Genomic DNA, 55194 nt, shown 5'->3' with positions numbered 1-55194 from the left:
GGCCGAGGCCATCGCGGGCGCCGCCAAGGGAGACGCGTCCGGTTTCGACCCGCAAGGCCGCGGCCTGCCGCCGCGGGTGACCGCCATGCTCGCGGTGAACTGCGCCGACGGATTCCGCCACGACGGCTACCACGCCTACCGTGCGGCGGTGCGGCGCTCGGTCAAGGTGTCGCCGAACTTCTCCGGCATGCGGGAGAACGCCTGGCTCGCCTGCTCGCCGTGGGCAGCCGAGGCCGCCAACCCGCCGGCGCCGCTGCCCGCCCGCAAGCTCCCGCCGCTGCTCGGCATAGGCCCGGTCTACGAGTACCCCTCTGTCCGCGCCATCACCGACCAGGTCCCCGGGTCGGTCACGGTCAAGTACGACGGCATCGGCCATGGCCGGTACCTGAACGCCGGCGACCCCTGCGTGATCGGCCACGTGGACCGGTACCTCATCGACGGCAAGGTGCCCGCGCCCGGCACCACGTGCCCCGCCTGGCCGGCGTGATACTGGGCGCGTGAGACGACCAGCGGCTTTCCGCCCCTTTCTGACCGGCGTCCGGCGACGTATGCCGCTCATGGGCCGCGACGCCGTGCTCGCCTGCGCCGTGGCGATCATCGCGCTGACAGTGTCGGCACTGGACGAATGGTGGCGCGGTCAGCCCGCCGAGATTACGCGTGTGGGTGCGGCGGCGTGGGCGGCGCCGATTCTGGCCGCCTGCGCGCCGCTGGCGCTGCGCAGGCGGCTGCCGCTGACGGCAGTAGTCGCGTCCGCGATGGTGATGCTCGCGCTCGGCCTCGCGCTGGAGCGCGACGCCGGGATCTGGGTCCTGGGCCTGATCGTCGCCTCGGCGGCCTACCACCGCCATCGGCTGCGCTCGGTACTCCTGATCGGCTCGGTCGTCTGGGCGGTGGCGGCAGCCCTCGGGGGCATGTCTGTGCCGGACGTCGCTACCGTGTCCGTCTATGCGGCGGCGGGCGCGGCGCCGGTCGCCGTCGGGTACGCGCTGCGACTGCGGGCCGACCGCGCCGTACAGGCCGCGCGGCTACAGCGTGCCCGGGAGGAGCAGGCACGCTCGCAGGAGGCCGCGCGGATCGCCCGGGAGGTTCATGACGTCGTCGGGCATCACCTCAGCGCGATCAGGCTGCAGGCGGTCGGTGCCAGGCGGGCGCTGGCCGGTCACGACTGCGAGGCTGACCGCGCGCTGGCCGGGATCGCCGGTCTGTCAGCCGAGGCGCTGGCCGAGATCCGGGCACTGCTGGCCTCCTTGGTGCGGTCGGACCGCGAGGACCACGCTTACAGCGGAGGCCTCGCCGACTTGCCCGCGCTGGCGGAACGCAGTGGCGGGCCGGAATTGGCCGTCGCCCTGGAGGTCGACCCTCGCCTTGACAGCACCGTCCATCCCGAGACGGCGGCCTGCGCCTACCGGATCGTGCAGGAGGCGCTGACCAATGTGGCGCGGCACTCCACGGCCGCGCTGGCCTCGGTCACGGTCCGTGCGGTGAGCAGCCGGGTCGTCGTCACCATCGACGACCCAGGCCCGCCTCGGCCGTCGGCCGGCGACGAAGCGGCCGGCGACGAAGCGGCCGGCGACGAAGCGGCCGGCGACGGTGTTCTGAGCGGTGGGCACCGCGGTGGGCACCACGGTGGGCATGGCCTGGCGGGCATGCGCGAGCGTGTGGCGGCGCTCGGAGGGCACTGCCACATCGGCCGGCACGGCAGGGCGGGCTGGCGGGTGCGCGTCAGCCTGCCCGTGCTCCCTCCGCATGCGCGTGACGAGCACAGATCGGCGGTGACGGCCGGCGGTGCGGAGCCCGGCCCTTCCACGATGTCCTCTGCGTACAGTCATCCGGCCCGGCAGGTGGTCCCGTGATCCGGCTGCTGATCGCCGACGACCAGCATCTCGCCCGCGAGGGCCTGCGGCAGTTGCTCAGCCATGAGCCCGACATCGCCTTCCTCGGTGCCGCGCGTGACGGGGCCGAGCTGATCAGCATGGCGCGCGAGCACCAGCCGGACGTGATCCTCACGGACCTGCGGATGCCGGGCACGGACGGGATCACGGCGATCCGGCGGCTGACGGCGCGGGCGCCGGACAGGCCGATCATCGCGCTGACCACGTTCGACACCGACGAATACCTCTTCGGGGCACTCGAAGCGGGCGCCGTGGGCTTCCTGCTCAAGGACGGCGACCCCGACCTCTATCGGGCAGCGATACGCGCGGCTCACCGCGGTCAGGGACTGATCGACCCGCAGGTCACCCGCAGGCTCGTGCGCCGCTTCGCCACCCCACCGGTGCGAGGCCATGGCCGGGAGCTGACCGTCCGGGAAACGGAGGTCCTCCGCCTGGTCGCGTTGGGCCGGTCCAACGCCGAGATCGCCGGGGAGCTGCGCATCGCCGCCGGCACGGTCAAGATCCACGTGTCGCGTGTCCTGTCCAAGATCGGCGTGCGCACTCGTGTCCAAGCCGCGATCCATGCCTACCGCTCAGGATTGGTGTCCTCGGACGAGTAGTAGCGAAAAGCCGCATCGGCGCCGCCGCGCCTAGCCCCTGCTGCCGCCCCGCCGGGTGTCCGACTCACGCCCGGGTCGAAGCCGGGCAGGTCAGCGATCTGCGCAACCGACAGTCCGTGCAGCGACAGCAGCACCATCACTGCCCGCAGCGGCTGCCGCCAGCGGCCGCGTACCTCCGTCTGCGGGTCTCGATCGCGGCGTCGGAAGCATACTGACCACGACCTCGCCGGGGCAGGCAACCTCGATCCAACCCCGGGCGAGGTTCCTGTCGATACCTGCCTGTCCCGGCGATCTCACATCCTGTTACGCGCAGAACTTCTGGATACGCGCTTAAGTTGTCTCGCATGGTTGATGGTGTTCCTCTCGCCGAGCTGATCCAGGAAGGCCGCCCTGGTCCCGCGGTGCCCGCGCGGGTCGGCCACCACGACGTCTTGGTGGAGAGCAGTTGGGTAGGGGTTTTCGTGTACCAGATCCGCGGCGATCGGGTCCTGGTGATCCATGCCAACAAGGGCTACCGCGACGATGTCGTGGGCGCGCTGCTGGACGCCGTGGACGATCTGGCGGACGCCGATGACCTCGGTTCGATCGTTCGGCTGCGCCCGATAGAGGTTTCGGGGTTCGCACTGGACCGGGCCGTTCTGCTCGGTCCCGGGCACAGCCCCTTCTTCAAGAACACGCCGTTTGCGGACCGCGGGATGCAGGTCATCCCGGTGCATCGCTCCGAGGCCGTGGACGGCGAGGAGTACGAGGCCTTCTGGCCGGGCGTGATCGGCAAGAACTTGGCCGTCCGGCACCACGACTGGACCCGCGAGCCGTCGTCGAGGGCCGATGTGCGGCGCTTGGACGATGGCAAAGGCGGCGTGTATCGGCACAACCGTCACAGCCGCAGCAGTTCGAAGCCGGCGCTGGTGAAGGCGAGGATGGTGTTGGAGCAGGATCTGCCCGTCCTGCCGGACGATGTCCGGCTGTCGGTCATGGACACACGCGGCCACGATCTGCGGCTGCGTCGCGAGTGGGATCGGCTGCGCGGGACGCTGCAGATCCCAGGTAAGGCCCAGGTCATCGATGTAGACATCCCCCGGCGTTCGGCCTGGGCTGTTTTCGGCCCGTTGTTCGGCGGCGCCGACTTCGATCCCGCTGCCTTGGAGGTGCAGCGGCCGCCCGAGCACATGCTGATGATGCACCGCCACCACGGCCACCACCCCGTTTCTCTGGAGGAGTGCCTGGAGTGGCTGGACGCGCTCGCACCCATCGACGGCAATGACCTGGTCTTCGTCGGAAGGTCGGAAGGCGTCGTTCAGATGAGATGGCAAGGGCCCGGCGAGCCGAGGCTCTGGCTGGAGACGCCCGAGCCCGCCCACCACCGTTCCCGAGGCCGGTACGTCACGCGCGACGAGGCCGCGACCATGATCCAGGCCTTGGCCCGCGAGGACCGCGTGGCCGTGGACGACCTGGGCGATCTGGAGACAGTCACCTGGAATCCCGGCACCGGCTGAACTGCGCCCGCCCCACTCCCTGTTTTGGCCGCCTGGTCGGGCACAGCAGTACGGCGACGACGGAACGTTCACCGCAAGCAGATCCGCCCCGTGGTGGAGTCCGGCGCCGTGGCCATGGAACGCATCACCGCCACTCGGGAACCATGGTCAAGCAGTTAGACGAGCAACGGCCACGTCCCGTGTGGGACGTGGCCGTTGAGCTGGTCGGGGCGACAGGATTTGAACCTGCGACTTCTTGCTCCCAAAGCAAGCGCGCTGCCAAGCTGCGCCACGCCCCGTATCGTCGAGTACGCAAGCGCTCCGCGTCTCCGGTACGCTTACGCTCTGACGACCGGATGAAGTCTAAACCAGAGTTCGACCGGTTCGCGCGGACGTAGCTCAATGGTAGAGCCCTAGTCTTCCAAACTAGCTACGCGGGTTCGATTCCCGTCGTCCGCTCCACGCACGAAGGCCCAGGTCAGGGAGATGATCCCGAGCCTGGGCCTTACTGTTATCGGATCTTGTCCGTTGATCGGTGCCGCTCATGTGCATACGTCCCGGCGTGACGGCCCCGCCGTGCCTGGCTCATGCCGGAACGCCGCCCGATCACGGGCAGCCCGGTGGAGGGTGGCCGGCGGCCATCCCGCGCGGCTCTGGCTGATCGCTGGCTCGGGCTTCGGCCGTGGAACGCTGGTGAGCGCCATGGCAGCGCAAAGCCCTGCCAAGATCGCCCGTAAGCTGGGGGTGATGCGTGCGCGACCGATCTCCCGTGAGGCTCTCGTCGAGGAGCTGGCCGAGCTGATCTCCGCGCGGCCGTCCGGGGCGTGGACGCGGGTGGCCGTCGACGGTGCGCCCGCCGCTCGGCCGGGAGAGCTGGCCGACGCGCTCGTGGCGCCCCTGCGGCTGCGCGGGCGGGCGGCGTTGCGGGTGTCCGCGGGTGACTTCCTGCGGCCCGCGTCGCTGCGGCTGGAGTACGGCCGGACCGATCCCGACGTCTTCTACGACGACTGGCTCGACGCCAAGGCGCTGGCGCGGGAGGTGCTGGATCCGCTCGATCCCGGCGGATCGGGGCGGGTGTTGCCGGCGTTGTGGGACAGCCGGGTGGACCGGGCGTACCGGGTTCCGTACGAGGAGGTGCCGCCGGGCGGGGTGGTGCTGGTGGACGGGACGCTGCTGCTGGGGCGGTGGCTGGGGTTCGACCTGAGCGTGCACATGTGGTTGTCCAGGGGTGCGCTGGAGCGGGGGACGCCTGAGGACGAGCGGTGGCGGTTGCCGGCGTACGAGCGGTACGAGCGCGAGGTGCGGCCCGCGGAGACGGCCGACGTGGTGGTGCGGGCGGACCATCCGGACCGGCCCGCCGTGCTGGTCCGCTGACGGACAGGACGATCCGCCGTGCTGGTCCGGACGGACAGGACCGGCCCGCCGTGCCGACCCGCCGACGGTTCGGCACGTCTGGCTGGAACGGGGCGGGCGACGGGCGCAGACTGAAGCGATGATGCCCAGCAACTGGTACAACATCGTTCCCGATCTGCCGGCACTGCCGCCTCCGCCGCTGCACCCGGCCACTCGGCAGCCCATAGGCGCCGACGACCTCGCGCCGCTCTTCCCGATGGAGCTGATCGGGCAGGAGGTGAGCGCCGAGCGGTACATCCCGATCCCGCAGGAGGTGCTGGACGTCTACCGCCTGTGGCGGCCGACGCCGCTCATCCGGGCCCACCGGCTGGAGAAGGCCCTGGGCACTCCCGCCAGGATCTACTACAAGTACGAGGGCGTCTCCCCCGCCGGGTCCCACAAGCCGAACACGGCCGTGCCGCAGGCGTACTACAACGCGAAAGAGGGCGTGCGGCTGCTCACCACCGAGACGGGCGCGGGGCAGTGGGGGTCGGCCCTGGCGTTCGCGTGCGCCCAGTTCGGGATGGAATGCCAGATCTGGATGGTACGGGCGTCGTACGACCAGAAGCCGTACCGGCGCTCGCTCATGCAGGTGTACGGCGCCACGGTGCACGCGAGCCCCTCCCCCATCACGGGAGCGGGCAGCAAGGCCCTGGCCGACGACCCGGACTCGCCGGGCAGCCTGGGCATGGCCATCAGCGAGGCCGTCGAGGTGGCCGCGGCCACGCCCGACGCCCGGTACGCGCTCGGCTCGGTGCTCAACCACGTGCTCATGCACCAGACGGTCATCGGGGAGGAGGCGCTCGCCCAGCTCCCCGAGATGCCGGACCTGGTCATCGGCTGCACCGGCGGCGGCTCGAACTTCGCCGGGCTCGCCTTCCCGTTCCTGCGCGACAAGCTGGCCGGGAAGATCAAGACAGTGTTCCGCGCGGTCGAGCCGGCGGCCTGCCCGTCGTTCACCCGCGGCGTGTACGCCTACGACTTCGGCGACACCGCCGGACTGACGCCGCTGCTCAAGATGCACACCCTGGGTCACTCGTTCGTGCCGGACCCGATCCACGCGGGCGGCCTGCGCTACCACGGGATGGCGCCGCTGCTGTCGCACATGTACGAGCTGGGCCTGTTCGAGGCGGTCACCCGCTCGCAGCGCGAGTGTTTCGAGGCCGGCATCCGCTTCGCCAGGACCGAGGGCATCGTGCCCGCCCCGGAGCCCACGCACGCGCTGGCCGAGACCATCGCCGAGGCGCTGCGCTGCAAGGAGAGCGGCGAGGAGAAGGTCATCCTGACGGCGCTGTGCGGCCATGGGCACTTCGACATGGGCGCGTACGACCGTCACCTGGCCGGGCAGCTGGAGGACTACACGCTGCCGCAGGAGCGCATCGAGCAGGCGCTCACCGAGCTTCCCGGCTGACGGCGGCGGGGGCGAGCCAGGGGCCCGCCCCCGGCCGCGTCACTTGGCCGTGGGACGCTTGCCGTGGTTGGCCTTCTTCTTCTTGCGTGCCTTGCCCTTGCGCGCGCGTCTCGCCATGAGCTCGCCTCCGGTCGTCGGGTAGTCACCAACGTCTCTCTCCCCGATCGACCTGCGCAAGCAGTCCGCACTGAACTAACATTCCTCAACAAATACGTGTCATAATTTGGTGGAATCTGTTGGAAGGAGCGGGCGTGCTCGCACAGCAGCGGCAGCAGGCGATCCTCGAGCGCGTACGCAGCCACGGCGGGGTCCGCGTGGCCGACCTCGTACGCGAGCTCGGCGTCTCCGACATGACCATCCGCCGCGACCTGGAGGTGCTGGCCGAGCGCGGGCTGCTGGAGAAGGTGCACGGCGGTGCGACCGCCGTCGGGCCCGGCTCCACCGAGGAGCCGGGGTTCACCGCCAAGTCCGCCCGCCAGCAGCAGGAGAAGGAGGCCATCGCCCGCGAGGCCGCCAAGCTCGTGCGGCCGGGCACGGCCGTGGCGCTGTCGGCCGGCACCACGACGTGGGCACTGGCCCATCACCTGATCGGCGTGCCCGAGCTGACGGTCATCACCAACTCGATCCCCCTCGCCGAGGTCTTCCACCGCAATCCGCGTCCTGACCGCACGGTGGTGCTGACGGGCGGCGTACGCACTCCGTCGGACGCGCTGGTGGGGCCGGTGGCCGTGGCCGCGATCCGCCGCCTGCACGTCGACACGCTCTTCCTGGGCGTGCACGGGATGAGCGTACGGGCCGGGTTCACCACGCCCAACCTGCTGGAGTCGGAGACCGACAGGGAGCTGGTGGCGGCCGCGCACCGGCTGGTCGTCCCCGCCGACCACACCAAGTGGAACACCGTCGGCATCAGCACCATCGCCGAGCTGAGCGAGGCCGACGTGGTCGTCAGCGACGCGGGGCTGCCGGAGGACGCACGCACCGAGCTGGCCGAACGGGCCGGAGAACTGATCATCGCGGAGGGCTCGTCTTGAAGCGCACCATCACCCACCTGGCCGACGGCCGAGAGCTGATCTACTTCGACCGGCGCGACGACGCCGACCGGAGCGCGATCGACCGGCGGACGCTCGACCCCCGGCCGGTGGCCTCGGAGCTGCGCTACGACACGCTGACCGAGGAGTGGGTCGCGATCGCCGGGCACCGGCAGACGCGGACGTTCCTGCCGACCGGGGGCACCGCGGAGTGCCCGCTGTGCCCGTCGACCGACACCCACTCCACCGAGATCCCGGCGTACGACTACGACGTGGCCGTGTTCGAGAACCGCTTCCCCTCCTTCTCCGGAAATCTCGGGACTTATGAGGATGTGGGCGGGCTGAGCGAGGTCCGTCCGGGGGTGGGGCGGTGTGAGGTGGTGTGCTTCACCTCCGACCACTCCTCCTCCTTCTCCAAGCTCTCCGACGAGCAGGTCGAGCTGGTCATGGAGGCATGGGCCGACCGGACCGCCGAGCTGTCCGGGATCGAGGGCGTGGAGCAGGTCTTCTGCTTCGAGAACCGGGGCGAGGAGATCGGCATCACGATCTCCCACCCGCACGGCCAGATCTACGCCTACCCGTACGTCACCCCGAGGACCAGGCTGCAACTCGGCGCCGCGAGCCGCTACGACGGCAACCTGTTCGCCGACGTGCTGGCCGCCGAGCGGAAGGCGGGCACGCGGGTGGTGGCCGCCAACGAGTTGTGGACGGCGTTCGTGCCGGCCGCCGCGCGCTGGCCGTTCGAGGTGCACATCTACCCCCACCGGCAGGTGCCCGACCTGGCCGCGCTCACCGAGGAGGAGCGGGCGGCGTTCGCACCCCTGTACACCTCGGTGCTGCGGGCGTTCGACGGGCTGTTCGGGGTCGTGATGCCGTACATCTCGGCCTGGCACCAGGCGCCGGTGCGACACGGGCGCGAGCTGGCCTATCTGCACCTGGAACTGTTCAGCATCCGGCGGGCGCCGGGCAAGCTCAAGTTCCTGGCGGGCTCGGAGTCGGCGATGGGCGCGTTCGTCAACGACGTACGGCCGGAGGAGGCCGCACGCATGCTTCGATCACAGGTAGATCACTAATAGATTTCTACTTAAGGTCGCATGACTCGTGATCTACCACTAATATCCCCTTATGCACCGGCCGTAACAGCCGGTGCATCGCCTAATTCCGGGCGCGTCGCCCGGGAGCCGGGGACCCAATCCGCACTGGGGTGAATCCACTTCGGTGGTAGGGACGCGCCTCCCATACCCGAACCCGTCAGCTAACCCGGCCGGCAAGAGGGAGAGGAACACCTACGTGGCGGCTTCGTCCCCCGCGATTTTCGCCCTTGGCCTCGTCACCGCCGCAGCCGTCGCCGTCCTGCCGACGGCACCGGCCTCGGCCGCGCCCAAACCGACGGAGTCCGAGCTGCGCACCCAGCTCAAGCGGCTCAACACCAAGGTCGACAAGCTCATCGAGACCTACAACCTCAAGCGGGTCGAGCTGGCCAAGGCCCGTGAGGCCGCCACGACGGCCAAGGAACGGCTGGCCACCGCCGAGCAGACGCTCGTGACCGCCGAGCAGCGGGTGGCCGAGATCGCCCGGCTGCGCTACCAGAACGCCGACCCGTCCCTGGCCGGCATGCTGCTGCCGACCAGCACCTCCGACATCGCGCTGCTCGAACAGCTCACGGCCGAGCAGCAGGCCGTCGTCCAGGGCATCGCCAGGGCGCGTGACGAGAAGAAGAAGGCCAGCGAGGAGGCCGCGGCGCTGGCGCGGCAGATCGGCGCCGACGCCGCCGAGGTGGCCGACCAGCGCGACGAGGCCGAAGACGTCATCGACGACATCGAGGACAAGCTCGAGGACCTGGTGCCGTACGGGAGCGGACGGAACACCGACGGCTCCTGGGCGCCCCAGCTGCCCACGGGCTCCGACAACATCACCGCCCGCACGCGGCTGATGAAGGAGCAGGTGGAGAAGAACTTCGCGCTGCCGTTCGCGGTGGGCTGCTTCCGCTCCGGCTCCAGCGGCGAGCACCCGCTGGGGCGGGCGTGCGACTTCATGATGAGCGCCGGCGGCGCGATGCCCTCCGCCGCCAACAACGCGCTCGGCGACCGGATCGCCGCCTGGGCCCTCACGAACAAGGACAAGCTCGGCGTCAAGTACGTGATCTGGAAGCAGCGCATCAACCAGGGCTCCGGCTGGCGCGCGATGTCGGACCGCGGCAGCGTCACCGAGAACCACTACGATCACGTGCACATCTCGATGAACTGAACGCGTCAGGGCAACCGGGCGATCAGCGACCTGGGGGCGACCTGGCGGTAGGCGTCGGCGACCAGCTCCGCCACCTCGTCCCAGTCGACCTCCGGCACGTCGAGGTAGACCCCGGCCCACCCCCGGTGCCCGACGTACGGCGGGCGGAAGAAGCGCTCGGGGTCGCTGCCCACGAGCGCCTCCTGGGCTCCCGCGGGGGCCGCGCACCAGAAGGCCAGGCGGTCGTCGTGGTGGTGGTCGGCGAACATCACGAACGCCTTCTTGCCGCGGACGAACCACACCGGCTCCCCGTGGGAGAGGCGTTCGGTGGTCTCGGGCAGTGCCAGGCAGCGGGCACGCAGCCGGTCGAGCGCGTCCACGGCCGCCCTCAGTTCGTCAGCGTGAGCGGGTTGACCAGGTCGGCGTAGACGAGCAGGCCTGCCATGATCATCATGACGAGCGCGATCGCGTAGGTCAGCGGCAGCACCTTCGCGATGTCCACGTAGCCGGGCTCCGGCCGCCGCATGATCTTGGCGTAGGCCCGCTTGACGCCCTCCCACAGGCCGCCCGCGATGTGGCCGCCGTCGAGCGGGAGCAGCGGGATGAGGTTGAACATGCCGATCGCCAGGTTGAAGCCGGCCAGCAGGTTGACGAAGATGGCGATCTTCTTCTCGGCCGACAGGTCGGAGGCGAGGATCTCACCGCCCATGCGGCCCGCGCCGACCACGCCCACCGGGCCCTCGGGGTCGCGCTCGTCCCCGGAGAAGGCCGCGTGCCAGACGCCGACCATCTTCTCCGGCAGGTTGAGCAGCGAACCCGCCACCCTGGCCGTCAGCTCGCCCATGTAGCCGACGACCTGGCCCATGCTCTGCTTCTCCATGACCTCGGTGGGCAGCACGCCGAGGAAGCCGACATTCTTGTCGATCTTTTCGGGATCGTCGGGGTTGGGGCGGTCCTGCGCGATGAGCGTGACGCCCAGGGTCATGGGCTGCCCGTCGCGGACGACGCCGAGCTGCACGGCGCCGGCGCCGTGGGAGCGGATCAGGCGGGTCGCGTCGTCCCAGGAGGCGATCTTCTGGCCGTCGAAGGAGACCAGGCGGTCGCCGGGCTTCAGACCGGCCTGCGCGGCGGGCGTGGGCCGGTCGCCGGACCTGCAGTCGGTGCGCTGCTCGGTGACCGGGATGACGCACGTGCTGGTGTCGGGCGAGACGATCGGCGCCCAGCTGGGCAGGCCGATGCCGACGAGCAGGATGCTGAAGAACACGAACGCGAGCACGAAGTTCATCAGCGGCCCACCGGACATGATGATGACCTTCTGCCACCACTTCTTGCGGTAGAAGACACGGTCTTCGTCGCCCGGCCGCACCTCTTCCTGCGCGGCCTCGCGGGCCGACTCGATGAGGCCCTGGAACGGCCCCGTCGCGGTGCTCCTGACCTTGGTGGGATCGTCGCCGGGCCGCGGCGGCAGCATGCCGATCATGCGGATGTAGCCGCCGAACGGGATCCACTTGATGCCGTACTCGGTCTCGCCCTTGCGCCGTGACCAGGCCGTGGAGCCGAAGCCCACCATGTACTGGGTCACCCGGACACCGAAGATCTTGGCGGGCACGAGGTGGCCGAGCTCGTGCAGCGCGATGGAGAACATCAGGCCGAGGAGGAAGACGACGATCCCCACGACATAGAGCCAGTTCATCTAGGCGCGCTCCAGGCAGACGACAGGAGGACGAGGAGTCCGATGACCCCAGAGTAGTCGAAACCCGCACAGCCCACGGCTGGCCAGTTGGGAAGAGCATTGACAGTACGCAATCAAACGATCACCCTAGGAGACGACCGAGGGGGACGTCTTGATCCGGATACTCATCGCCGAACACCTGCTCTTGGTGCGCCGTGGCCTGCTCGCCACCCTCGAGACCGAGCCCGGCCTGTGTGTCGTCGCCGAGGTCGGGCACGCGGATGAGGTGGTCGGCGCCGCGCTGGCCGGCGAGGCCGATGTGGCCGTCGTCGACCTCGGCCTGCCCGGCCCTCCCGCGGCCGGCCTGCTCGCCGAGCAGGTGCCGCGCTGCCGGGTGCTCATCCTGTCGGCCCACCCCAACCCCGCCCAGGTGCGCGAGGCGCTCGCCGGGCCGGCGCTGGGCTTCATGAGCCTCTGCGTGGCGCCGGAGCGCCTGGCCGAGGGCGTGCGGCAGGTCGCCGCGGGACACCGGGCCATCGAGGCGGAGGTCGCCGTGGCCGCGCTCAAGTGCGCGACCAACCCGCTGACCAGGCGGGAGCTCGACGTGCTGCGCATCGCCGCGGGCGGCGCGCGTTCCGCGGAGATCGCCGACGAGCTCTTCCTGTCGGTCGGCACCGTCCGCAACCACCTGTCGCGGATCATGTGCAAGACCGGCGCGCGCAACCGGCTCGACGCCGTGCGCATCGCCAGTGACTACGGGTGGCTGTGAAGGGCTCCGGCGGAGCCGCGCCGCTCAACCGGAGCCCGACGCCCTAGAGGATTTCAGGCAAGGCGAGCCCCCGGCCAGTGACCGTCATCACGACCTGACCCGTGTGAAACGTCATGGACGCCAGATGAGCACCAGCGCGCAGTCGTCGTTGTGACCCGAGGCCATGGCGTTGACCAGCGCGCGGGCGCCGTCGCGAAAGCCCGACGGCAGCAGCCGCTCGGCCTCGCCGAGCAGCCGGTCGAGACCGGCGTCGATGTCGCGCCCCGGCTGCTCGATCAGCCCGTCGGTGTAGAGCAGCAGCGCGTCACCCTTGCGCAGGGTGCCGCTGTCAGGCTCGCAGTGCAGGTCGGGCACGACGCCGAGCACCACGCCCTTGGCCGAGGCGGTCTGCCAGTTGCCCGTGCCCGCGTCGAACTTCACCACCGGCGGATGCCCGGCCGAGGTGATCGTGTAGTCGCCGGTGGCGAGGTCGAGGCGTACGTGGACCGCGGTCACGAAGCCTTCGTCGCCGCGCTGGCGGTGCAGGTAGGCGTTGCAGGCGGGCAGGAAGTCGTCGACGGAGCCGAGCAGCCCGCCGAACGTGCCCGACAGCAGCAGCGCCCTGGTGCCGGCGTCGACGCCCTTCCCGGAGACGTCGACCAGCGCGATCTCGACGGAGTCGTCGTCGCGCATGGAGACGAGGAAGTCGCCGCCGAACGACGAACCGCCCGCCTGCTTGAGCACGACCTTGCCGCCCCAGTCCTTGGGCAGCGGCGGCAGCTCGCCCTGGCTCTTGAGCCGGTCGCGCAGCTCCAGCAGCATCGCGTCGCCGCGCAGCCCCTGCACGCCGAGCTTGCCCCTGGTGCGGGCCATGAGCACGGCGAGCACGGTGGTGAACACGATGGTGACGGTCAGCCCCAGGCCGATCCGGTTCGCCCCCAGCGTGAAGGCGATGTAGCCCAGCGAGGCGCCCACGCCCACCAGGAGCTTGACAAGGCTGCGCAGCCGGAGCTGGAGCCCGCCGACCAGGGTGACGAGGATGAGCAGCGACGGCGAGAACCACTCGGTCGAGACTTCGGCCGCGAGCACCCCGATGACCAGGGCCAGCGTGACGAGCGTGACGAGCAGGTTGCGGTCGCGGGCCAGCAGCACCCGCCGGACAAACCGGACAATAGGCACCAGAAAAGGAACCCGCACCAGTACAGCGCGGACCCGGGGCGGGATCAGCGGCGCCGTACGGGAACTCATGATGCGCCTGACTGTATCGGTCTCACCCATGTTTGGGCAGCCCACTTGACCAACGCCTTGATCGTTAAGCACGGATATTCGGTGGCCCATCCGCTTTGCCCGCTCATAACGTGGACAGATGACGTTTCCCATCCGTCCGGTCGCCGAGTCCGAGTGGCCGGCACTCACCCGCGTCCTCGAAGAGGCGTTCGGCTGGACCCCGCATCCCGAGCAGTCCGCACGGTTCAAGGCGCAGACCGAGTTCGACCGCACGATCGGCGCCTTCGACGGCGACCAGCTGGTCGGCGCGGCCGCCGCCTTCAGCCTCTCGATGACGGTCCCCGGCGGACGTCTGCCGGTCGCGGGCGTCACCTCGGTCAGCGTGCTGCCGTCCCACCGGCGCCGCGGCGTGCTGTCCTCCCTGATGCGCACGCAGCTGGCCGACGTGCGCGAGCGCGGCGAGCACGTCGCCGCCCTCTACGCCTCCGAAGCCTCCATCTACGGCCGGTACGGCTACGGCCGGGCCAGCAGCGAGCTCTCCTTCCACCTGCGCAAGCCCGATGCGGCGTTCGTGCGCGAGTGGCCGCAGGACCCCTCGCTCAGGCTCAGGATCGTCAAGCCCGCCGACGTCCGTTCCGACCTGGAGAAGCTGTTCGCCTCCCTCGTGGCCCGCCGCCCCGGCCGCTACGAGCGCCCCGAACTGGTCTGGGACGCCGTGCTGGCCGACGAGGAGTACGACCAGCGTGGCGCGGGCCCGCTGCGCTCGGTGCTGGCCGAGGACGACGGCGGCGTGCGCGGCTACGCGCTCTTCCGCGTCAAGACGTCCTGGGACGCCCACGGCCTTCCCGACGGCGAGCTGAAGCTCCAGGAGCTGGAGGCGGCCGATCCGGCGGCCTACGCCCTCCTGTGGCGCAGCGTGCTCGAACGCGACCTGGTCTCCCGGGTGGAGGCGGGCGGCCGCCCGGCGGACGACCCGCTCGTCGCGCTGCTGGCCGACCCGCGCCGGTTGCGCGCCGAGGTGGCGGACGAGCTGTGGGTACGCCTGGTCGACGTGGACCAGGCGCTGGCCTCCCGCGCGTACGCGGCGCCCGTGGACGTGGTGATCGAGGTCGAGGACGACGTGTGCCCGTGGAACGCGGGGCGCAGGCGGCTCACCGCCGGCCCGTCGGGCGCGGTGTGCGGGCCCGTGGACGACGCGCCGGACGTGACGCTGCCGGTGGCGGCGCTGGGGTCGGCGTACCTGGGCGACGGCCAGCTCGGCGAGCTCCTGCAGGCGGGGCTGCTGCGCGAGCACTCCCCCAGCGCGGTGCGGGCGCTGGCCGCCGCAATGTCGTGGAGCCCGAAGCCGTGGTGCGGGCTGACCTTCTGAGGGCGCCGGGCCCGATTCCGGCGTAGTGTCGAGGACATGGCGCTGCAGAGTCTTCAGATCACCGCGGTCGTCGCCATGCGCGCCCGCGACGTTTCGCGGCCGTCGAAGGAGCAGCAGGAGGCCGCCGACCGGCGGCCCCTGCGCGACGAGGTGCCGAGGCGCGACTCCCGGCGCAAGGGTCAGGGCAGCGAGGGCAGCTGGCCGATCGTCTCGTAGCTGGCGAGCTGGGCGATCCGCCGGCTGTGGCGCTCACCGCCGGAGAAGGCGGTGTTGAGGAAGGTCTCCACGAAGCCGGTGGCCTCGTCGGTGGAGTGCATGCGGGCGCCGACGCTGACGACGTTGGCGTTGTTGTGCTCGCGGCCCAGGCGAGCGGTGTCGTCGCTCCAGGCCAGCGCGGCGCGGATGCCGCGCACCTTGTTGGCGGCGATCTGCTCGCCGTTGCCCGACCCGCCGATGACCACGCCGAGGCTGCCGGGGTCGCCCGCCACGCCCTCGGCCGCACGCAGCACGAACGCGGGATAGTCGTCCTCCGCGTCGTAGACGAAGGGACCGCAGTCGATCACCTCGTGGCCGTGGTCCTTCAACCAGGACACCAGGTGGTTCTTGAGCTCATAGCCGGCATGGTCGGCACCGATGTAGACACGCACCTGTCCAGTCTTCCACAGCCTCGGCGATGCGGCTCGCCCGACTAGAGTAAGGGTCTCTATGGTTGTCCAGTCCTTACGAAAGCAGAGAGCCATGCGAGAGATCCGCATCGTCGGCGACCCGGTCCTGCGCACACCCGCCGAACCGGTGACGGACTTCGACCGCGAGCTGCGCCGGTTGATCGACGAGATGTTCGAGGCCATGTACGCGGTCGAGGGCGTGGGCCTGGCCGGCCCCCAGATCGGCGTTTCGCGCCGGCTGTTCGTCTACGACATCAGCGGGCGCAAGGGCCATGTGATCAATCCGGTCCTGACCGTCGACGACCCGGAGGAGGTGCTCGACGAGGAGGGCTGCCTGTCGGTGCCCGACCGCCGGACGCGCCGGCCGATCTACGCCACGGTCGGGCGCGCCTCGGGCGTGACCGTCGAGGGCGTCGACCGGCTGCAGCGGCCGGTGCGCGTCAAGGCCCGCGGCTCGCTCGCCCGCTGCTTCCAGCACGAGACCGAGCATCTCGACGGCAAGCTGTACGTCGATCGCCTGCCGCGAAACGAGGCCCGCGAGATCATGCTGCGCACGTAGGTTGGCGGCATGAGCGTACTTTCTGGAAAGGGCGCAGTGGTCACCGGCGGCTCCCGGGGCATCGGCAGGGCAGTCGTCGAGCGGCTCACCGATGACGGCGCGCAGGTCGTCTTCTGCTACCGGAGCTCCGACGAGGCGGCGCAGGAGGTCGCCAAGGCGACGGGCGCGCATCCCGTACGCGCCGATCTGGGGAGCAGGGCCGATCTGGAGCGGTTGTTCGCCGAGGCGGAGGCGCGGCTGCCCGGTCTCGACATCCTGGTCAACAACGCCGCCACCAGTGAGGGGCACAAGTCCGTCGCCGACCTCACCGACGACGAGTACGACCGGGTGTTCGCGGTCAACACCCGCTCGGTCTTCCTGGCCCTGCGGTGGGCGGCGCGGGCGATGCGCGACGACGGGCGCATCATCACCATCTCCACGCTCAACACCAAGATCCCCGCGCCGGGCCTGTCGCTCTACTGCGGCAGCAAGGGGGCCGTCGAGCAGTTCACCAAGGTGGCCTCGCGCGAGCTGGGCGGGCGTGGCATCACGGTCAACACCGTCTCCTCCGGCGCCACCGACACCGACATGCTGCGGGGCGCCAACCCGCCGGAGGCGCTGGAGCGCACGCCGGCGTTCACGGCGCTCGGACGGCTGGGCCGCCCCGACGACATCGCGGCGGTGGTCGCCTTCCTGGCCGGCCCCGACGGACGCTGGGTCACCGGGCAGAACCTCCTGGCGACCGGTGGCCTGTTCGTCTGACGGCTGCTGCGGCCGGCGCGGCGAGCCCCACACCCGCCGCGCCCGCGAGCGCTACAGCTGCAGCGCCTTGACCTCCAGATACTCCTCGAGCCCGTGTTCGCCGAGCTCGCGGCCCACGCCCGACTGCTTGTAGCCGCCGAAGGGCGCGAGCGGGTTGAACCGGCCGCCGTTGACGGCGACCTGGCCCGTGCGCAGCCGGCGGGCGACCGCGAGCGCGCGGTCCTCGGTGGCCGCCCAGACGGCGCCGGCCAGGCCGTACTTCGTGCCGTTGGCGATCTGAACGGCCTGTTCCTCCGTGGTGTACGGGATCAGCGACAGGACCGGCCCGAAGATCTCCTCCTGCTCGATCGTCATGCCGGGCTCCACACCGGCGAACACCGTGGGCTCGACGTAGAAACCCCGGTCGTGCGGCCGCTCGGTGCCGCCCGTCACCAGCCTGGCGCCCTCCTCCTGGCCCCGGTTGATGTAACGGACCACGCGGTCGCGCTGGGCCGCCGACACCAGCGGGCCGAGCTTGGTGGACTCGTCGAACGGGTCGCCCACGCGGTAGCCGCGGGCCAGCTCGACGGCCAGGCCGACGGCCTCGTCGTAGCGGTCGCGCTGGACGAGCATGCGCGACCAGGCCGAGCAGGTCTGGCCGGCGTTGACGAAGCAGTTGGCGACGCCCACCTTGACGGCGAGGTCCAGGTCGGCGTCGGGCAGGATGATGTTGGCCGACTTGCCGCCGAGCTCCAGCGCCACTTTCTTGACCGTCTCGGCGGCCAGCGCGGCCACCCGGCGGCCGGCGGCGGTGGAGCCGGTGAAGGAGACCATGTCGACGTCGGGGTGGGCGGCCATGGCCTCGCCGACGACCGGGCCGCGCCCGCTGACCAGGTTGAACACTCCCGGCGGCAGGCCCACCTCGTCGAAGATCTCCGCCAGCGCGTACGCCGCCAGCGGCGCCACCTCGCTCGGCTTGAGCACCACGGTGCACCCGGCGGCCAGCGCGGGGGCCACCTTGCAGACGATCTGGTGCAGCGGGTAGTTCCACGGGGTGATCGCGGCGACGACCCCGACCGGCTCCTTCACCACCAGGGAGTTGCCGACCCGGGTCTCGCGGGGATGGCTCTCGGCCAGCTGCGCGTAGGAGGCCAGGACGTTCGCCGGCATGAGCGTCTGCACCCTGAGCGCGAAGGCCAGCGGGGAGCCCATGTCGGTGGCGATCGTCTCCGCCACCTCGTCCGAGCGCTGTTTCAGCAGCTCGGCCGCTTCGCCGAGCAGCTTTCCGCGCTCGGCGGCGGCGGTCTGCGACCAGGCCGGGAACGCTCGCCTGGCGGCTTCGACCGCCGCTTCGACATCGTCGGGTGAGCCCGCCGGCACCCGGTCGATGATCTCTTCCGTGGCCGGGTTGACGACTTCGATGGGCTCGTCCGATGCCGAAGCGGTCCAGGAGCCGCCGATGTACAGCTGACGCATGGTCCCATCCTGACAGTCGTACGGGAGACAATGCGAGAGCTCGTCGCGACCCGGGGATAAGCCTTTTCCACCGTTACCGGCTTATCCCCCGCCGGAAATACCCCTTTTTTAACTTAAAAGGGATATATCACTCGAACGTCGGCCGCTTGGTGCGTGTGCGCTTCAGCTCGAAGAAGTCGTCGAACGACGTGACCGCGAGCACGCCGTCCCACAGCCGGCCGGCCTCCTCGCCACGGATGATCTTGGTGATGACGGGGCCGAAGAAGGCGTTGGACCCGACGCGGATGATCGGCGTGCCGACCTCCTGGCCGACCAGGCCGATGCCCTCGTCGTGGGAGGCGCGGATCGTGGCGTCGTACTCCTCGGAGCGCATCGCGTCGGCGAGCCCGGTGTCGAGGCCGGCGTCGGTGAGCGCGCCCTCGATGACCTCGCGCAGCCGCTCGGGCTCCTTGCTCATGCCCTGGTTGTGCAGCCGCGTGCCGATGCCGGTGTAGAGCTGCCCGATGACCTGCTCGCCGTGCTTGGCGGCGGCCGCGGCGATCACCCTGACCGAGCCCATGGCCTTGGCGGCCCTTTCGAGGTAGTCGGCGGGGACGTCCTTCTCCTCGTTGAGGAAGTACAGCGACATCTGCCGCCAGCGCGGCTCGATGGGGCGTACCTTCTCGACTTCGAGCAACCAGCGGGACGTGATCCAGGCGAAGGGACACGAGGGGTCGAACCACAGGTCCACGGGAATCTTCTCAGTCATGTGTGGCCATAACCTGAGGTGGTTCTGGTCCTATTCCCTGGCATGGCAGGATACGGACAACCCCGACGAAGTGGTGAAAAGGAGCGCATCTTGGCAGGCAACCTGACCCGGGACGAAGCGCGCGAGCGTGCCCGGTTGCTGACGGTCGAGTCGTACGACGTCGCCCTCGACCTGACGAAGGGAGACGAGCGCTTCGACAGCGTCACGACGGTCCGCTTCACCAGCGCCGCACCGGGCGCTGCCACCTTCATCGACCTGCACGGCGCCGTCGTCCGCAAGGTCACGCTCAACGGCGAGGACCTCGACGTGGCGGCGTACGACGCGGAGAAGGGGCGTTTCCCGCTGCCCTCGCTCGCCGCGTCCAACGAGCTCCGGGTCGAGGCCGGCTGCGCGTACATGCGCACCGGCGAGGGTCTGCACCGCTTCGTCGACCCGGTCGACCAGAAGGTCTACCTGCACAGCCAGTTCGAGACGGCCGACGCGCACCGCATGTACGCCTGCTTCGACCAGCCCGACCTCAAGGCCACCTTTCAGCTGACGGTGGCGGCGCCGGGCGACTGGGAGGTCGTCTCCAACGCCGCCGCCTCCGGGGTCGAGGACGCCGGCGCGGGCGCCAAGCGGTGGACGTTCCCCCCGACGCCGGTCATGTCCACCTACATCACCGCGCTGGTGGCGGGGCCGTACCACAAGGTGACCTCCGAGCACGACGGCATCCCCCTGGGGATCTACTGCCGGGCCTCGCTGGCCGAGCACCTCGACGCGGACAACATCCTCGACGTCACCCGGCAGGGCTTCGACTTCTTCCACCGGGTCTTCGGGCTGCGCTACCCCTTCGGGAAGTACGACCAGCTCTTCGTGCCCGAGTTCAACGCCGGCGCGATGGAGAACGCCGGCTGCGTGACCTTCCTGGAGGACTACGTCTTCCGCTCCCGCGTCACCGACGCGGTCGTCGAGCGGCGCGCCGAGACGATCCTGCACGAGATGGCGCACATGTGGTTCGGCGACCTCGTCACCATGCGCTGGTGGGACGACCTGTGGCTGAACGAGTCGTTCGCCACCTACATGTCCGTGCTCGCCCAGGCCGAGGCCACGCGGTGGGGCAAGGGCGCGTGGACCACGTTCGCGAACGTGGAGAAGGCCTGGGCCTACCGCCAGGACCAGCTGCCCTCCACCCACCCCATCGCCGCCGACATCCCCGACATGCAGGCCGTCGAGGTCAACTTCGACGGCATCACGTACGCCAAGGGCGCCTCGGTGCTCAAGCAGCTCGTGGCCTACGTCGGCCTGGACAACTTCCTGGCCGGCGTGCGCGACTACTTCGCCGAGCACGCCTGGGGCAACACCGAGCTGAAGGACCTGCTCAACGCCCTGGAGCGCACGTCCGGCCGCGACCTGTCGGCCTGGTCGAAGGAGTGGCTGGAGACCGCCTGGGTCAACACGCTGCGCCCCTCCTTCGAGGTGTCCGACGGCCGCTTCACCTCGTTCGAGGTGCTGCAGGAGGCCCCGGCCGACTATCCGACGCTGCGCTCGCACCGCGTCGCGATCGGCCTGTACTCCCTGACCGGCGGCGAGCTGACCCGTACCAAGCGGGTCGAGCTCGACGTGGTCGGCGCGCGGACGAAGGTGGCCGAGCTGGTCGGCGAGGAGCAGCCCGACCTGGTGCTGCTCAACGACGACGACCTGACGTACGCCAAGATCCGGCTCGACGACGGCTCGCTGCGCACGCTGGTCGACGGCGGCATCGCGGCGTTCACCGAGTCGCTGCCGCGCGCCCTGTGCTGGTCGGCGGCCTGGGACATGACGCGCGACGGCGAGATGTCCACGCGCGACTACGTCCGGCTGGTCGTCTCCGGCGCCGGCACGGTCAGCGACATCACGGTCCTGCAGGCGGTGCTGCGCCAGGCCCGCCAGGCCGTCCAGCAGTACGCCGACCCGGCCTGGCGGGCCGAGGGCATGGCGCTGCTGGCCAAGGAGCTGCGCTCGATGTTCACCGCGGCGAAGCCTGGCTCGGACCACCAGCTCGCCTTCCTGCAGGCGTTCGCGCCGGTGGCGACCTCCGACGACGACCTGGCACTGCTGCAGGGCATCCTCGACGGCACGGCGGTGCCCGAGGGCCTGGCCGTGGACGCCGACCTGCGCTGGGCGCTGGTGCACGCGCTGGTCACCGGCGGCAGGCTGGGCGAGGCCGACATCGCGGCCGAGCTGGAGCGCGACGCCACGGCGACGGGTGAGCGCTCGGCCGCGCTGTGCCGGGCCGGGATCCCGACGCCGGAGGCCAAGGCGGCGGCGTGGGAGCGCATCGTGGGCGGCAAGCTGGCCAACCACATCGCCCGTACGACGATCAACGGCTTCCAGGACCCGCACCACCCCGAGCTGCTGGCGCCGTACCGGGAGAGGTACTTCGCCGAGGTGGGGCGGATCTACCGGGAGTGGACGTTCGACCAGGCGTCGTCGTTCGCCATCGGGTGCTTCCCCGCGCTGCTCATCGAGCCGGCGACGGTCGAGGCCGCGAACCGGTTCCTGGAGGACGGCGAGGTGCCGCAGGCGCTGCGCCGTCTCGTCCTGGAGGGCGCCGACGGCGTCAGCCGCGCGCTGCGCAACCGCGAGAAGGACGCCGCCTCCGCCTGACCCCCTCCTCATGGCACGACAAGGCCCTCGCCCACCCCGGGCGGGGGCCTTCCGCTTCGGTGGCTGGGGCGACAGAACCTGATGTTTCCGAAGTGACGGTTTACCTCCCAGAGGGTGAGCGGATCGATGTTTGGACCGGACACTCCCTGGACGGCGGCCGGAAGGTGACCCGCCCGCCGAGCTGGACCGGCCCACCGTGCTCCGCGCCGCCGCGCACCGGCGCCGCCCGGCCTCGGCGTTCGCCGACTGAGCGGACTTGCCGGTGGGGGCTGACCCGCGGTGTTAGCCTCGAAACGTGCTTGGCGCGGGGACCACCCTCATCGACCGCTACGTGCTCGGAGACCGCCTCGGCGGCGGCGGCATGGGCGAGGTCTGGCGTGCCGACGACCTGGTCCTCGGGCGCGCGGTCGCGGTCAAGGTGCTCATGCCCGCGCTCACCGAGAACCCCGCCTCCGCCCAGCGCTTCCAGAACGAGGCCAGGGCCATGGCCACGCTCCGGCACCCGGGCGTGGTCGACGTCTACGACTACGGCACCACCGAGGTGGAGGGCCGCCGCGTCAGCTTCCTCGTCATGGAGTACGTCAGCGGCGAGTCGCTCGACCGCGTCCTGCGGCGCGGCCCGCTCGGCCCGGAGGCCACGATGCGGCTGGTCGCCGAGGTGGCCGACGCGCTGGCCGCCGCCCACGCGCAGGGCATCGTCCACCGTGACGTCAAGCCGGCCAACCTCATGGTCAGGCCCGACGGCCGCGTGGCGCTCACCGACTTCGGCATCGCCCACTCGGTCTCGGCCGGGCATCTGACGGCCACCGGCACGATGCTCTGCTCGGCCGGCTACTGCGCCCCAGAGATGGCCAGCGCCAGCGACGTGACCCCGGCGGTCGACGTCTACGCGCTGGGCGTGGTGGCGTACGAGTGCCTGACCGGGCGGCTGCCGTTCCAGGGCGACACTCCCGTACAGATCATCTTCAAGCACCTCAACTCCCCGATCCCGCGGCTGCCCGACGACGTGCCGCCGGGGCCGCGCCACGTGGTGGAGCGGGCGCTGGAGAAGGCGCCCGACGCGCGCTGGCCGAGCGCCCCGGCGATGGCCGAGGCCGCGCGCCGCGCGCCGGCCTCGCCCCTGGCCCTCTCCGCGGCCCCGCCTCCGGCCCCATCCCCCGCCGCGCTCTCGACGTCGCCGGTCGGGATCGACGCGTCGCGCCGCCGGCGCACGCTGCGAGCGGCGCTGACCATGGTGGCGGCGGTGGCGGCGACCGCGGGCGTGGCCGGGTTCGTCTGGCTGCGGCCGGCCGAGCCCACCACAGGCACCCAGGTCGTCCAGCCGCCGAGCATCAGCGGCACCCCCGTCGATCTCGCCCCTGCCACGCCGTCGGTCGTCCGGGAGGAGCCCGCGTCGCCGGCCAAGCGCTCGTCCACGCCCCGGGCCACCCCCACGGCGCCCAAGCCGCGGCCCACCACGAGCGCGCCCGTCACCACCCCGGCCACGACGCCGCCGCCCACTCCCACCACCTCCCAGCCGGAGCCGGAGCCCGAGCCGTCGCAGGAGCCGTCCGAGCCTCCCCCCACGCCGCCGGGCCCCGAGGAGCCGACGGCCGAGCCCACGCTCAGCCGCCCGTCGGGCGAGTTGCAGTGCGTCCGTTCGCCCTGCTTCTGACACCCGAGCGGGATGTCCGTGATCGCACGCAGATCGTGAGAAAGTCGTCGAGTGGACTCGACTCGTGACCTTCTCGTGGCCCTTGCCCGTAGATATGCCTTCTCCGACCTCGGTGCGCTGACATCGGACCCGGTGGTGGCGGAGGTCTGCGAGTTCGGGCACCGGCTGCTCTCGCTCGACGCCGAGGACTTCGCTGCCGAGGCCCGGGGCGTGCCCGCCGACCTGCGGCGCAGGGCGCGCGCCTGCCACATGCCGCAGACGCCGCGCGAGCAGCCGCGTGGGGCGCTGGAGTCGCTGCGGCCGGCCTATGGGCTGCTGCTGGAGGTCATCGCCGTGCGGTGGCACCGACGCGAGCTGAGCCCCATGATCGCCGCGGTCCACATCGCCGGCGAGTACCTGCCGCTGCTGGCGTTCGAGCCGCACCTCGGCCACGCCGGGGACCCGGCCCGCTGGCCGGAGGGGCTGAGCGCGCCGGGGAGCAGGTTCGGCGTGATCGGCGATCGCGAGTGTGACCACACGAAGTCGGAGCAGTCGGCCACCAACAGGACGCTGCGGGTGGCGGCCGAGCCGGCCGAGGGGTGGCGGGCGTACTTCGACCGGCAGCACAGCCAGGTGGCGGGGGCGCTGGGTGTGTGCGTGTCCGCCTGCCGCAACCCGTGCACGGCCATGGACTGGATCGAGCCGGAGCCGCGCGCCGACCTGCAGACGCGGGCGCGTACGGCGCTGGCCTTCGGCGAGACGCCGCTCGTCCGGCTGCGTCACGCCGCGCCGGTGGGGCACGGGTTCGGGGTGCCGTCGCCGGAGGAGGTGCTGGACGCCTGGGAGCGCAGCCGGGCCGCCCTCGACAAGAACCCGGTCGGCACGGCGGCGCTGAAGGACGACGGGTTCCCGCTGCCGGGGCTGCCGTCGTTGTTCTCGGCGATCGCCGAGGCCGACATCCAGCCGGCGACCCTGCTGAACGGCGTCAGCGAGCACATCGCCGCCCTGCTCGAACGCGGGTGACTACCGGCGGGCGGTGGCCTGCTCACCGAGGGCGGCGATGCCGTGCAGCAGCCCGCCGACGAGGTCTCCCGCGCCGAACGCGGTGGCCATCGACATCGCGACCATCCGGCAGGTGCCGTCGGAGAGCCTGCGCCGCGCGTTCTGCCCGGTGACGATCTCCAGGCCGCGGCCGTTGAGGTCGACCAGCACCACCACGGCGTCGTCGGCCTCCTCGCCCAGGGCGGCGTGCAGGCGTTCGGCGAAGTGGCGGCGCCCGTCCTCCGGCTCGCCGAGGAACAGCCCGAAGCGCAGCCCGCTGCGCCGCTCGGCGATCAGCAGGGCCTGCCTGACGTCGTCGGCCTGGGGTGCGGTGAGCGGTCGCATGGCCTGCTCACCATCCCGCCGAGGCGCCGCCGGTGCGGCCGCCGGGCTCGGCGGTCTCGGCGGCGGCCACCCAGTCGTTCTCGGGCCTGTCCGCCCAGCGCGGCACCGCGTCGGTCAGCACCGGGTCGGACGTGCTCACCCCGCCCTCGCTCCGGCCGGGGCCGCCCAGCCAGACGGGGCCGGAGTCGATGTGGCGCGGCGTGCCGCGTCCCGGCACCATGATCAGCAGGCTGATCAGGACGAACAGCCCCATGGATATCCCGATGAGAACGAGCAGAATCTCCGTCGCGCTGTTCACAAGACGACCGTAGACCGCGCAAGGTGGGCGGGCCAGACCCATGTCGTGCCGTACATGATCGGGACGCCCTCCAGCGGGTTAGGATCCATGGTGTCGCAGGGCATCTCTAGAGAAGATGAACCTAAGACATACCCCGAAATCCTGGGTGGAACACGATGAGCCGGGCCATAAAACTATGGACGCGGCAACACTAGGAAACGTTTCGATCTCCGAGTTACGGTGAGTTACGTGGACTCCGACAACCAGCGAGAAGACGGTCACAATGCGTCACCGATCTGGGTGAGCGACCGGCCTGAGAGCGAGCAGACCGCCACCGCGAAGCCCTCGGCGCCCACCTCCACGTACGCGCCGGTGGAGCGCGCGTCCGTGGGGACCCTGCTGCAACAGCCGCGCTTCCGCCGCCTGCGCAACCGCGCGATCCTGGCGGTCGTCGTCGGCGTCGTGGTGGGGTTCCTCGTGGCCGACTGGCGCATCGGCGTGACCGCCGGGGTGATCGCGGCCATCGCCGAGGCGGTCTACCGGGCCCGCACCAACTCCTCCGTGCCGGCCTGGCGGCGCACGTCCGTGGCCGAGCGCCGCACCGAAGGGCAGCTGCGCAAACTCGAGCGCAACGGCTACCGCACGCTGCACGCCAGGGCGATCCCGGGCAGCGAAGCCCAGATCGACCACCTCGTGGTGGGCCCGACGGGCGTGTACGCGGTCGACTCGGAGAAGTGGGACAAACGCCTGCCCGTACGCGTCCAGATGGGCAAGAAGCTCTTCCACGGCCCCTTCGACAAGAAGGAGCGCCTGACCGAGGCCAGGTGGGAGGCGACGCAGGCCAGCGAGCTGATCAGCAAGGCGTTCGGCCGAGAGATCACGGTGGTGCCCTCCCTGGCCATCTACGGCCCGCCCGTGCCATGGAAGATCATGACCATCCGCGGCGTGGACGTCTACCAGGGCGACCGTGCGCGCAGGTGGATCACCAAGCGGGAGCGGGCGCTGACCGACGCTGAGATCGACCGGATCTACGACATCGCCGCCCAGGTGCTGCCCGCCCGCTACGGCGAGGACTGATTCTCACCGGCCGCCAGCTCCGCGCCGAGGGCGTCGAAGCGGGCGGCCAGCTCGGCGCTCGGCGGCAGGTCGCGCGGCAGCCGGGAGTACAGCGCCGTACCGAACCCGGCCACGCGGACGACGCGGTCGATCAGCGCCTCGCGGTCGGGCCACGGGAACGACGGCTGCGCGATCAGCAACGAGGCGCAGCCGTGCAGGGCCGACCACAGGCCGAGCGCGATCTCCTCGGGGTCGCCCGCCACCACGCCCGTCTCCATGCAGGCCGACACGGCGCCCACCATGTGGCCGAACGCCTCGGCCGCGGCCGGCGGCACTCCGGGCGAGCCTGACGGGCGCATCATCAGCACGCGGTACTGCACCGGATGGTCGAGGGCGAACCGGATGTACGCGCGTGCGCACCTGCCCAGGGCCAGCCACGGGTCGCCGCCGAAGTTGTCGCGGACCAGCCGGCCCAGCTCTCCCCACACGCGCATGCAGACCGCCTCGACCAGGGCCTCCTTGCCGGCGAAGTGGAGGTAGACGGCGGGCGTGGACACGCCCGCCCTGGCGGCGACGGCGCGCACCGTCAGGGCGTCCTCCGTGCCGGCCTCGGCCAGCAGCTCCTCTGCCGCGCCGAGGATCTCCTCGCGGAGCAGCGCTCCCTCTCCTCGCTTGGCGCGTACGCGTCTGGTGGTCACGCACCGAAGGTTGACACCGTCAGGTTAACGATGTCAATCTGAGCGCTTTGGTGGAAGGGATTGCTAAATATGGGGACATTTCAAGAAGCAACCACATTGACCACCCGGGGGGACGGCGCCGTCGGCGTCACGCTCGACGCGCAATGGAGCATCGGGACCCGGCTGCACGGCGGCTACCTGCTGGCCGTGCTGGCCAGAGCCGCGCGCGAGAGCGCGGGGGCCGGGCATCCGCATGTCACGGCGGTCACCGGCTCGTTCATCGGGCCACCCGACCCGGGCGAGGCGATGGTGCGGGTCGAGACCCTGCGGATCGGCAAGAGCGTGGCCCAGACCAGGGCGTCACTGATACAACAGGGCCGTACGTGCGTCGAAGCGCACGTCACGCTGGGCCTGCTGAGCGACTCCGACCCTTGGTGGTCGGCGCACGAGCCGGTGGACATCCCGCCCGAGCACGAGTGCTTCCGGGTGCCCGTCGAGCCGCCCGGCCTCGGCGTCCAGGTGCCGCTGATGGGCGTGCTGGAGGAGCACATCCACCCGGGCCACATGGGCTTCGCCTTCGGTGAACCGGCCCAGAACGGTGTGATCGCTACCTGGCAGCGGCTGGCGGACGGCTCCGACTGGGACCCGGTGAGCCTGCTGGTGACGCTCGACCCGGGGCCGCCGATCGCGTCGGAGCTGGGGCTGATGGGGTGGTTCCCGACGATCTCGCTCTCCGCGTACATCCGCAGGCTGCCCGCCCCCGGGCCGGTCCGGGTCCGGCTGTCGGCCACGGACGTCGGCGGCGACCGCATGGACCAGTCGGTCAGCGTCTGGGACTCCAAGGACCGCCTGGTGGGCCAGGCCAGCCATCTCACCGGCGTGCGGCTGCCCGCCGGACGGTAGCCGGGGCCCGGCCGGCGCGCTCCCTCGGGCGGTCTATCGTGAGGGGGAACGTGCCGGCCCGGGCGAAACCGTCGACATGGCTGTCCCGTGGCTCATCGGAATCTCCCACCCACGAGTTCCGGCACACGTTCCGGCGACGACCGTCCGATCCGTGGACACGCGTCTCAGTCGCCGGGCAGTGGTCGTACCATGTGAAGACTCGCCAACGATGGGAGATGCGAATGCCCGCCCTCAGGTCACGTACAGTCACCCACGGCAGGAACATGGCCGGTGCCCGGGCCCTGCTCCGGGCGACCGGCGTAGCCGGGAGCGACTTCGGCAAGCCCATCATCGCGGTGGCCAACAGCTTCACCCAGTTCGTGCCGGGTCACGTGCATCTGCGCGAGGTCGGCGACGTGGTGTCGGCGGCGATCAGGGAGGCGGGGGCGATCCCCCGCGAGTTCAACACGATCGCGGTCGACGACGGCATCGCGATGGGCCACGGCGGCATGCTGTACTCCCTGCCCTCGCGCGAGCTGATCGCCGACGCGGTCGAGTACATGGTGGAGGCCCACTGCGCCGACGCCCTGATCTGCGTGTCCAACTGCGACAAGATCACGCCGGGCATGCTGCTGGCGGCGTTCCGGCTGAACATTCCGACGATCTTCGTCTCGGGCGGGCCCATGGAGGCCGGCAAGACGCCCGGCAAGAAGCTCGACCTCATCGACCCGATGATCGCCTCCGCCGACGACTCCGTCTCCGACGCCGAGCTGCTGGAGATGGAGGAGAACGCCTGCCCGACCTGCGGCTCCTGCTCCGGCATGTTCACCGCCAACTCGATGAACTGCCTCGCCGAGGCCATCGGCCTGGCGCTGCCCGGCAACGGCACGATCCTGGCCACGCACAAGGCGCGCAAGAAGCTGTTCGAGGACGCCGGCCGCCAGCTCGTCGAGATCACCCGCCGCTACTACGAGGAGGACGACGAGTCGGTGCTGCCGCGCTCGATCGCCACCCGTGAGGCGTTCGAGAACGCGATGGCGCTCGACGTGGCGATGGGCGGCTCGACCAACACGATCCTGCACATCCTGGCCGCCGCCCGCGAGGCGCAGGTCGACTTCGGGCTCAAGGAGATCAACGAGATCTCGCAGCGGGTGGCCTGCCTGTGCAAGGTCGCCCCGGCGACGAACAAGTACCACGTCGAGGACGTCCACCGCGCCGGCGGCATCCCGGCCATCCTGGGCGAGCTCGACCGCGCGGGGCTGCTCCACCGCGACGTGCCCACCGTCAACGGCGGCACGCTCGCCGACCTGCTGGCCGCGTGGGACGTCCGGTCGCCGTCGGTGAAGCCTGAGTCCGTCGAGCTGTGGCACGCGGCGCCCGGCAACGTCCGCACGGTCAAGCCCTACTCGCAGGACAACCGCTGGGACACCCTCGACCTCGACCGCGAGGCGGGCTGCATCCGCGACATCGAGCACGCCTACAGCGCCGACGGCGGCCTGGCCGTCCTGTACGGCAACATCTCGCGCGACGGCGCGGTGGTGAAGACGGCCGGCGTCGACGAGTCGATCTGGACGTTCAGCGGCCCAGCGGTGGTGTTCGAGTCGCAGGAGCAGGCGGTCGAGGGCATCCTCGGCGGGCGCGTCAAGGCGGGCGACGTGGTGGTCATCCGCTACGAGGGCCCCAAGGGCGGGCCCGGCATGCAGGAGATGCTCTACCCGACGTCGTTCCTCAAGGGCAAGGGCCTGGGCAAGGTGTGCGCCCTGGTCACCGACGGGCGCTTCTCCGGCGGCACCTCCGGGCTGTCGATCGGCCACGCCTCGCCCGAGGCGGCCGAGGGCGGCGCGATCGCGCTGGTCGAGAACGGCGACATCATCGACATCGACATCCCCGGCCGCTCGATGGAGCTGCGGGTGCCCGAGGCCGAGCTGGCCGCGCGGCGCGAGCGGCTCCTGGCCGAGCTGGGCGGATACCGTCCGCGTGACCGCAACCGGCCGGTGAGCGTGGCGCTGCAGGCGTACGCGGCGATGACGACGTCCGCCTCGACGGGCGCCTCCCGCGACCTGTCCCAGCTGTCCCGCTGATTCGCACCCGTACGGCAGGTGACTGGGTTCTCGCCTGCCGTACGGGCCCCTGGAACCCCGCACAGGTTTTCGAAAAATGTCGGTCGGGATCCCTATTCTTGGGGTATGACGACAGTCGTGAAGCACGATTCCCGCCCGCTGACGACCGCCGAGATCGCCGCCCTCGCCCTCTCCCTCGCTCACCTCGGATCGGGCCCCCAGGCCGTCACCGCCAGGCGCGGCCTGCAGCACGCGTTCGAGCACCTGGAGCTCGACGACGACGTCATCGCCACCACGCTCACGACCCTCACCGAGCCGCTGCCCTCCGACGTCGCCTCCCGGGCCCGGCTCATCGCCGACGCCATCACCAGCCGTCTCATGGTCCGCCTCCACTACCGCGACGCCTCGGGCACGATCACCGTGCGCGACGTCGAGCCGGTGACCTGCCTGGTCCACCGCGAATACTGGTATCTCGTGGGCGTGTGCCGGATGCGCCGGGCGATCAGGGCGTTCCGGTTCGACCGGATCATCGCGGTCGAGCCGACGCTCATGCCGTCCCGTCCGCATCTGGCCGACCGGTTCCTGCCGTTCCAGCGGCGTAAGCGGCGCACGACCGCGGCCGCGTAAGCCTCCATAACTGGCCGAGCTTTGACCGGGTCCGCCCCCGGCCGTTGGGATGGCGGATGGCAGGCTCCCGCACATGCGCGTTCGGGAGTTCACGCTGTTCGCCTTCCTGCTGGCCGCGTTGCCCGGCTGCGCGCTGCGGGCAGATTTGAGGGCGGACCCGACGGCGCCGCAGCAGGTCTTCGCGCTGCCGGCGGCCGAGCGGCGAGCCCTCGACCGGGCACTCGGCCGTTACCTGCGCGATCGTCCCGGGCGGGCGGCGCTGGCCGTCTACGACCGCACGACCGGGATCAGGTACGCCTTCCACGAGCGGGCGCCGTTCGTGCTGGCCAGCGTGGCCAAGGTGGACATCCTGCTGGCGTTCCTGATGGCCAAGGGCGGCGAGCGGCTGAGCGGGCTCGAACGCCGGCTGGTCTCCTGCATGATCCGCCACAGCGACAACACCTGCGCGCGCCTGCTGTACGTGACCGTCGGCGCGCGGTGGGGCCTGGCGCGGACGCTGCACCGGATCGGCGCGCACCACACGCGGCCCGGCCCCGGGTTCCTTTCGGGGTGGACGCGCAGCCTGCCGTCGGACCAGGTCACGGTGCTGGAGCGACTCACCGACCCGCAGGGCCCGCTTTCCGCCCGTGCCCGGCGCTACGCCCTGGAGCTCATGTCGTCGGTGGCGCCGTCACAGGCGTGGGGCGTCGGCACCGTCGTGCGGACGGGTGAGGTGGCGCTGAAGAACGGCTGGCTGCCGACCGAGCTGCACGACGGCCTGTGGACGGTCAACAGCGTGGGACTGCTCGACGTGCGCGGGCACGAGCTGCTGGTCGCGGTGTTGTCGGAGCGCAGCCCTGACATGCCGACCGGCGTCGACACCGTCGAACGCCTCGCCCGGCTGGTGGTGCGGGCGCTGGCCGAGGAGGAGATCGTCGACGAGGGTGTGCGGCTGGCCGTGGCCCGGCGGCTGGCCGGCAGCCGGGCCTTCCGTGAGACGTGGGCGTACCCGCGCCCCGGCCCTACCCCCGCGGCCGGTCAGGACGCGCAGCACCCACCGCCGCAGCAGCCTCCGCCGGCGCGGGGCGCGGCCGCACCGCCCGTCATGGCGACGGTGGACAGCAGCTTCACCGTGTCGTCGTGACCCTCGGGGCAGGTCGCCGGAGCGTCGGAGGCGGACATGGGACGGGACACCTCGAACGTCGAACCGCAGGAGCGGCAGCGAAAGTCATAGCGCGGCATGGCACCAAGGGTAACCGCATCACCTGGCGTAGGTCAGGTGGGCGTAGTCGCAGACCGGGCGGTAGCCGATGGACCGGTAGACGGAGTTGCTGGTCGGGTTGGCCAGGTCGGTGAAGAGCACGACCTGCTCGCAGTGTTCCGCCAGGCCGGTCCGTCCGGCGTACGCGGTGACGGCCGCGCCGTAGCCGCGTCGGCGGCGCGAGGGCGGCGTGTAGACGGGCCCGATGCGGCAGACCCCGCCGCACGACGGGGAGAGCGCGGCGAGCGAGACCGGCGCCCCTTCGTCCTCCCAGAGGAACAGCTCGCGGCCGGACAGCCGCCGGGCCACCTGCTCGGCCACGTCGGCCTCGCCCATCCCCACCTCGGCGCCGAAGGCGTGGTACCAGCTCACCAGCAGCGGGAAATCGCCCGGGACGGCAAGTCGTCCCCGGCCGGGCACGTCGGGGACGGTGAGCCGCTCCAGGCGGTAGAGCCGCTCCGAGACCACCCTGGACGGCTCCCCGAGCAGGCGCACCGCCTCGGAGGTCACCTCCACGGGGCCCACGAGCTCGGGCAGGTCGCCGTCCAGCGCCTCGACGAGCGGGGACACCGCCTCGACCGGCACCGCGAAGAGCCCGACGGGATGCGGCGGTGTGTGGAAGACCGCTCCAAGAACCTCGCCCCCGGACGTCCACCACCCGAAGTGGGGATCCTTCACGGGCATGCCCGCCCGCAGGTTGGCGAGGACGGTGAGGGGAACGGTGTTACGCACGGGGTCGCCGAGCAGAAAGGGCTCGGCGACCGCGGCGTACTCCTCGACGTCTGAGGTGAAGGTCCACATGCCTGCTCATGCTGTCAGGCGGCGGACCTCCCGCTCAATGCCGTTTCAGGCGGCCGCCTCGAGGTAGGGCGCCCATTGCGGGTCGCCGACGAGCGAGGCGCCGATGAGCCGCCAGTGGGCGCCCCGTGGCACCGCGGGGCTGACGCGCAGTGTCCACCCCAGCTCCTCCAGGTACTTGTCGGCCTTCCTGTGGTTGCAGCTGACGCAGGAGGCGACGCAGTTCTCCCACGTGTGGGTGCCACCCCTGGACCTCGGGATGACGTGGTCGATGGTCTCCGCCTTCTGCCCGCAGTAGGCGCAGCGGTAGTCGTCGCGCCGCATGAGGGCGGCCCTGGTCAGCGGGATGCGGGATCGGTAGGGGATGCGGACGTATCTGCGGAGCCTGATCACCGAGGGCACGTCGAGCGTGCGGCTCGCGGAGCGCAGCACCGCGCCCCTGCCGTCGCGGTGGACGACGTCGGCCTTCTCCCGCAGCACGAGCACGATGGCCCGGTGGAGCGAGAGCGTGGTCAGCGGCTCGTAGGTGGCGTTGAGCAGCAGGACTTGGCGCATCATCGGGCCTCTCCCTGCCGCGCGGGTATCAAAGGGGACATGCCGCGGCATGTCCCGACTGTCGGCCCCTCCTGGGGCACTCGTGCTTCCGTCACGTGGACCTCCGCCGGACGGCCCAGCGGATGGTCACCACGGCACCGTCCTGTCACCAAGTCTGGCGTTTGCACCGTGGTCCCCGCCACCCCAAAAATCTCAGGCCCGGGATGACTGGAGGGACGCACGGTACGTTTTATGCCCCCTCTACCAGCGCTTTACGCATCACCGTTGGCATAGGGTTCCCTGCATGACGCGAGAGCCGTACCCGAGCGCACGCCGCGAAAACATCACCGACATCCTGCACGACACGCCCGTCCCCGACCCGTACCGGTGGCTCGAGGATCCCGACGGCCCCGAGACCAAGGGGTGGCTGCTCGCGCAGGCCGAGTTGTACGCCAAGGAGCGGGGGCCGCAGCGGTTCAAGAGCCGCATCGCCGAGCTGCTGAGGTCGGGCTCGGTGGGCGTCCCGGCCTGGCGCGGCGGGCGCTCCTTCTTCTCCCGGCGCACGCCCGACCAGGAGCACGCCGTCTACTACGTGGTCGAGCCCGACGGCACCGAGCGGGCGCTGATCGACCCGATGGCGATCGACCCGTCCGGGGTGACCACGCTCGACGCGGTGCAGCCCGACAAGGAGGGGCGCCTGCTGGCGTACCAGATCTCGGTGGGCGGCGACGAGGAGTCGGTCCTCTATGTGATGGACGTCACCACCGGCGAGCGGGTCGAGGGGCCGATCGACCGCTGCCGCTACTCCCCGATCGCCTGGATGCCGGGCGGTGAGGCGTTCTACTACGTCCGCCGGCTGCCGAGCACCGAGGTGCCGGAGAACGAGACGCAGTTCCACCGTCGCGTCTACCTGCACCGGGTAGGCACCTCCACCGAGGACGACGTGATGATCTTCGGCGAGGGCCTGAAGATGACCAACTACTACGGCGTCTCGGTCTCGCGCGACGGCCGCTGGCTGCAGGTGTCGGCCAGCGAGGGCACCGCGCCGCGCAACGACCTGTGGGTCGCCGACCTGACCGCCTCGCCGATCGACCGTCCCGAGCTGAAGGTCGTCCAGGAGGGCGTGGACGCGCAGACCGGGCTGGTGTTCGGCCGCGACGGCAGGCTCTACGTCCACACCGACCGCGACGCGTCGCGCGGGCGGGTGTGCGTCACCGACCCGGCGACGCCGGGCTTCGAGGCGTGGCGCGACCTGATCCCGCAGGACCCGGAGGCGGTGCTGTCCGACTTCGCGATCCTCGACGACCTGGAGCGCCCGGTCATGCTGGTGGGCTGGACCCGCCACGCGATCAGCGAGATCACCGTCCACGACCTGGAGACCGGCGAGCGCGTCGGCGAGGTGCCGACGCCGGGCCTCGGCACGATCGGCGGCATCTCCGAGCGCCCTGAGGGCGGTCACGAGGCGTGGTTCGGCTACACCGACAACACCACGCCGCCCACGATCCAGCGCTACGACGCCAGGACGGGCGAGACCACGCTCTGGGCGGCCTCCCCCGGCGCCGTCGAGGTGCCGGAGGTCCGCACGGAGCAGGTCGTCTACCAGTCGCACGACGGCACCGACGTCCGCATGCTGATCATCGCGCCGGCCGACGAGGCGAGCGGCCCGCGCCCGACCGTCCTGTACGGCTACGGCGGCTTCGGCCTGTCCATGACCCCCGGCTACTCCGCGTCGATCCTGGCCTGGGTGGAGGCGGGCGGCGTCTACGCCATCGCCAACCTGCGCGGCGGCGGCGAGGAGGGCGAGGACTGGCACCGCGCCGGCATGCTCGCCAACAAGCAGAACGTGTTCGACGACTTCCACGCGGCCGCCGAGCACCTCATCGCCACCGGCGTCACCACGCCGCAGCAGCTCGGCATCTCCGGGGGCTCCAACGGCGGCCTGCTGGTGGGCGCCGCGCTGACGCAGCGCCCCGAGCTGTACGCCGCCGTGGTCTGCTCGGCGCCGCTGCTCGACATGATCCGGTACGAGAAGTTCGGCCTCGGCGCCACCTGGAACGTCGAGTACGGCTCCGCCGACGACCCCGAGCAGTTCCGGTGGTTGCTGGGCTACTCGCCGTACCACCACGTCCAGGAGGCGGTGGCCTACCCGGCGACGTTGTTCACCACGTTCCAGTCCGACACGCGGGTGCACCCGCTGCACGCGTGGAAGATGTGCGCGGCGCTGCAGCACGCCTCGACGGCGGACCGGCCGGTGCTGCTGCGCAACGAGGCCGAGGTGGGGCACGGCGCGCGAGCGGTGAGCCGCACGGTGGACCTGTCGGCCGACACGCTGACGTTCCTGGCCCGGCACACCGGCCTGTAGCCGAGACCATGAGCGCGCCGGGGCCCGTCATGGTGGAGGCCGCCCCCAGCGCCGCGCTCCGGCCGTACGTCACGCGGCTGTGCGCGTTCCGCGAACACTACGCGGCGCCGGTGACGCGGTCGGAGGCGGCCATGCCGGGGGCGGTGCTCGTGCTGGCGTTCGGCGCGCCGATGGAGGCCGGCGGGCGGCCGGTCACGGCGTTCACGGGCGGGCTCGGCGACCGGTTCATCGTCACGCGCACGGCCGGGCCGATCGAGGGCGTCGAGGCGGTGCTCACGCCGTTCGGGGCCAGGAGGTTGTACGGCGTCCCGATGCGCCACCTGACGAACCTGGTCGTGCCGGTGAGTGACCTGCTGGGGCCGTGGGCCGGCCTGCTCGTCGAGCGGCTGGCCGGCACGCCGTCGTGGCGGGAGCGGCTGGCGCTGACCGACCGGCTGCTGCGTGAGCGCATCGCGGCCGGTCCCCCGCTGCGGCCGGAGGTGCCGTGGGCGTGGGCGCGCCTGCTGGAGTCCGGCGGGCGGGTGAGCGTGTCGTCGCTGGCCGGGGAGCTCGGCTGGAGCCACCGCCATCTGGTCGCCCGCTTCCACGACCAGGTGGGGCTGCCGCCGAAGACGGCGGCCCGGGTGATCAGGTTCGCGCGGGCGCGGCGGCTGCTGGGGTCGGGCGTTGCCATCGCCGAGGCCGCCGCCGCGTGCGGCTTCTACGACCAGGCACACATGAACCGGGAATTCCGGGTGCTGGGCGACATGACGCCAGGTCAGATTCGTCCAAGACCGGCCGGCGCGGGCTCGGCATCCTGAGGTCATGCGCACTGTTTACGCACTGGCTCGCAGTCACGACTGCCAGGCCGCGATCGACTTCCTGACCGCCGCGTTCGGGTTCCGCGTGCACGAGGCGTCCAAGGACGACTCGGGCGCCGTCCACCACGCCGAGCTGCTCGTCGGCGACGACATCGTCATGCTCGGCCGGGGGAGACCGGGAGGGCCGGGGATCTACGTCGCGGTCGACGACGTCGACGCCCACCACGACCGGGCGAAGGCCGCCGGCGCGGTGGTCACCATGGAGCTCGTGGACCAGCCGTACGGGTCCCGCGAGTACGCCTGCAAGGACCCGCAGGGCAACCTCTGGCACTTCGGCACATACCGCCCGTGAAGCTCCGGCCGAGCCGAGCGGGTCGTTCACCCGCTCGGCCGGCCGGCACCGGCCCTCGCCGGCGGGCGTCAGCGCGGGAAGATGACCGTCTTGTGGCCGTCGAGGAGGACGCGCTGCTCGGCGTGCCACTTGACCGCGCGGGCCAGCACCAGCGACTCCACGTCGCGGCCGATCGCCACCAGGTCCTCGGGCGAGTGGCTGTGGTTGACCCGGGCCACCTCCTGCTCGATGATCGGCCCCTCGTCGAGGTCGGAGGTCACGTAGTGGGCCGTGGCGCCGATGAGCTTGACGCCGCGGTCGTAGGCCTGGTGGTACGGCTTGGCGCCCTTGAACGACGGCAGGAACGAGTGGTGGATGTTGATGGCCCGCCCCGCCAGCTTCGCGCAGAGGTCCTGCGACAACACCTGCATGTAGCGGGCCAGCACGACGAGGTCGACCTGGTAGTGCTCGACCAGCGCCAGCACCTCGGCCTCCTGCCGGGCCTTGGTCTCCGGGGTGACCGGCAGGTGGTGGTAGTCGATGCCGTACGACTGCGTGAGCGGCCGCAGGTCGGGGTGGTTGGAGACGACGGCGGCGATCTCGATGTCGAGGGCCTTGGAGCGCACCCGGTAGAGCAGGTCGTTCAGGCAGTGGTCGAACTTGCTCACCATGATCAGCACCCGCGGCTTCCCGGCCACGTCGCGCAGGGTGAACTCCATGCCGAAGTCGGGCGCGAGCGCGGCGAAGGCGGCGTTGAGCTCGTCCTCTCCGGGCGGCGCCGCGAACTGCACCCGCATGAAGAACCGCTCGGCCACCCGGTCGCCGAACTGCTGGCTCTCGATGATGTTGCATCCGCGGCCCGCCAGCAGGCCCGAGACGGCGGCCACCACGCCGGGGCGGTCGGGGCAGGACAACGTCAGGATGTATGCGGCGGGGCTGGTCATGACTTCACTCTCGCGGACGTGGACGGTGCGGCTCCTGGGCCTCGATCGAGGGTACCCGCGGTGACGGTCTCCCGGTGAGCGCTTCGGGGGCGCGGGTCTTTCGCCCAATCTCGGGTAGTTATCTGACATTACGGAGCAAAACACCAGAATTCGGGGTGGCAGGACGGGGAACCACTGCCGCCTTTCTTGGCCATGAATGAGCCTTCCAAGGTCGTAGGAGAGTGGAGCATGTCCCGCCCCTGGCGGGTGGGGCGGGATGGAGCGCGTGCCGTTGGACGTCGTCGTGCTGGCCCTGATCGCCGGCCTGTTCGCCGTCGTGTCGGGGATGAACGACGGCGGCGCCCTCCTTGCGACCGGCCTCAAGCTGCCCACGGTGCGCCCCGCGACCGGGATCCTCACCCTCGTCGTGCTGGTGGCGGTCATCCCCCTCTTCACGCACCAGGTGGCGCTGACGTTCGTGACCAGGCTGGCGTCGTTCGAGGATCCGGGCGGGCGGATCGCGATGGCCATCGCGGTGGTCGCCTCGCTGGCCGTGGTGATGCTGCTCAGCATGATGGGGCGGCCGACCAGCCTCACCCTGGCCGTCGTGGGCGGCCTGACGGGCGCCGGGCTGGGCTGGGGGCTGCCGGTCTCCCCTGGCTCGGTGGCGCTGGTGCTGGCGTTCGGGGTGGCGGCCCCGATCGTGGGCGGGCTGCTGGGATGGGCGATGATCCGGGTGCTGGTGGCCACGGCGAAGGCCTCGGCGCTGCGGCACTGGCACTGGGCCGGCTTCCTGATCCAGACGCTCGCGTACGCGGCCAACGACGGGCAGAAGATGCTGGCCGTGTTCATGGTGGCGCTCGGCTTCTCAGGAGCGCCGGTGGAGTACACGGTGCTGGTGGCCGTGCTGTTCGGGCTCGGCACCATGTACGGGCTGCCCAAGGCGGGCCGGACCCTGAGCCGGGAGATCATCGTCTCCAGGCCCCCTCACGGCGTGGCTGCGGAGGTCGGCGCCGGGGCCGCGGTGATGGCGTGCGCCGCCGTCGGCATGCCGGTGAGCATGACCCAGGCCGTCGCGGGCGGCCTCATCGGCGCGGGCGTCTCCCACGGCGGCGGCCGGGTCCGCTGGTACGCCGCCACCAAGATCGCCGCGGCCTGGCTGATGACGTTGCCCGCGAGCGGGCTGCTGGGATGGTGCCTCGCCCTGCTGGTGAAGGGTTTCGCGAGCTTGGAAGTGTCGTGAGAAGGGGCGCGTGAGCGCCACGGAAGGAGTGGCATGTCTCATCGAGACGCGCTCCTCGGAAGCGGGAGGGCGATGAAGAGATTGCGGCGCATCCGCGACCTGATGACCGGTCGCATGGACAGCGCCCTCACGGAGGCGCTGCTCGGACAGTTGCAGGCCACCAAGGAGGGCGCCTGGCTGGCCATGGCCATGATCGGCGGGGAGGTCGGCAGGACGGGCGCGCACGAGCAGATGCGCGCGATCGAGCACCTCGGCGACGAGGAACGCGGCCGCCTGGTCGAGGAGCTCAAGAACGCCCTCGTCACCCCCATCGACCGGGAGGACCTCTTCCGGCTGTCGCGCTCGATCGACGACGTGCTGGACTCGTTGCGCGACTTCGTCCGCGAGTCGCACCTCTACCGGGTGCCCGACCAGATTCGTTTCTCCCCCATGCTGGACCAGGTCATCGCGGGCATCGAGGCGCTGGAGGGCGCCGTCCGCGACCTCGCCTCCCGTCCCTCGGTGGTCATCCTGAACGCTCTGGAGGCGAAGAAGGTGGGCGGGGTGATCCGGAAGATGTACCAGTACGAGATCTCGCGGATCTACTCCGGGGAGATCACGGCGGACACGATGAAGGAGCGCGAGCTCGTACGCCGGCTGGAGATCGTCGGCGTGGCCATCGGCGAGGCCGCCGACGCCATCGCCGACGGCGCGATGAAACGGTGACCCCAGGGCGCGGGCGGCTCGCCGGGTGAACCGAGCGGGCGGCCCAGTGGGCGGCTCAGGGGGCGGCTCAGCGGGCGGCTCAGTGGGCGGCTCAGTGGGCGGCTCAGCGGGCGGCTCAGGGGGCGGCTCAGGGGGCGGTGAAGGCGTCGATGCCCGTGAGTTCCGCGGACAGCGCCCACAGGCGCGCCGCCTGCTCGGGGTCGACGGCGTGGTCGCGCACGCCCGACCGCGCGGCCGCGGAGGTGACCTCGGCGATGTCGCAGTCCTCGCAGTAGACGCCGCCCATGCCCGCCAGCTGCGGTGACGTGGCCGCCCACACCTGGGTGGCCGCGCCCTGCTCGGGCGTCTTGAAGCTGGGCTCCACCGGGTTGCCCTCCTCGTCGATCCAGCCCGCCGCCACCATCTCCTCCTTGGCGAGGTGACGCTGGAGCGGCGTGAGGATGCCGCCCGGGTGCAGCGCGAACGCGCGTACGCCCTGGTCGCGGGCGAGCCGGTCGAGGTGCACGGCGAACAGCACGTTCGCCGTCTTCGACTGGCCGTACGCGACCCACTTGTCGTAGTCGTGCTCGAAGTGCACGTCGTCCCAGCGGATGCCCGTACGGCGATGCCCGGCGGACGACACCGACACCACCCGGCCCCGGCCGCGCGCGATGGCCGGCCAGAGCAGGTTGACCAGCGCGTAGTGGCCGAGGTGGTTGGTGGCGAACTGCGCCTCCCAGCCCGGCCCCACCCGCGTCTCGGGGCAGGCCATGATGCCCGCGCTGTTGATGACGATCTCGGCGCTGCGGCCCGTGGCGAGGAAGCGCTCGGCGAAGGCGCGTACGCTGCCGAGGTCGGACAGGTCGAGCTCGTCCACCTCCGCCCCGTCGATGCCCTCCACCGCCTGGCTGGCGGGGCCGACGCGGCGGGCGGGCACGACGACGTGGGCGCCGGCTCGGGTGAGGGCGCGGGTGGTCGCCAGCCCGAGGCCCGAGTAGCCGCCGGTGACGATCGCCAGCTGCCCCGACAGGTCGATCCCGTGAAGCACGTCGTCCGCCGTGCTCCTGGCGCCGAACCCCGACCCGATCTTGTGCTGTGGAGTGCTCATGACGTCACCGTACGCAGTGGAGTCCACTCCAGGTCAACCGGCGGGATCTTCCTGGGTTTGGTTGCCCGGGGCCGTTCCGCCGCGTTGCAATGAGCGGTGTGACCGTCCATCGCGGGACGACCGGACGCCCTCGCCTGGCGATCCGTGCGGGCCTGCTGGACGAGGGCGGCGACCTGATCGACGCTCTCACCCCGTACGTGGACTGGGTTCCCGGCCCGCCGGCCGACGGGTGCCTGCACGAGGAGGACGTGCGGCGGCTGCGTGACCCGGCGCCGCGGGAGGCTTTCCTGGAGCGGGTCTTCGCGCACGCCCGGCTCCGTACGCTGCTGGAGGGCGACTGGCTGCCGCGCGATCTGGTCGTCTTCCACGCGCGGCACAAGATGCAGCTGCTCGCCCACGACCCGGTGCTCTACCGCGAGGCCGGTCGCGTGGTGGCCGCCGCCGGGACACGGCCGCGCGGCGCAGTGGCGGCCGAGTACACGGCGGTGTTCCGGCGCGCGCTCGCCGCGCCCGTCACCGTCGGCAGGAACGTCAACGTGCTGCAGCACTGCCTCGGCATGCTCGGGCTCGACCCCGCGCGCCGGGCACAGGCGCTGCGGGCCATCGACGCCTACCAGGCGGGCCGCGTGCCGCTGGACGAGGCCGCCGCGTCGCTGCGCCGGCACGCCACGGGTGAGGCCGGCGGATACGTACGCGATCAGACGTACTTCGCGCCCTTCCCCGACGGGTTGCGCGGCGACCTCAGCCCAGGTCGACGGTGACGCCCGGCGCGGCGACCGACAGCTCGCCCTCGTAGGACGCCGCGGCGGCCGCAAGGGCGGGCTCCGCCGGGGTGTCGGGCCACAGGTGGGTGAGCAGGAGCCGCGCGGCGCCCGCCGACGCCGCGGTGCGGCCGGCCTCGCGCGCGGTGGACAGGTACGGGGCGTCCTCCTCGGGCACCCGCTCCGGGTAGGTCGCCTCGGCGAGGAACAGGTCCGCGTCCCTGGCCAGCGCGAGAAGGTCGGGTGAGGGGCCGGTGTCGCCGGTGTACGCGAGCACCCGCCCGCTCGCGCCGGTCAGCCGGAGCCCCGCGTTGGGGACGTGGTGCGGCAGGTCGAACACGTCGAGGCGGAACGGGCCGATCTCGCGCGGCGCACCGGGCGCCAGGTCGTGCGCGACGAACCCGCCGGCCAGCATGCGCGGCCCGTCCAGAGCCAGAACGGCGTCGAGCGCGCCAGGCGGGGCGTGAACCGGCAGCGGCGCCACCGTCGAGTCGCCCAGCACGCGAGCGCGCAGCAACGGATGGAGATCGGCGCAGTGATCGGGGTGACCGTGGGTGACCAGCACCGCATCCACCTCGGCAGCCCGTACGTGGTGCAACAACCGTGGCAGAGTCGCGTACCCGACATCGAGAAGAACCCGGAACCCATCCTCTTCGACCAGGTACCCGCTGCACGCCTCCCCCGCCGCCGGCCAAGCCCCGCAGCCACCCAGCACGGTGACCCTCACGGCAACCCCCGCCCTTCCACCCGCGAACCCGCATGCCGACCTCGACCCGCCGAGATCATACTCACGCCCGGACCAGCCGGACGGGCTGAGGCCCGGCGGAGGTGTGCCCGGCTGCGTGGGCTGAGGGCCGGGGTGAGGGGACGGCGTTGCCGGCGCCGAGGTGCCCGCATCCGGCGGGCCGGGCGGGAGTGTGGCCGGGTCGGACGGGTGGAGATGCCGGGCCGGCCGGGTCATCCGACGGACCGGACTGGCCGGCCACGTAGAACCGGTCGGACGCGTACGACGCGTCCGACGCGGTCTGCGGGTCCGACGGGTCTGCGGGTCCGACCGGTCTGCACGTCCGACCGGTCTGCGGGTTCGACGCGGTCTGTAGGTCCGACCGGTCTGCACGTCCGACCGGTCTGCGGGTCCGGCCGGTCTGCGGGTCCGGCCGGTCTGTAGGTCCGACCGGTCTGCGGGTCCGGCCGGTCTGCAGGTCTGCAGGTCCGACCGGTCTGCGGTTGCGACCGGTCTGCGCGTCGACGGGTCCGACGGGTCGGGTTACCGGTGTCCCAGTTCGGCGAGGGTTGTGGACATCAGGCCGCGCAGGACCTCGCCGGCGACCTTTTCGTGTTCGTCCTCGACCGACAGGCCCTGGGTCACGTTGGTCCGGTACGTTTCCCGGTCGCGGGCGCCCGTGTACGGCAGTGCGGTCATCGCGACGATGACGGTGACCCTGGCGCCGGTGCGCGGCGGAAGGGCCATCACGTGTGTACGGAGGGTGGTCTCGTCGGGAGCGCCGTACCAGCCGCACTTGACGGCGGTCTCCGGCGAGCCCGTCACCTCACGGGCGCCGAACGCCTGTGAGTCGCTCACCTGCCGCATCCACCCGAGCACCTCGCAGGCCGCCGGGTCGCCCGCGGCGGCGGCCTGGGCGAACACCGCGTACGCCGCGGCCACCTCGGCGGCCGTGACCTCGACCGAGCCGAACCTGGAGGGGTCGCCGTTGGGCAGCCCCCACCGCACGCCGGTGCGTTCGCACAGGTCGTCGAGGATGACGCGGGGGCCGACGCCGAGCCACAGGCCGATCGTGTCGGCGTTGGAGGAGACGACGACGGCGGGCTCGGCGAGGTCGCGCCAGCGCGCGCCGGGCACGCGGGCCGCGCTCACCCAGGCGTACAGCGGCTTGAGCAGGGAGGCGCAGCGCAGACGGGTCAGGCCCGCGGTGACGCTCACCTCACGGAGGGGCGGCCCGCCGTAGCCGCGGCTGATGCCCGCCGCCTGGACGCTGGCACTGTGATCAAGCCTGTCGATCAGCTCGTTGAAGCCCACGGCCACCACCGTAGTGGCTACGGAGCGTCGCCCCAGCGCGATCGGTACCACTCCGGGGTCGGCGGCTCGCCCGGCAGCGCGGTCGCCCCCGGCGCGCGCAGCCCGTCGAGGGCGATGGCGAGCAGCCGCTGCCTGACGTGGTCGTGCTCCGGGCTCGGCGGGCCGGGCGCGGGGCGGCTGAACTGCTCCATGAGCAGGGAGATGTCGAGCATCGTCACGTCGCGCCTGAGCACGCCCGCCTCGTGGGCCCTCGCGACCAGCCGCTCGGCCGTCTCCTCGGACGTGCGGGCCGTGCGCCACATCTCGTCGGTCACCTCGATGGTGCCCGCGACCGGCGCCAGCGCGCCCGACCGGTCGGTCACGCACGTGCGTACGTAGAGCGAGAGGCCCTCCCACGGGTCGGCGTGCGCGAGCCCCGCCTCGGCCGCCTCGACCGTACGCTCCATGGCGATCACGCACAGGCGCTGGAGCAGCTCCTCCTTGGTGCGGTAGCGGCGGTAGAGGCTGCCCATGCCGACGCCGGCCTGCCTGGCGATGGCCGACACCGGCGCGTCGAACCCCTGCCTGGTGAACACCTCGTGCGCCGCCGTCAGCAGGCGGAGATCGTTGCGTCTCGCCTCGGCCTGCCTGCCGCGTGTGCCCATGCGGTCCAGGATAGCGCGGAGCGAAACGCTCCGATAAGGTGATCGGAGTAGATCGCTCCGATTTGAGAGGTGTCGCATGCGCGCAGTGGTCCTGAGGCGGTACGGCGGCCCCGAGGCGCTCGTCGTGGAGGAGGTCCCCGACCCCGTTCCCGGCCCTGGGCAGGTGCTCGTGGAGGTGGAGGTGGCCGGCATCACGTTCGTGGAGACCCAGCTGCGGGCCGACCGGGGGCCGCGGCGGGCCGAGCTGCCCGCCGTCCTGGGCAACGGCGTGGCCGGTACGGTGTCGGCGGCCGGCGACGGCGTGGACCCCGCCCTCGTGGGCGCGCGCGTGGTCACCACGCTCGGCGGACTGGGAGGGTACGCCGAGCGCGCGGTCGCCGCGGCCGGCGACGTCATCGCGGTGCCCGGTGGGCTGTCCTCGGAGGTGGCGGTGGCGCTGCTGGCGGACGGGCGTACCGCTGTGGGGCTGACGCGCGCGGCGGCTCCGGGTCCTGGCGAGTGGGTGCTGGTGGAGGCGGCCGGTGGCGGCGTGGGGAGCCTGCTCGTGCAGCTCGCCCGGGAGGCCGGGGCCCGGGTGGTCGGCGCGGCGAGCAGCCCGGCCAAGCGCGACCTGGCCGCGAGCCTCGGCGCGGAGCTGACCGTCGACTACACCGACCCGGGCTGGACGGACGTCGTACGCGCCGCCACCGGCGGGCTCGACCTGGTCTTCGACGGGGTCGGCGGTGAGATCGGCGCGGCGGCGCAGGCCCTGCTCAAGGATGGTGGAAGGTTCGCCGCCCACGGCATGGCGGGCGGCGCCATGACCGTGCCCGAGCCACGCGTGACGGCGGTGACCTGGCCGCCGGGGAGCCTGCGCGACCTGTCGGAGGCGGCCCTGGAGCTGGCCGCGGCCGGCCGCCTGCGCCCGGTCATCGGCGCCGTGTACCCCCTGGAGTCGGCGGCCGAGGCCCACGCGGCCATCGAGGCACGCAAGATCACCGGCAAGTCCCTCCTCGTCCCCACCCGGTGAAAGACCGTCACAGGCCGGAGCGGGCGATCGAGAACGCGAGGGCCGCGGGCAGGAGGGCCAGGATCGCCGCGAGGGCCGCAAGGCGCCGGCCGCGGGTCACGTCCGGCTGCGTCATGAAGGCGGCCAGGGCTCCGGCGCCGGCGCTGGCGGTTCCGTAGGCGGCCGCGTCCGCCAGCGTCGAGGTCCACGACGGCAGCGACTCGGCGGCGAGCCGGAAGATCAGCAGCGTTCCGGCGGCCGTCAGCGCGACCCGCCGGCCCGGGCGGACGCCCACGCGTTCCAGCGCGACGGCCGACCCGGCGACCGCGGCCGCGCTCAGCAGGACCAGCAGCCCGACGGCCGGCAGCAGACAGCCCCAGTCCGCGCAGCCGACGCCCGCCCACGCCAGCCGTACGGTGGCCCACCACCACACCCCGAGAGCGGCGCACACCACGGCGGCCCGCCCCAATCGCCCCCTCATGCAGTCAATGGTCCCATCAGGACATCTGTGCCGCCCGCCGCTCGTCCGCCTCGGCGTCCGCGGCGCGCCCCAGGGAGCGCAGGGCGACCGCCCGGTTGGCGTACAGGTCGGCCTGGGGCTGCAGCTCGACCGCCCGTGACAGGTCCTCGACCGATCCCTGCAGGTCACCGGTGGCGTACCGCAGCACGCCCCGGTTCCCCCACGCGGCGGCCAGCCCGGGGTCGCGCTCCACGGCTTCGTCCAGCGCCGCCCCGGCCGCCTCGAACCGGCCCGCTTCCGTTTCCAGCTGCCCCAGCACCGTGAGCAGGTGCGGATTGCCGGGCGCGAGCCGGAGCCCGGTCTCGACGTCGGCGCGCGCCTCGTCGTCACGCCCGGAAGCGGCCAGCAGCCCGGCGCGGTTGATGTAGGCGTCCAGGTAGCCGGGGTCCAGCTCGATCACGTACGCCAGGTCGGCCAGCGCGCCCTCGTCGTCCCCCCGCACCGTACGGACCTCCGCCCGGTTGTAGTACGCCTCCGGCAGCGGCGGCCCGGCCCGTATGGCCTGCTCGAAGTCGGCCAGCGCCTCGTCGTGACGGCCCAGCCGGAACAGCAGGTTGCCGCGTTCCAGGACGTGGTCGGGGAAGCCTGGATCGACGGCGATGGCCGCCGCGTAGTCGTCCAGCGCCTCCTTGGCGCGCCCGCACGCGGCCAGCAGTTGCGCCCGGTTGGCCAGCAGCACCATCCGGTGCAGCGGATGCCGCTCCCCCAGCTCGCCCGCCAGCTCGATGGCCGACTCGACCAGCGCCAGCGCGGCGTCGAGCCGGCCCTGGCGCAGCTCGATCAGCGCCAGGCCGTTGCGGTCGAAGCCCAGCTTGAAAGCCCGCTCGGCCGGGTCGGGCAGCAGACCGGAGATCGCGATCGCCTCGTTGACCCAGCCCCTGGCCCTGACCAGGTCACGGCGGGCGGGGTCCGGGTGACGGGCGTCGAGCATGGCGGTGCCGTACGCGGCGGCGGCGTGCATCGCCGGGTCCTGGCTGCTCACCCGGACGAGGTCCCAGACGGCCCAGGCCTCCTCGGTACGGCCGAGCCCGCCGAGCGCCGTCGCCGTACGCTGGGCGAAACGCCACCATCGCGGGCCGCCCGGATCCGTCCGGGCCATTCCGTGCTCCCCCAGCTCGGCGGCGGCGTGCAGGAAGCCTTCGCGCACGCACCGGTCGACGAGCGCCCACAGCTCGTCGGCGTCGCGGGTGTCGGGCGGCGGCTCGGGGCCGCCGGCGTACACCGTGATCGCGAGCGTCGCGGGCGGGATACGCCGCATCATGACGTCGAGCAGCTCGGTGTCCGTCGGGTCGGCCTGCGCGCCGTTGCACACGGTGATCGCCGACCCCGGCGGCACCGCTTCGCGGAAGAACTCCGCCAGCCCGTTGGCCAGCCGGAGCGTACGGCGGGGCGCGGGCACGAGAATGCGTTCGTCCTCCGGCAGCCCCGTCTCGATCGTGCTCCGCGTGACAGGCACGATCGCCGCCAGCTCCGGTGCCGCCGCCCTGATCTCGATGTCGTGGGCCGCCACCAGTTCAGGGGACCGTTCGCATGCCCGCGGCGCCAGATGACGCAGGAGGGCGGCGGCGACGGTGTAGGGGCCGCGCGGCCCGCGATGCCCGTCTATCAACGGGATCAGCAGCCGCGCGGCCTCCGGCGCGCCGGGCGGTTCGCCCGGGACCGTGAGATGGAACCCGGTCACCCCTTGTGAATGACGCTGGAGGCGCCGGCGAGCCTCGCGGTTCCGGGTTTGCGGACGACGATGCGCTTCATGATGTTCCCCTCCACTCTCGATATTTTCCCATTATTGGGTCACCCCGCCGAATATCAAGATTTATAGCGACTAAGTGGGAGGGAAATGGATAAAAACCCCTTGCCTTTTGAATGGCTCATCTAACCTATTGGGAGCGAAACCAGCGCCCCCTGCTGCTCGCGGGGGCCCGTTCCGATTCCTCCATCAGGTCGCACAGGCAGCGCCCGAGCAGCGTGACCGACTGGCAGCAGCCCGGCCCCGGCGGGTTCGCCGACTGGCAGCAACCCGGCGACGGAGGGTTCTTCGCGCGCACGATGCGCGTGGCGCGCTCGATCAGCCGCTCCAGGCTGGGCTCCGTGCCGCCCTTGAGTGCGTGGGCGTGCCAGGGGCACGTCTCGGTGTGCACGCAGGCGCTCTTGACGAGATACGGTGCCGGCCCGCGTTCGGGCCGCAGCGCATCGCTGCGTTTGACCCGCACGTCGGCCAGTGCCTTCGCGGCCCGGCCCGCGACGGTGAGCAGCTCGCGCCGCCCGCGTTCGCGTGCCGTGCCCAGCGCAGCCGTCCTGGACGGCAGGGCGAGCAGCATCGCCCCGGCCATCAGCAGACCGCCCACCACCATGCTCCAGCCGAGCCGCTCGCCGAACCAGATCACCGCGATCGCCGCCACCCACAGGGGCTGCGACGACATGAGCACCTGGCTGGGCACCGCCGGCACGTGGGCCTGCCCGTAGGAACGTGCCAGAAAGCCCAGCGCGCACGACACCACCGACAGGTGAGCCAGAATCGTCCAGTCGGGCAGGCTCGTCGGCAGGTCGATCCCGTCGCGCACGGCGGCCCCGCCGGTGAACAGCCCGATGGTGAACAGCTGGATCACGGTCAGCGCGTACGCGGGAAAGCCCCCGGAGCGCTTGGACAGCTGCGCCAGCATGATCGTGTGCCCGGAGTAGAGCGCGGCGGCGCCGAGCGTCACGACGAGCGCGAGCACCGACAACTCGTGCTCCTCCACGCCGCTCAGCAGCGTGAACGAGGTCATCCCGGCCAGCGCCAGCACGACCCCCGCCCAGATACGCCGGGGCACCCTCGCCTTGAACAACACGAGCGTCAGGATCGGCGTGAACATCACGCTGCACCCGACGGCGAACCCTGACACGGATGACGGCAGGCTGCCGAGCGCGACCGCCTGACCGGTCTGCCCGGCCCCGAACATCACCCCGAGCAGGGCCCCGTTGATCCACGTCCGGCGTGACAACCCCCGAAGGCAGCGCGGCCTGATGAGCAGCAGCGTCAGCGCGGCGAGCAGATAGCGCTCGGCGAGCAGGTCCTCCACCGGTAAACGCTCGATGAGGTCCTTCATCAGCGGAAACGCCGACCCCCACGCGGCGCTGACGAACAACAGAAGCACGGCTCCCAGAAGGGGGCGGGGAGCGGGCACGACTGCCATGAGAAAAGCATGGCACTACTATTCGCAGCCGGAGATGTACAGCCAGCAGTCGGTGATGTTCCTCTACATCCGGGTGGTAAGAGCCTCACCCGCGGGTTCGTACTTCCTTATCCGTGGCCGTCCGCCACGCGGGAAAGTACACACCTTTCACGCGGGATTCCAGGATGCACAGCCGCGAATGCCGTCACTGTCGGTGACGAGGGAGATCGGCGGGAAACGTCACGCCGGGAGCGGCCCCATGGAGGGGGAAGGTGGGGCCGTCGTTGCCTACCGTTCGACGACGGCGGGCGGAATCAGGCGTTTTTCTCCGTAGACGACCACGAGGTCGCCGACGCGCTGCCTGGACAGCTCGCGCCAGCCCTGGCGCGCGTACAGGGTCAGGGCGGCTTGCTGGTTGAGCGTGGTGTCGCCTCTGACACAGCTGAAACGGAGCTCCACCGCACGCCGCTCCAGGGCGGCGAGCATGGCCGCGCCGAAGCCACGGCGCTGGAACTCGGGGTGGACCCGCAGCCGGCAGACCTCTGCGGTGTCGGTGTCGACGGGTTTCAGGCCGCCCATGGCGACGACCCGCGAGCCGACCTCCCCGACCAGGAAGTCGCCCCCGCAGGCGAGGTAGACCTCTTGGATGCGGGGGAAGTCGTCGTCGTAGTAGACCCCGTCTCCGGGGACCAGACCGACCTCGGCGAGGCAGATCCGGTGTAGCGCGAGGATGGTGTCGAGATCCGACCAGCGATAACGTCTGATCGCCAGTTTCATGCACCGCCCCCTTTCAGTTGCGGCCTCCGCGACCGGCGCAACTCGGCCCGGTAGGCGTCGAGTCCTGGGGCATTCGGATCGCTCGCCATGATGGCCTGTTCCAGCGCCATGGCGGGGCGCACGATCAGCTCGGTGAGATGTTCGTCGCTGACCAGCGACAGCGCCCGTGTGCCGATGACCACGGCCTCCTTGACGTCGCCGTCGATCAGGCGGCACTGGGCCTGGTCGAGCCTGATCAGCGTCTGGTCGAGAATGTGGTCTTCGTACTTGGTCAGCGCCTGGTCGAGCACCACCTCCGCCTCGATCGTCTGGCCCAGCTTGGTGAGGACGTCGCCCTGGTAGAAGTAGAGCTGCCGCTCGGTGTACCCGAAGGCGACGTCTTCCTGGTCTTCGGTCTTCATGTGCGAGAAGGCGCTCCTGGCCCGCGCCAGCGCGCGCTTGGCCTGGTCGACGACTTCCTTCTTGCTCTCGCCGCCCGACAGCATGGCCAGCGCCCTGGCCTCGACGACCGGCGCCATGGCCTGGGCCGGGCACGGCGTGGAGCCGGCCAGGTCGCGGCTCTTCTTCGCCAGGTTGAGTGCCTCGCGGGCGTCACCGAAGTAGAGGGGGACGAGCGACTCGCGGGCGCAGATCCAGGCGCGCAGCGCGCGGTCGCCGGTCTCGTCGGCGGCGGTGCGCCCGGTGCGGAAGAACGAGCGGGCCAGCCGGTGGTCGCCCAGGTTGATCAGGATCATGCCGCTCAGCCCGGACAGCTGCGCGGCCATCCTGCACAGGCGTTCCTGCAGGTCGATGGGCTGGCGGCGGGACATCGCGGTGCGTACGGCGCTCAACTCCAGCAGCACGTCGCACAGCAGCCGCAGCGGCGCGGTGGTCGTGTACTGGCGGCCGAAGCTGATCGTGGCCTCTTCCCACTGGTCGAGCATCGCCGCGGACACGGTGGCCGCGACGAGCGTCTCGTCCATCCGGCGCCTGATGCCCTCGCACGCGCCGAGGATCGGCCCGTCGAGCTGCTGGGAGAAGGCGGTGTCGGCTCTCAGCAGGTTTAACAGGGTGCGGCGGAGGATGTTCTCGTCCTCCTCGGCGTCGGGCACGCTGTCCACCGACGGGTGGAGCCGCTCGCGCTCGGCCGGCAGCGCCGGCCGCTCGAGCACCTGCTCGGCGAGCTTCGGCGTCGCGCGGTGACTGTTGCCGCAGATGCACGGGCCGTCATAGCCGAGCGCGGCGGGCTCGACCCGGTAGACGGTGCACAGGTAGTGCAGATATTCGGGCCCCGGGCGCTTGAGCCCGCTCTCGTACGCGGACAGGAGGGTCTCGCCGATGCCCGGCGTCGGTTTGGAGTCGCGTTCGAACAGGGCTCGAACCTGTTCGATCACGTCCGCCAGGGCGATGCCGTGGGCGAGGCGGTGCGACTTGATGCGGGTCGTGCTGAAATGGGCGGAGCATGCCTCGTGGATCTCGTCGGCGATCTGGGCCGACGTCCGCTGGGCGGCGAGGCCCTTGGCTCGGATCCGCCGGGCGATCTCTGTCTCCTTGTGCTGTCTGCCGGACATCCCGGCCCCTCTCACGCATGTCTCGACCGGTCCGCAACTGGTGACTCAGCGTAGCCCCCGGGTTGCTGTGCGCCTACCCATGATGATGAAGCAATGAGGACGTCTTGGAAACGCCACGACTCACTTTACGGTTAAGGATCGTCCTCCGAGGGACTGTTTCTTACATCCCATGAGTGAGAAGCGACAGCCTGTGAGCATGTGGCCGTCGTTGCGCCCGCCCTTGACTTGAGACATCTTTGGCGCACCAGCAACGATTCCTGAGGGAGGACGAACGGTGGGGGACGACAACTTCGAACCTCTGGAGCGTCTCGTGTCCGAGCTCGGCGCCCGAGGGTTGCTCGCACGTGTGGTCCAGACGCAGAGCGGACGCAGGTTCGTTCGGGTCATCAATCCGAACGCGACGAGCCTGTCCGAGAACGTCAGCTGCCGGCCGGCCGACGCGTCCGGAATCCCTGACTGGTGGTACTGCTGGTCCTGGGGCGAGCGGATGCACACCGCCGACGACCCGGCCGGTGCGGCGACGAAGGTCGCCCGCGTGCTCGCCGCCGTGGGGGAGTGACGACGTGGTGAACCGGGTGGAGCGCAGCCACCACGGCTCACCACACCCGCGGCGGCTCGAAGGAGCCGGCGGAGTGGCCGGTGCGGAGGGTCTCGCGCATGGCGGGCCTCTGGTCACTCCGCCGGTTCCGGCCGGCGCCCTTTCCATAGACCTCCGTACGGCGCCGGTGCGCCGTACGGAACCAAGCCGCTCGCCCGGCACGCCGGGCGGGTGTTCGGGGGATCCCGATCCCTCACGGAACCGGCACGGGACATGCTTCCGGGTGTGTGTCCCGTTCCGAGCCGTCCGTCATCGGGGCGCCGCCTCTCTCCCTCCGCGGCCCAGAGAGCCGGCGTCCCCGTCTTCCCCGGCGTGATGTGACGGCGGGCGGTTCGGTCGGCTGTATTTTTGGATCGAATCGGTCCAAACAGTTGGCCGAACCGCTTCCGGAGGGGGATCCACCACGTGTTGGTGACACCGTCGCCATCGCCCACAGCGCCGCCCACGGACTTCCTGGACCTGGACCAGGTGACTCAGCAAATGGCCGGAACCTGCCAGAACGAAGTGTTGTGCTCCTGGCTGGCCGGGTGGTTCGACAACGCGATCTGGGGGCAGGTGGCGGCCAGTGCGGCCACCATCATCCTGATCCTGTTCCTCGGGTTCGTGCTGCGCAAGGTCGCTCACCGCGTCATCACCAAGGTGGTCAACCGCGCGGCCATGGGGGGCTCACTCACGAGCAGGTTCCGCAAGGGCGTCACGGTCGGCGGCGTCGACGCGCTGCTGAACGAGCGGCGGCGTCAGCGAGCCGAGACGATGGGGTCGGTGCTCAAGAGCGTCGCCTCGGTCGTCATCCTCGGCACCGCGGTGCTGACCGTGCTCGACCGGCTGACGATCCCGATCGCGCCCCTGCTGACCAGCGTCGGCATCCTCGGCGTGGCCGTCGGCTTCGGCGCCCAGGAGCTGGTCAAGGACTTCATCGCGGGCATGTTCATGCTGCTGGAGGACCAGTACGGCGTCGGCGACGTGATCGACGTCGGCCCCGCGGTCGGCACGGTCGAGGCGGTGACCCTGCGCATCACCCGCCTGCGCGACGTCGACGGCCGCGTCTGGTACGTACGCAACGGCACGATCACCCGGGTGGGCAACGAGTCGCAGGGCTGGTCGCGGGCCTACATGGACGTGCCGGTGCCCTACGACGCCGACCTGGTGAGCGTGCGGGCGGTGCTGGAGAACGTGGCCGAGGAGATCTGGGCCGACACCGAGTTCCGCGAGTCCAAGATCGTGGAGGCTCCGCAGGTGTTCGGGGTCGAGCAGCTCTCCGACAGCTCGCTGGTGTTCCGCATCTCCGCCAAGACGGTGCCGGCCGCGCAGGCCGAGGTCTCCAGGGAGCTGCGGCTCAGGGTCAAGACGGCTCTTGACGACGCCGGGATCGCCATGGCCGCCCTGGTCTAGCGACCACCGGCCCCACCTGTGGTGTGCCGCTGCACGCGGCACCCCCTAGTCTAAGAATCGTGACAGACACCTCCTTCTACGACGCCGTCGGCGGCGAGGAGACCTTCCGGCGCCTGGTGCATCGCTTCTACGAGGGGGTCGCGGAAGACCCGCTGCTGCGCCCCCTCTATCCGGAGGCCGACCTGACCGGCGCCGAGGAGCGGCTCCGGGGCTTCCTGATCCAATACTGGGGCGGTCCCAAGACCTACAGCGAGCAGCGCGGCCACCCCCGGCTGCGCATGCGGCACGTGCCGTTCGTGATCGGCGAGGCCGAGCGCGACGCCTGGTTGCGCCACATGCGTGACGCGGTCGACTCGCTCGAACTGCCCGAGGAGCAGGAGACCAGGCTCTGGGACTATCTGGTCTACGCGGCCCAAAGTATGGTGAACGCACCTACATAACGGGGCATGACACGCCTCATGAATATCCCCTGGTGGCGTGACGCGGTCGTCTACGAGATCTACGTTCGCAGCTTCGCCGACGCGTCGGGTGACGGCGTCGGCGATCTGCCCGGGGTGCGCGAGCGCCTGCCCTACCTCCGTGACCTGGGGGTCGACGCCATCTGGCTGACCCCGTTCTACCCCTCCCCCATGGCCGACGGCGGCTACGACGTGGCGGACTACCGCGGCGTCGACCCGCTGTTCGGCACGCTGGCCGACTTCGAGGCGCTCGTCACCGACGCGCACGAGCTCGGCCTGCGGGTGCTGGTCGACATCGTCCCCAACCACAGCTCTTCCGAGCATCCCTGGTTCCAGGCGGCCCTGCGGGGCGAGGGCCGCGACCGGTACGTCTTCCGCGACCGGCCCAACAACTGGCAGTCCACCTTCGGCGGACCCGCCTGGACGCAGGTGGAGGACGGCCAGTACTACCTGCACCTGTTCGCGCCCGGGCAGCCCGACTTCAACTGGCGCAACCCGGAGGTGCACGCCGAGTTCCTCGACGTCCTGCGCTTCTGGCTGGACCGCGGGGTGGACGGGTTCCGCATCGACGTGGCGATGGGCCTGTACAAGGCGGAGGGCCTGCCCGACGTCGGCGACCAGTCGTTCACGACGTCCTCGCCGGTGTGGGGGCAGCCGGAGGTGCACGGCGTCTACCGCGACTGGCGGCGGCTGCTCGACGCCTATCCGGGCGAGCGGATGGCCGTGGGCGAGGTGTGGACCGACAGTCCCGAGGACCTCGCCCGCTACGTGCGCCCCGACGAGCTGCACCAGAGCTTCAACTTCGCCTGGCTGGAGGCGCCGTGGTCGCCGACGGCGTTCAGGAAGGTGATCGACGACACGCTGTCGACGGTGCCGTTCGCGACCTGGGTGCTGTCCAACCACGACGTCGTACGCCACCGCACCCGTTACGAGACGGCCGATCCCGGCACGGGCCTGGCGCGGGCCAGGGCGGCGCTGTTGACGATGCTGGCCCTGCCCGGGTCGGCGTACCTGTATCAGGGAGAGGAGCTGGGGCTGCCGGAGGTGACCGACCTTCCGGCGGAGGCGCGGCAGGACCCGGTGTTCTTCCAGTCGGAGGGCAAGCTGCCGGGGCGTGACGGATGCCGGGTGCCGATCCCGTGGACGGTCGATCCGCCCTCCCACGGGTTCTCGCCGGGCGGGGTGGAGCCGTGGCTGCCGCAGCCGGCGACGTTCGCGGAGCTGAGCGTGGACAAGCAGGAGGGCGACTCCGACTCGACGCTGGAGTTCTACCGCCGGGCTCTGGCGATCCGTCGTGACCTGCTCCGAAGGATTCCTTACACCGTGGAGTGGCTGGATTCTCCCGAGGGTGTGCTTTTCTTCACCCGCGGCCCGCTGATCTGCGCGATCAACTGCGGCACGCACGCCGTTCCGCTGCCCGGGCACGACAGCGTGCTCCTGGCGAGCGGCCCGGTCCGCAGGGGCATGCTGCCGCCCGACACGGCGGTGTGGCTCGAGCGCGGCTCACAGCCCGGCTGACTGCTCCCGCCGGAACGGGATCACCGGCAGGGAGATGAGCGCGCAGGCCAGCCCGGCCGCGAAGGCCACCCCGTAGCCGCTGCCGGTGATCAGCACGCCGGCCAGCGGCGTGACCGCGAGGGAGACGACGTTCTGCAGGGTGTTGTGGGTGCCGAGCACCCGGCCCGCCCACGCGGGCCCGGCCAGCTCGCCCGCCCTGAGGTAGGCGAGCCCGTTGCCGGCCACGGTCATCACGGAGGCCACGGCCAGCATGGCCGCGCCCAGCGTGGTGCGGGTGAGGGTGCCGGCCACCAATAACGCGAGCACGACCAGGTTGGCCAGGGTGAGCAGGAGCAGGGGCCG

55 protein-coding genes, 2 tRNA genes, 3 pseudogenes and 1 riboswitch (2 of these 61 running past the window's edge) are annotated in these 55194 nt (G+C 71.3%); of the genes and pseudogenes, 34 read left to right on the top strand and 26 right to left on the bottom strand.

Features of this window, described 5'->3' with window-relative positions:
* From ACIBP6_RS06100 to ACIBP6_RS06090, 3 genes are all read left to right on the top strand, one after another.
* A protein-coding gene (locus ACIBP6_RS06100) for an alpha/beta fold hydrolase (protein ID WP_397049216.1) crosses the window boundary here: on the top strand, positions 1 to 487 show its end. The gene continues 914 nt to the left of window position 1, outside the view; only the last 487 of its 1401 coding nucleotides appear in the window; its start codon lies beyond the left edge, outside the window; it ends in the stop codon at positions 485 to 487.
* A 70-nt stretch (positions 488 to 557) separates the two neighbouring features.
* Complete coding sequence (locus tag ACIBP6_RS06095; RefSeq protein WP_397049214.1) at positions 558 to 1853, top strand: sensor histidine kinase; 1296 nt, start codon at positions 558 to 560, stop codon at positions 1851 to 1853.
* A complete protein-coding gene (locus ACIBP6_RS06090; RefSeq protein ID WP_397049212.1) occupies positions 1850 to 2491 on the top strand; it encodes a response regulator in 642 nt (213 codons plus the stop codon). Before ACIBP6_RS06095 ends, ACIBP6_RS06090 begins: the two co-directional genes overlap by 4 nt.
* Before the next feature lie 59 nt (positions 2492 to 2550).
* On the opposite strand, the pseudogene ACIBP6_RS06085 reads toward ACIBP6_RS06090, so the two are convergent.
* Positions 2551 to 2730 (bottom strand): annotated as a pseudogene (locus ACIBP6_RS06085) (hypothetical protein); the annotation flags it as partial.
* Between the two features lie 105 nt (positions 2731 to 2835).
* On the opposite strand from ACIBP6_RS06085, the gene ACIBP6_RS06080 reads away from it, so the two are divergent.
* Complete coding sequence (locus ACIBP6_RS06080; RefSeq protein ID WP_397049210.1) at positions 2836 to 3987, top strand: hypothetical protein; 1152 nt, start codon at positions 2836 to 2838, stop codon at positions 3985 to 3987.
* A gap of 201 nt (positions 3988 to 4188) precedes the next feature.
* Here the strand turns inward: ACIBP6_RS06080 and ACIBP6_RS06075 are convergent.
* A tRNA-Pro gene (locus ACIBP6_RS06075) sits at positions 4189 to 4265 on the bottom strand.
* Positions 4266 to 4354: 89 nt separating this feature from the next.
* On the opposite strand from ACIBP6_RS06075, the gene ACIBP6_RS06070 reads away from it, so the two are divergent.
* The 3 genes from ACIBP6_RS06070 (at position 4355) to ACIBP6_RS06060 (ending at position 6769) form a co-directional block, all read left to right on the top strand.
* A tRNA-Gly gene (locus ACIBP6_RS06070) sits at positions 4355 to 4428 on the top strand.
* A 285-nt stretch (positions 4429 to 4713) separates the two neighbouring features.
* Positions 4714 to 5340, top strand: coding sequence for a uridine kinase (locus ACIBP6_RS06065; protein ID WP_397049208.1), 627 nt, complete (start codon positions 4714 to 4716; stop codon positions 5338 to 5340).
* 118 nt (positions 5341 to 5458) lie between these two features.
* Complete coding sequence (locus ACIBP6_RS06060) at positions 5459 to 6769, top strand: TrpB-like pyridoxal phosphate-dependent enzyme (RefSeq protein ID WP_397049206.1); 1311 nt, start codon at positions 5459 to 5461, stop codon at positions 6767 to 6769.
* Between the two features lie 39 nt (positions 6770 to 6808).
* Here the strand turns inward: ACIBP6_RS06060 and ACIBP6_RS06055 are convergent, their stop codons facing one another.
* A complete protein-coding gene (locus ACIBP6_RS06055; protein ID WP_397049324.1) occupies positions 6809 to 6886 on the bottom strand; it encodes a 50S ribosomal protein bL37 in 78 nt (25 codons plus the stop codon).
* A gap of 134 nt (positions 6887 to 7020) precedes the next feature.
* Here ACIBP6_RS06055 and ACIBP6_RS06050 point away from each other — a divergent pair, with 134 nt between their 5' ends.
* The 3 genes from ACIBP6_RS06050 to ACIBP6_RS06040 all read left to right on the top strand — a co-directional run bounded on the left by ACIBP6_RS06050 (position 7021) and on the right by ACIBP6_RS06040 (position 10044).
* A complete protein-coding gene (locus ACIBP6_RS06050) occupies positions 7021 to 7800 on the top strand; it encodes a DeoR/GlpR family DNA-binding transcription regulator (protein WP_132614602.1) in 780 nt (259 codons plus the stop codon).
* A complete protein-coding gene (gene galT / locus ACIBP6_RS06045; protein WP_397049204.1) occupies positions 7797 to 8870 on the top strand; it encodes a galactose-1-phosphate uridylyltransferase in 1074 nt (357 codons plus the stop codon). The genes ACIBP6_RS06050 and galT overlap by 4 nt, the downstream gene beginning before the upstream one ends.
* Positions 8871 to 8939: 69 nt before the next feature.
* Positions 8940 to 9082: riboswitch (cyclic di-AMP (ydaO/yuaA leader) on the top strand.
* Between the two features lie 5 nt (positions 9083 to 9087).
* Positions 9088 to 10044, top strand: a complete 957-nt coding sequence (locus ACIBP6_RS06040) for a coiled-coil domain-containing protein (RefSeq protein WP_397049202.1) — start codon at positions 9088 to 9090, stop codon at positions 10042 to 10044.
* A gap of 5 nt (positions 10045 to 10049) precedes the next feature.
* Here the strand turns inward: ACIBP6_RS06040 and ACIBP6_RS06035 are convergent, their stop codons facing one another.
* Positions 10050 to 10403 (bottom strand): MmcQ/YjbR family DNA-binding protein, encoded by a 354-nt coding sequence (locus ACIBP6_RS06035; RefSeq protein WP_397049200.1) that lies wholly within the window; start codon positions 10401 to 10403, stop codon positions 10050 to 10052.
* An 8-nt stretch (positions 10404 to 10411) separates the two neighbouring features.
* Positions 10412 to 11716: a M50 family metallopeptidase gene (locus tag ACIBP6_RS06030; protein WP_397049199.1), complete on the bottom strand. Its 1305-nt coding sequence runs from the start codon at positions 11714 to 11716 to the stop codon at positions 10412 to 10414.
* Between the two features lie 151 nt (positions 11717 to 11867).
* Between ACIBP6_RS06030 and ACIBP6_RS06025 the strand changes: the two genes are divergently transcribed.
* Entirely contained in the window at positions 11868 to 12464 is a 597-nt protein-coding gene (locus tag ACIBP6_RS06025) for a response regulator transcription factor (protein ID WP_397049197.1), read from the top strand.
* A gap of 111 nt (positions 12465 to 12575) precedes the next feature.
* Here ACIBP6_RS06025 and ACIBP6_RS06020 read toward each other — a convergent pair whose 3' ends face one another.
* Positions 12576 to 13691, bottom strand: a complete 1116-nt coding sequence (locus tag ACIBP6_RS06020; protein ID WP_397049195.1) for a PP2C family protein-serine/threonine phosphatase — start codon at positions 13689 to 13691, stop codon at positions 12576 to 12578.
* Between the two features lie 118 nt (positions 13692 to 13809).
* Here ACIBP6_RS06020 and ACIBP6_RS06015 point away from each other — a divergent pair, with 118 nt between their 5' ends.
* Positions 13810 to 15039, top strand: a complete 1230-nt coding sequence (locus ACIBP6_RS06015; protein ID WP_397049193.1) for a GNAT family N-acetyltransferase — start codon at positions 13810 to 13812, stop codon at positions 15037 to 15039.
* A 36-nt stretch (positions 15040 to 15075) separates the two neighbouring features.
* Positions 15076 to 15255: a hypothetical protein gene (locus ACIBP6_RS06010; RefSeq protein WP_397049191.1), complete on the top strand. Its 180-nt coding sequence runs from the start codon at positions 15076 to 15078 to the stop codon at positions 15253 to 15255.
* Here the strand turns inward: ACIBP6_RS06010 and ACIBP6_RS06005 are convergent.
* Complete coding sequence (locus tag ACIBP6_RS06005) at positions 15219 to 15686, bottom strand: ribose-5-phosphate isomerase (RefSeq protein ID WP_132614586.1); 468 nt, start codon at positions 15684 to 15686, stop codon at positions 15219 to 15221. The genes ACIBP6_RS06010 and ACIBP6_RS06005 overlap by 37 nt on opposite strands.
* Before the next feature lie 91 nt (positions 15687 to 15777).
* On the opposite strand from ACIBP6_RS06005, the gene def reads away from it, so the two are divergent.
* Both def and ACIBP6_RS05995 read left to right on the top strand, forming a co-directional pair.
* The gene (gene def, locus ACIBP6_RS06000; protein WP_397049189.1) at positions 15778 to 16263 is read left to right on the top strand and encodes a peptide deformylase; all 486 of its coding nucleotides are present in this window, start codon (positions 15778 to 15780) and stop codon (positions 16261 to 16263) included.
* A gap of 9 nt (positions 16264 to 16272) precedes the next feature.
* Entirely contained in the window at positions 16273 to 17004 is a 732-nt protein-coding gene (locus tag ACIBP6_RS05995; RefSeq protein ID WP_132614582.1) for an SDR family oxidoreductase, read from the top strand.
* 51 nt (positions 17005 to 17055) lie between these two features.
* Here ACIBP6_RS05995 and ACIBP6_RS05990 read toward each other — a convergent pair whose 3' ends face one another.
* A complete protein-coding gene (locus tag ACIBP6_RS05990) occupies positions 17056 to 18459 on the bottom strand; it encodes an aldehyde dehydrogenase family protein (protein WP_397049187.1) in 1404 nt (467 codons plus the stop codon).
* 127 nt (positions 18460 to 18586) lie between these two features.
* Entirely contained in the window at positions 18587 to 19207 is a 621-nt protein-coding gene (locus ACIBP6_RS05985) for a mycothiol-dependent nitroreductase Rv2466c family protein (protein WP_397049185.1), read from the bottom strand.
* Positions 19208 to 19297: 90 nt separating this feature from the next.
* Here ACIBP6_RS05985 and pepN point away from each other — a divergent pair, with 90 nt between their 5' ends.
* The 3 genes from pepN to ACIBP6_RS05970 all read left to right on the top strand — a co-directional run bounded on the left by pepN (position 19298) and on the right by ACIBP6_RS05970 (position 24491).
* The gene (pepN, locus tag ACIBP6_RS05980) at positions 19298 to 21835 is read left to right on the top strand and encodes an aminopeptidase N (protein WP_397049183.1); all 2538 of its coding nucleotides are present in this window, start codon (positions 19298 to 19300) and stop codon (positions 21833 to 21835) included.
* Positions 21836 to 22130: 295 nt separating this feature from the next.
* Positions 22131 to 23489, top strand: a complete 1359-nt coding sequence (locus ACIBP6_RS05975) for a serine/threonine-protein kinase (RefSeq protein WP_397049181.1) — start codon at positions 22131 to 22133, stop codon at positions 23487 to 23489.
* 51 nt (positions 23490 to 23540) lie between these two features.
* Positions 23541 to 24491 carry a hypothetical protein gene (locus tag ACIBP6_RS05970; protein ID WP_397049179.1) on the top strand — a complete coding sequence of 317 codons (951 nt, stop codon included), beginning with the start codon at positions 23541 to 23543 and terminating at the stop codon, positions 24489 to 24491.
* Here the strand turns inward: ACIBP6_RS05970 and ACIBP6_RS05965 are convergent, their stop codons facing one another.
* Both ACIBP6_RS05965 and ACIBP6_RS05960 read right to left on the bottom strand, forming a co-directional pair.
* Complete coding sequence (locus ACIBP6_RS05965; protein WP_397049177.1) at positions 24492 to 24854, bottom strand: DUF5130 family protein; 363 nt, start codon at positions 24852 to 24854, stop codon at positions 24492 to 24494.
* Between the two features lie 7 nt (positions 24855 to 24861).
* Positions 24862 to 25152, bottom strand: coding sequence for a hypothetical protein (locus tag ACIBP6_RS05960; protein WP_397049175.1), 291 nt, complete (start codon positions 25150 to 25152; stop codon positions 24862 to 24864).
* A 228-nt stretch (positions 25153 to 25380) separates the two neighbouring features.
* Between ACIBP6_RS05960 and ACIBP6_RS05955 the strand changes: the two genes are divergently transcribed.
* On the top strand, positions 25381 to 26208 hold the full coding sequence (locus ACIBP6_RS05955) for a nuclease-related domain-containing protein (RefSeq protein ID WP_397049173.1): 828 nt from the start codon (positions 25381 to 25383) through the stop codon (positions 26206 to 26208).
* On the opposite strand, the gene ACIBP6_RS05950 is transcribed toward ACIBP6_RS05955, so the two are convergent.
* Positions 26193 to 26885 (bottom strand): TetR/AcrR family transcriptional regulator, encoded by a 693-nt coding sequence (locus ACIBP6_RS05950; RefSeq protein ID WP_397049171.1) that lies wholly within the window; start codon positions 26883 to 26885, stop codon positions 26193 to 26195. The two genes, ACIBP6_RS05955 and ACIBP6_RS05950, sit on opposite strands and share 16 nt — an antisense overlap.
* Before the next feature lie 96 nt (positions 26886 to 26981).
* Between ACIBP6_RS05950 and ACIBP6_RS05945 the strand changes: the two genes are divergently transcribed.
* The 4 genes and pseudogenes from ACIBP6_RS05945 to ACIBP6_RS05930 form a co-directional block, all read left to right on the top strand.
* Positions 26982 to 27767: a thioesterase family protein gene (locus ACIBP6_RS05945; RefSeq protein WP_397049169.1), complete on the top strand. Its 786-nt coding sequence runs from the start codon at positions 26982 to 26984 to the stop codon at positions 27765 to 27767.
* Positions 27768 to 27988: 221 nt separating this feature from the next.
* Positions 27989 to 29827 (top strand): dihydroxy-acid dehydratase, encoded by a 1839-nt coding sequence (gene ilvD, locus ACIBP6_RS05940; RefSeq protein ID WP_397049167.1) that lies wholly within the window; start codon positions 27989 to 27991, stop codon positions 29825 to 29827.
* Positions 29828 to 29932: 105 nt separating this feature from the next.
* The gene (locus ACIBP6_RS05935; RefSeq protein ID WP_397049165.1) at positions 29933 to 30433 is read left to right on the top strand and encodes a helix-turn-helix transcriptional regulator; all 501 of its coding nucleotides are present in this window, start codon (positions 29933 to 29935) and stop codon (positions 30431 to 30433) included.
* A 49-nt stretch (positions 30434 to 30482) separates the two neighbouring features.
* Positions 30483 to 31244 (top strand): annotated as a pseudogene (locus tag ACIBP6_RS05930) (serine hydrolase); the annotation flags it as partial.
* Between the two features lie 206 nt (positions 31245 to 31450).
* Here ACIBP6_RS05930 and ACIBP6_RS05925 read toward each other — a convergent pair.
* Genes ACIBP6_RS05925 through ACIBP6_RS05915 form a run of 3 tightly spaced genes read right to left on the bottom strand, consistent with a single transcriptional unit; the run spans position 31451 to position 33026 of the window.
* The gene (locus ACIBP6_RS05925; protein ID WP_132614704.1) at positions 31451 to 31654 is read right to left on the bottom strand and encodes an FmdB family zinc ribbon protein; all 204 of its coding nucleotides are present in this window, start codon (positions 31652 to 31654) and stop codon (positions 31451 to 31453) included.
* 19 nt (positions 31655 to 31673) lie between these two features.
* Positions 31674 to 32474, bottom strand: a complete 801-nt coding sequence (locus tag ACIBP6_RS05920) for a GNAT family N-acetyltransferase (protein ID WP_397049163.1) — start codon at positions 32472 to 32474, stop codon at positions 31674 to 31676.
* Positions 32475 to 32519: 45 nt separating this feature from the next.
* On the bottom strand, positions 32520 to 33026 hold the full coding sequence (locus ACIBP6_RS05915; protein ID WP_397049322.1) for an HNH endonuclease: 507 nt from the start codon (positions 33024 to 33026) through the stop codon (positions 32520 to 32522).
* Positions 33027 to 33309: 283 nt separating this feature from the next.
* Between ACIBP6_RS05915 and ACIBP6_RS05910 the strand changes: the two genes are divergently transcribed.
* The 3 genes from ACIBP6_RS05910 to ACIBP6_RS05900 are packed head-to-tail and all read left to right on the top strand — an operon-like array spanning position 33310 to position 36519.
* Positions 33310 to 35367, top strand: a complete 2058-nt coding sequence (locus tag ACIBP6_RS05910; protein ID WP_397049161.1) for a prolyl oligopeptidase family protein — start codon at positions 33310 to 33312, stop codon at positions 35365 to 35367.
* Between the two features lie 8 nt (positions 35368 to 35375).
* The gene (locus ACIBP6_RS05905) at positions 35376 to 36167 is read left to right on the top strand and encodes a helix-turn-helix domain-containing protein (RefSeq protein ID WP_397049159.1); all 792 of its coding nucleotides are present in this window, start codon (positions 35376 to 35378) and stop codon (positions 36165 to 36167) included.
* 4 nt (positions 36168 to 36171) lie between these two features.
* Positions 36172 to 36519, top strand: a complete 348-nt coding sequence (locus tag ACIBP6_RS05900) for a VOC family protein (RefSeq protein WP_397049157.1) — start codon at positions 36172 to 36174, stop codon at positions 36517 to 36519.
* 68 nt (positions 36520 to 36587) lie between these two features.
* Here the strand turns inward: ACIBP6_RS05900 and purU are convergent, their stop codons facing one another.
* Positions 36588 to 37442, bottom strand: coding sequence for a formyltetrahydrofolate deformylase (gene purU, locus ACIBP6_RS05895; protein ID WP_397049156.1), 855 nt, complete (start codon positions 37440 to 37442; stop codon positions 36588 to 36590).
* Positions 37443 to 37707: 265 nt separating this feature from the next.
* Here purU and ACIBP6_RS05890 point away from each other — a divergent pair, with 265 nt between their 5' ends.
* A complete protein-coding gene (locus tag ACIBP6_RS05890; protein ID WP_397049154.1) occupies positions 37708 to 38664 on the top strand; it encodes an anion permease in 957 nt (318 codons plus the stop codon).
* 72 nt (positions 38665 to 38736) lie between these two features.
* Positions 38737 to 39369: a DUF47 domain-containing protein gene (locus tag ACIBP6_RS05885; RefSeq protein WP_397049152.1), complete on the top strand. Its 633-nt coding sequence runs from the start codon at positions 38737 to 38739 to the stop codon at positions 39367 to 39369.
* 127 nt (positions 39370 to 39496) lie between these two features.
* Here ACIBP6_RS05885 and ACIBP6_RS05880 read toward each other — a convergent pair whose 3' ends face one another.
* Positions 39497 to 40456: an SDR family NAD(P)-dependent oxidoreductase gene (locus ACIBP6_RS05880; protein ID WP_397049150.1), complete on the bottom strand. Its 960-nt coding sequence runs from the start codon at positions 40454 to 40456 to the stop codon at positions 39497 to 39499.
* 98 nt (positions 40457 to 40554) lie between these two features.
* On the opposite strand from ACIBP6_RS05880, the gene ACIBP6_RS05875 reads away from it, so the two are divergent.
* On the top strand, positions 40555 to 41217 hold the full coding sequence (locus ACIBP6_RS05875; protein ID WP_397049148.1) for a YbgA family protein: 663 nt from the start codon (positions 40555 to 40557) through the stop codon (positions 41215 to 41217).
* Here ACIBP6_RS05875 and ACIBP6_RS05870 read toward each other — a convergent pair.
* The 3 genes from ACIBP6_RS05870 to ACIBP6_RS05860 form a co-directional block, all read right to left on the bottom strand.
* The gene (locus tag ACIBP6_RS05870; protein ID WP_397049146.1) at positions 41198 to 42178 is read right to left on the bottom strand and encodes an MBL fold metallo-hydrolase; all 981 of its coding nucleotides are present in this window, start codon (positions 42176 to 42178) and stop codon (positions 41198 to 41200) included. The genes ACIBP6_RS05875 and ACIBP6_RS05870 overlap by 20 nt on opposite strands.
* A 306-nt stretch (positions 42179 to 42484) precedes the next feature.
* Positions 42485 to 43255, bottom strand: a complete 771-nt coding sequence (locus ACIBP6_RS05865; protein ID WP_397049144.1) for a hypothetical protein — start codon at positions 43253 to 43255, stop codon at positions 42485 to 42487.
* Between the two features lie 17 nt (positions 43256 to 43272).
* Positions 43273 to 43899: a TetR/AcrR family transcriptional regulator gene (locus ACIBP6_RS05860; protein WP_397049142.1), complete on the bottom strand. Its 627-nt coding sequence runs from the start codon at positions 43897 to 43899 to the stop codon at positions 43273 to 43275.
* A gap of 76 nt (positions 43900 to 43975) precedes the next feature.
* Between ACIBP6_RS05860 and ACIBP6_RS05855 the strand changes: the two genes are divergently transcribed.
* Positions 43976 to 44908 (top strand): zinc-binding dehydrogenase, encoded by a 933-nt coding sequence (locus ACIBP6_RS05855; protein WP_397049140.1) that lies wholly within the window; start codon positions 43976 to 43978, stop codon positions 44906 to 44908.
* Positions 44909 to 44915: 7 nt separating this feature from the next.
* Here the strand turns inward: ACIBP6_RS05855 and ACIBP6_RS05850 are convergent, their stop codons facing one another.
* From ACIBP6_RS05850 to ACIBP6_RS05830, 5 genes are all read right to left on the bottom strand, one after another.
* Entirely contained in the window at positions 44916 to 45368 is a 453-nt protein-coding gene (locus ACIBP6_RS05850) for a hypothetical protein (RefSeq protein ID WP_397049138.1), read from the bottom strand.
* 16 nt (positions 45369 to 45384) lie between these two features.
* Positions 45385 to 47088: a tetratricopeptide repeat protein gene (locus tag ACIBP6_RS05845; protein ID WP_397049136.1), complete on the bottom strand. Its 1704-nt coding sequence runs from the start codon at positions 47086 to 47088 to the stop codon at positions 45385 to 45387.
* A 196-nt stretch (positions 47089 to 47284) separates the two neighbouring features.
* Entirely contained in the window at positions 47285 to 48580 is a 1296-nt protein-coding gene (locus ACIBP6_RS05840) for a DMT family transporter (protein WP_397049134.1), read from the bottom strand.
* A 267-nt stretch (positions 48581 to 48847) separates the two neighbouring features.
* Positions 48848 to 49336, bottom strand: coding sequence for a GNAT family N-acetyltransferase (locus ACIBP6_RS05835; protein WP_397049132.1), 489 nt, complete (start codon positions 49334 to 49336; stop codon positions 48848 to 48850).
* Positions 49333 to 50886 (bottom strand): XRE family transcriptional regulator, encoded by a 1554-nt coding sequence (locus ACIBP6_RS05830; RefSeq protein WP_397049130.1) that lies wholly within the window; start codon positions 50884 to 50886, stop codon positions 49333 to 49335. The genes ACIBP6_RS05835 and ACIBP6_RS05830 overlap by 4 nt, the downstream gene beginning before the upstream one ends.
* A gap of 274 nt (positions 50887 to 51160) precedes the next feature.
* Between ACIBP6_RS05830 and ACIBP6_RS05825 the strand changes: the two genes are divergently transcribed.
* The 4 genes and pseudogenes from ACIBP6_RS05825 (at position 51161) to ACIBP6_RS05810 (ending at position 54852) form a co-directional block, all read left to right on the top strand.
* A complete protein-coding gene (locus ACIBP6_RS05825) occupies positions 51161 to 51445 on the top strand; it encodes a hypothetical protein (protein WP_132614672.1) in 285 nt (94 codons plus the stop codon).
* A gap of 519 nt (positions 51446 to 51964) precedes the next feature.
* A complete protein-coding gene (locus tag ACIBP6_RS05820) occupies positions 51965 to 52876 on the top strand; it encodes a mechanosensitive ion channel family protein (protein ID WP_397049128.1) in 912 nt (303 codons plus the stop codon).
* A 59-nt stretch (positions 52877 to 52935) separates the two neighbouring features.
* Positions 52936 to 53310 (top strand): annotated as a pseudogene (locus ACIBP6_RS05815) (globin); the annotation flags it as partial.
* A gap of 24 nt (positions 53311 to 53334) precedes the next feature.
* Positions 53335 to 54852, top strand: a complete 1518-nt coding sequence (locus tag ACIBP6_RS05810; RefSeq protein ID WP_397049126.1) for a glycoside hydrolase family 13 protein — start codon at positions 53335 to 53337, stop codon at positions 54850 to 54852.
* Here ACIBP6_RS05810 and ACIBP6_RS05805 read toward each other — a convergent pair.
* Positions 54838 to 55194, bottom strand: partial view of an MFS transporter gene (locus ACIBP6_RS05805; RefSeq protein ID WP_397049124.1) — the 3' end only. Its footprint extends 807 nt past the window's final position; the window shows 357 of its 1164 coding nt (coding positions 808–1164); the start codon falls outside the window, past its right edge; its stop codon occupies positions 54838 to 54840. The genes ACIBP6_RS05810 and ACIBP6_RS05805 overlap by 15 nt on opposite strands.

This window comes from Nonomuraea terrae (assembly GCF_044465245.1).
Classification (GTDB): domain Bacteria; phylum Actinomycetota; class Actinomycetes; order Streptosporangiales; family Streptosporangiaceae; genus Nonomuraea; species Nonomuraea terrae.
The sequence above is the reverse complement of the archived record's forward strand: the minus strand, read 5'-3'. Positions and strand labels throughout refer to the sequence as shown.

Coding starts and splice junctions, on each gene's coding strand:
- ACIBP6_RS06095 (WP_397049214.1), top strand. CDS start 558: ATGGGCCGCGACGCCGTGCTCGCCTGCGCCGTGGCGATCATCGCGCTG.
- ACIBP6_RS06080 (WP_397049210.1), top strand. CDS start 2,836: ATGGTTGATGGTGTTCCTCTCGCCGAGCTGATCCAGGAAGGCCGCCCT.
- ACIBP6_RS06065 (WP_397049208.1), top strand. CDS start 4,714: ATGCGTGCGCGACCGATCTCCCGTGAGGCTCTCGTCGAGGAGCTGGCC.
- ACIBP6_RS06060 (WP_397049206.1), top strand. CDS start 5,459: ATGATGCCCAGCAACTGGTACAACATCGTTCCCGATCTGCCGGCACTG.
- ACIBP6_RS06055 (WP_397049324.1), bottom strand. CDS start 6,886: ATGGCGAGACGCGCGCGCAAGGGCAAGGCACGCAAGAAGAAGAAGGCC.
- ACIBP6_RS06030 (WP_397049199.1), bottom strand. CDS start 11,716: ATGAACTGGCTCTATGTCGTGGGGATCGTCGTCTTCCTCCTCGGCCTG.
- ACIBP6_RS06020 (WP_397049195.1), bottom strand. CDS start 13,691: ATGAGTTCCCGTACGGCGCCGCTGATCCCGCCCCGGGTCCGCGCTGTA.
- ACIBP6_RS06015 (WP_397049193.1), top strand. CDS start 13,810: ATGACGTTTCCCATCCGTCCGGTCGCCGAGTCCGAGTGGCCGGCACTC.
- ACIBP6_RS06010 (WP_397049191.1), top strand. CDS start 15,076: ATGGCGCTGCAGAGTCTTCAGATCACCGCGGTCGTCGCCATGCGCGCC.
- def (WP_397049189.1), top strand. CDS start 15,778: ATGCGAGAGATCCGCATCGTCGGCGACCCGGTCCTGCGCACACCCGCC.
- ACIBP6_RS05995 (WP_132614582.1), top strand. CDS start 16,273: ATGAGCGTACTTTCTGGAAAGGGCGCAGTGGTCACCGGCGGCTCCCGG.
- ACIBP6_RS05990 (WP_397049187.1), bottom strand. CDS start 18,459: ATGCGTCAGCTGTACATCGGCGGCTCCTGGACCGCTTCGGCATCGGAC.
- ACIBP6_RS05985 (WP_397049185.1), bottom strand. CDS start 19,207: ATGACTGAGAAGATTCCCGTGGACCTGTGGTTCGACCCCTCGTGTCCC.
- ACIBP6_RS05965 (WP_397049177.1), bottom strand. CDS start 24,854: ATGCGACCGCTCACCGCACCCCAGGCCGACGACGTCAGGCAGGCCCTG.
- ilvD (WP_397049167.1), top strand. CDS start 27,989: ATGCCCGCCCTCAGGTCACGTACAGTCACCCACGGCAGGAACATGGCC.
- ACIBP6_RS05935 (WP_397049165.1), top strand. CDS start 29,933: ATGACGACAGTCGTGAAGCACGATTCCCGCCCGCTGACGACCGCCGAG.
- ACIBP6_RS05925 (WP_132614704.1), bottom strand. CDS start 31,654: ATGCCGCGCTATGACTTTCGCTGCCGCTCCTGCGGTTCGACGTTCGAG.
- ACIBP6_RS05920 (WP_397049163.1), bottom strand. CDS start 32,474: ATGTGGACCTTCACCTCAGACGTCGAGGAGTACGCCGCGGTCGCCGAG.
- ACIBP6_RS05915 (WP_397049322.1), bottom strand. CDS start 33,026: ATGCGCCAAGTCCTGCTGCTCAACGCCACCTACGAGCCGCTGACCACG.
- ACIBP6_RS05910 (WP_397049161.1), top strand. CDS start 33,310: ATGACGCGAGAGCCGTACCCGAGCGCACGCCGCGAAAACATCACCGAC.
- ACIBP6_RS05905 (WP_397049159.1), top strand. CDS start 35,376: ATGAGCGCGCCGGGGCCCGTCATGGTGGAGGCCGCCCCCAGCGCCGCG.
- ACIBP6_RS05900 (WP_397049157.1), top strand. CDS start 36,172: ATGCGCACTGTTTACGCACTGGCTCGCAGTCACGACTGCCAGGCCGCG.
- purU (WP_397049156.1), bottom strand. CDS start 37,442: ATGACCAGCCCCGCCGCATACATCCTGACGTTGTCCTGCCCCGACCGC.
- ACIBP6_RS05885 (WP_397049152.1), top strand. CDS start 38,737: ATGAAGAGATTGCGGCGCATCCGCGACCTGATGACCGGTCGCATGGAC.
- ACIBP6_RS05880 (WP_397049150.1), bottom strand. CDS start 40,456: ATGAGCACTCCACAGCACAAGATCGGGTCGGGGTTCGGCGCCAGGAGC.
- ACIBP6_RS05870 (WP_397049146.1), bottom strand. CDS start 42,178: ATGACCCGGCCGGCCCGGCATCTCCACCCGTCCGACCCGGCCACACTC.
- ACIBP6_RS05860 (WP_397049142.1), bottom strand. CDS start 43,899: ATGGGCACACGCGGCAGGCAGGCCGAGGCGAGACGCAACGATCTCCGC.
- ACIBP6_RS05855 (WP_397049140.1), top strand. CDS start 43,976: ATGCGCGCAGTGGTCCTGAGGCGGTACGGCGGCCCCGAGGCGCTCGTC.
- ACIBP6_RS05850 (WP_397049138.1), bottom strand. CDS start 45,368: ATGAGGGGGCGATTGGGGCGGGCCGCCGTGGTGTGCGCCGCTCTCGGG.
- ACIBP6_RS05840 (WP_397049134.1), bottom strand. CDS start 48,580: ATGGCAGTCGTGCCCGCTCCCCGCCCCCTTCTGGGAGCCGTGCTTCTG.
- ACIBP6_RS05835 (WP_397049132.1), bottom strand. CDS start 49,336: ATGAAACTGGCGATCAGACGTTATCGCTGGTCGGATCTCGACACCATC.
- ACIBP6_RS05830 (WP_397049130.1), bottom strand. CDS start 50,886: ATGTCCGGCAGACAGCACAAGGAGACAGAGATCGCCCGGCGGATCCGA.
- ACIBP6_RS05820 (WP_397049128.1), top strand. CDS start 51,965: ATGGCCGGAACCTGCCAGAACGAAGTGTTGTGCTCCTGGCTGGCCGGG.
- ACIBP6_RS05810 (WP_397049126.1), top strand. CDS start 53,335: ATGAATATCCCCTGGTGGCGTGACGCGGTCGTCTACGAGATCTACGTT.